We start from the raw sequence: 56567 nt of genomic DNA on the forward strand, positions 1-56567 counted from the left end.
CCAGTATGTAAGACCCCTTGAAGACGACGAGGTTGATAGGTTCGGGGTGGAAGCACAGCAATGTGTGTAGCTGACGAATACTAATCGGTCGAGGGCTTATCCTAAACACGTTTACTGTGACCCATACATCCAGTAGACAGCAGCATAAAAGGCTTCAGCAAGCCTAATCTTTCGTATCCAGTTTTCAGGGCGTAAACACCTTGAAGGACTTTGGTTGGATCTTTTCTGAGGAAACTCAGGACTGCATTTCAACGAAAAATCCAGTTTGGTGGCGATGGCGGAGGTGAACCACGCGTTCCCATACCGAACACGACCGTTAAGCCCTTCAGCGCCGATGGTACTTAGACCGCAGGGTCTTGGGAGAGTAGGACGTCGCCAAGCACGAGAGACCTATCGCATAATATGCGATAGGTTTTTTGTTGTTTTTGCATGCAGAAAATGAGCGTTAATCATATAAATGAATCCGGCTATGTATAAACAGCATGCAAGCGTACCAAGCTAATGGAAAATCAATTTTACCGAGCACTTGACCTTTTGCTGAAATTGCATATAATAAAATCAAGGTCAAAGAAAGTCAAAGTCAGTTGTCCGAATATTCGGTGTATATTCTGATTTGATTGCAAGACCTCATTAATACCTATGTTTCAACTTTAGTTTTATTGGTTATTTCTCAGGGAGGTTGGTGGTTTGCGTAACATTTCCGATCTCATCGAACAGTACTTGAAGCTTATGCTTCAAGAAAGTCCAGAGGGCGCAGTAGAAATTCAACGCAATGACCTGGCTGACAAATTTTCTTGTGTACCGTCGCAAATCAACTATGTAATTAGTACTCGATTTACCATGGAGAAAGGATACATGGTTGAAAGTAAGCGCGGCGGCGGAGGCTATATCCGAATACAACGGATTGAGCTTCCTGCATTAAAGGCGATTCAATTCCACATCGAAGAAACGGTTGGAGAATGTGTCGATCAAGGTGCAGCGGAAGGGCTTATTTATCAGCTTGAGGAAGCAAGACTTATCTCTAAGCGCGAGGGAAATCTACTCCGTGCGGCTGTGCATCGCGATACCATTGCACTGAAGCTGCCGCTAAGGGATGAAATTCGGGCAAGGTTGTTAAGGTCCATGCTTATCTCATTGCTGGTTAAATAATGACAAACCGTTTATACCGGGAGGAGGGATCAGGCTTGTTTTGCCAAGATTGCGGTAAAAAACCGGCTACGCTTCATTTCACAAAAATCATTAATGGCGAGAAGACCGAATTTCATATTTGTGAAAGCTGTGCTCGTGAGAAAGGCGAAGGCATTCCAGGCGCGCCGAATAGCTTTTCTATTCATAGCTTACTATCGGGGCTTCTTGATTTCGAACAGCTTGGCGGGTCGACGATTACCGGCATCAAGCAGCCAGCGCTGCGCTGCGAGGAATGTGGACTGACCTATACACAGTTTAGCAAAATCGGTCGATTCGGCTGCAGCTCTTGTTATCAGTCGTTCGAAAGTAAGCTTGATCCACTTCTCAAACGTATTCACAGCAGCACCGTACACAGCGGTAAAATCCCTAAGCGCTCAGGCGGGCAAATCCAGTGCAAGCGCGAGATTGAACAGCTGAGGCGGGATCTGCAGGAGAAGATTGATCAAGAGGAATTTGAAAGCGCGGCTGAGCTGCGTGATCGAATACGTGAATTAGAGCGCAAAATGGCAGACCTGTAGGCTGGCATAGAAGGAGTGAAGGAACCTCTTGACTAAGCATCGATTCTCACAGCATGCGCTCAGCGAATGGATGAAGGACGCAGGTCCTGAATCTGAAATTGTCATTAGCAGCAGAGTGCGAGTAGCCCGAAATTTACGTCATCAGCCTTTTCCATTACTTGCAACAAATCAGCAATCTAAGGATGTCATGGATCAGCTGACTGAAGTTAGCCAGAGCGGCAAGCTGCAGTCAATTGGATCATTTGAGACCATTGTTTTGTCAGATTTAAGCGAGCTTGATAAAAGGGTGCTTGTTGAAAAGCATTTAATCAGTCCCAATTTAGCGAACGAATCGCGATGCGGGGCCGTTATTTTAAGCGATAATGAATCTGTTAGCATAATGATTAACGAAGAAGATCATTTGCGCATTCAATGTCTGTATCCAGGTTTCCAAATCCAGGAGGCATGGGCATTGGCCAGCGGAATTGACGATATTTTTGAAGAGTCGGCTGATTATGCATTTGATGAGAAACGCGGTTATTTGACGACATGTCCAACGAATGTGGGCACAGGCATAAGGGCATCCGTCATGATGCATTTGCCAGCACTCGTTTTAACGTCTCAAATCAATCGGATATTGTCAGCTGTTACACAGGTAGGATTGGCGGTAAGAGGTTTGTACGGCGAAGGCAGTGAAGCGCTTGGGAATTTATTTCAGGTGTCTAACCAAATTACGCTCGGGCAATCCGAGAATGAAATTATTGAAAATCTTTATGGTGTTGCAAGACAAATCATCGAGCATGAGAAAGCGGCACGCAAACGTCTTATGCATGAGTCGCGGCTGAGGACAGAGGATCGCGTGAAGCGCTCATACGGTATTTTAGCATATGCTTCAATTATGGATTCCAAGGAAGCTGCGCAGCGGTTGTCAGATGTGCGGCTTGGTGCAGACCTTGGCATTTTATCAGATGTAACGCCACAAGTGTTGAATGAACTTTTGGTAATGACTCAGCCTGGATTTTTGCAACAAACCTTCGATGAGAAGATGAGTCCAGAGCAGAGAGATTTCAGGAGAGCAGAACTCATACGCAAGCAATTGCGTGGTGAAAAAGGCCATGGGGGTGCGTAAATATGATGTTTGGAAGATTCACGGAGCGAGCACAGAAGGTGCTTGCATTGGCGCAAGAAGAAGCGGTTCGTCTCGGACATAACAATATTGGTACGGAGCATATTTTGCTAGGCCTTATTCGCGAAGGGGAAGGAATAGCGGCTAAAGCATTGATTGGACTAGGACTTGGGCTTGAAAAGATTCAAGATGAAGTTGAGGCGTTGATCGGTCGCGGTCAAGAGCAGCCTAACAACATTGCCTATACGCCACGCGCAAAAAAAGTAATTGAGCTTTCGATGGATGAAGCAAGAAAGCTTGGACATACGTACGTTGGCACAGAGCATATTTTGCTTGGTCTCATCCGTGAAGGAGAAGGCGTTGCGGCACGTGTGCTCAACAATCTTGGCATTAGCCTAAATAAGGCTCGTCAACAAGTCCTTCAGCTTCTTGGCAGCAGTGAAGCTGTCTCAAGCAATCACGGTTCGCCAGCGAATGTTAGCACGCCTACGCTCGATGGACTTGCAAGAGATTTAACTGCTTATGCGAAGGAAGGAAATCTGGATCCTGTAATCGGCCGAAGCAAAGAAATTGAGCGTGTAATTCAAGTGCTTAGCCGCCGTACGAAGAACAATCCAGTACTAATCGGGGAACCAGGCGTCGGTAAAACAGCAATTGCCGAAGGTCTTGCGCAGAAGATTATCGAGAATGAAATTCCCGAAACTTTGCGTGATAAGCGTGTCATGACGCTGGATATGGGCTCCGTAGTTGCAGGTACAAAGTACCGTGGTGAGTTTGAAGATCGGTTGAAGAAAATCATGGATGAGATCCGCCAAGCGGGCAATATTATTCTATTCATCGATGAGCTTCATACGTTGATTGGCGCAGGCGGAGCAGAAGGTGCAATCGATGCATCTAATATTTTGAAACCTGCATTAGCACGTGGTGAACTGCAATGTATCGGTGCAACTACTCTTGATGAATACCGCAAATATATTGAAAAAGATGCTGCGCTTGAGCGTCGTTTCCAACCTATAACGGTAGATCAGCCATCTTCAGAAGAAGCGATTCAAATTTTATACGGCTTACGCGATCGTTATGAAGCTCATCACCGTGTGAAAATTACGGATGAAGCTATCGTGCAAGCAGTTAAATTATCGGATCGTTACATTCCGGATCGGTTCTTGCCAGATAAAGCGATTGACCTTATCGATGAAGCCGGTTCAAAGGTACGCTTGCATTCTTACACTGTACCGCCAAACTTGAAGCAGCTTGAAAACCGTTTGGAAGATATCCGCAAGGAGAAGGATGCAGCGGTTCAAAGCCAAGAATTCGAGAAAGCGGCAGCACTTCGCGATACGGAGCAAAAAATTCGCGAAGAGCTTGATATTACCAAAAACCAGTGGAAAGAAAAACAAGGCCGTACTGATTCTGAAGTGACACCAGAGGATATTGCTCAGGTTGTAGCTAGCTGGACGGGTATTCCTGTTAGCAAGCTGGCTGAAGAAGAGACGGAACGACTTCTGAAAATGGAAGATATTCTTCACGATCGCATCATTGGACAAGATGATGCCGTGAAGTCGGTATCCAGAGCGATTCGTCGTGCGCGTGCCGGCTTGAAAGATCCGAAGCGTCCAATTGGTTCATTCATTTTCTTAGGTCCAACGGGTGTTGGTAAAACGGAGCTCGCCAGAGCACTTGCAGAAGCGATGTTCGGAGATGAAAATGCGGTTATCCGTATCGACATGTCGGAATATATGGAGAAACATTCGACATCCCGTCTAGTCGGAGCGCCTCCTGGTTATGTAGGTTATGAAGAAGGCGGGCAGTTAACCGAGAAAGTTCGCCGCAAGCCATATTCCGTTGTGTTACTAGATGAAATTGAGAAAGCTCACCCTGAAGTATTTAACATATTGCTTCAGGTGCTGGAGGATGGTCGCTTGACTGATTCCAAAGGCCGCGTTGTCGATTTCCGCAACACACTGATTATTATGACTTCTAACGTTGGAGCGGATCAAATCAAGCGTAATTCCTCGCTCGGTTTCACAGCCGTACAGGATGCGGGACGCGACTTCCAGCAAATGAAGGATAAAGTGCTTGGCGAGCTTAAGAAAAGCTTCCGTCCGGAGTTCTTGAACCGTATCGATGAAAGCATCGTGTTCCATTCGCTTGGCGAGGAGCATATTGCTCAAATCGTTACACTCATGTCGGATGAGCTGCGCAAGCGTCTGCGTGAGCAGGAAGTTGACTTCATCTTGACGGATGCAGCAAAAACCTTCCTTGCGAAGGAAGGCTACGATCCACAATATGGAGCTCGTCCGCTTCGCCGGGCAATCCAAAAACATATCGAAGACCGTTTGTCCGAAGATTTGTTGATGGGTAAAATCCAAAAAGGCGATACGTTCACAATCGATGAGAAGGATGGCGGTCTAACCGTTACCAAATCGATTTCCGAACAAGAGCCAGAAGAATCCACGACAAAATAAGCATGATAGTAAACTGTCCCGCAATCAGAATAGCTGCTTGCGGGACAGTTTTTATTAATACAATAAATTGACAATGATAATCATTATCGTATAATAAGACTATAGCGTTACATAGAATGGAGGAACAACGATGATAGTTGTCACCAATACGATAAAAGTAAAAAAAGGCCACGGGGAGACGGTGGCGAGTAGATTTCAAAACTCCAAAGGCATAGATTTATCTCCTGGTTTTGTGCGCATGGAAGTGTTGTTAACGGAAGGCTTAGAAGAATATGATGAGCTTAAAGTAAGCACGACTTGGGAAACCAAAGCTTCCTTTGAGGGCTGGGTGAACAGTGATTCTTTTCGGCAAGCACATGCTCATAGAGGCGGGGGACAACAGGGTGAGGCAGGCCAGCAAACGGAAAGCGTGATGCTCGGCTCACAATTGACAACGCATCGTGTGTTAGTTGCTCGGCAAGCTGGAATTGAGCTTAAGCAGCATTAATTCTATTTATTTATAACTTGGTGCTCTAATAAATATGCTGCGTTGTGACTAATCTTTCGCTCTCTTATCCACTGTGGATAACGAGGGCGTTTTTTATGTTGTATTTATAGAAAAAGCCTTTGGGGATATGTTGATGAGTTGTGGATAATGTTGATAACTTGTTCGTAATTCTGTGGATAACAATGAAAAGACGTGAAATGGATAAGCTTAGCTGTGGGAAACGAATAATAAGTGGGTTATCTCCTTTTTTCATTAACAATGTGGGTTTATACATGGAGGATAAAATGGTAAACTTTATGTAGTGTGATTTTAAGCACAATCGCTAGGGCTGGCATCATTCATTTACGCTGGTTCATAACGTTTAAGGAGTACAGAATGGCCAAAATTAAATCAAAATTTGTTTGTACGGAATGTGGAACAGAATCGCCAAAATGGCTGGGGAAATGTCCCGGTTGCCACGCTTGGAATTCGATGGTGGAAGAGAAAGAAACCGTTGTGAAAACGAAGGGCGTCGGATTGTCGTCGTTTCATGCGAAAGAAAAGCCGCAGTCCATCATACATATAGAAAGTGGGCAAGAGCCTCGTATAGAAACAAGGATGCTTGAGCTTAATCGAGTGCTCGGCGGAGGTGTTGTTCCAGGCTCGCTAATTCTTGTCGGCGGAGATCCCGGAATCGGAAAATCAACGCTGTTGCTGCAAACGTCTCATGCGCTCGCGGTGAAAGGATTGAAAGTGCTCTATATTTCTGGGGAGGAGTCCGTGCGGCAAACAAGGCTAAGGGCAGATCGACTTGGTGCGCTGACGGAATCGCTTTATGTACTATGCGAAACCAATATGGAGCAAATTAACGATGCCATAGAATCAGTCCAGCCGGATTTTCTCGTTATTGACTCCATTCAAACCGTCTACGATCCAAATGTTCAATCGGCTCCCGGAAGTGTATCGCAGGTACGAGAATGCACGGCACACTTTATGCGAGTGGCCAAAATTAAAGGAATTGCGACGGTGCTCGTCGGCCATGTTACGAAGGAAGGCGCGATTGCGGGGCCAAGGCTTTTAGAGCATATGGTGGATTGTGTTCTTTATTTTGAAGGGGAGCGCCATCATACGTACAGAATTTTAAGGGCAGTCAAAAACCGCTTTGGCTCGACGAACGAGATTGGCATTTTCGAGATGGGCGAGGATGGACTGCGAGAGGTTTCGAATCCTTCTGAGCTGTTTTTATCTGAGCGGCCGCTTGGTGTATCAGGGTCAACCGTAGTTGCAAGCATGGAAGGCACCAGGCCTGTGCTTGTTGAGCTTCAGGCGCTTGTGGCCACAACTAATTTTCCATCTCCGCGCAGAATGTCAACGGGTATCGACCATAACCGAATGGCGCTCATTATCGCAGTGTTGGAGAAGCGGAACGGCATGTTTCTACAAACACAGGATGCTTACTTGAACGTAGCTGGCGGAGTTAAGCTTGATGAGCCGGCAGTCGATCTAGCAGCGGCGGTCAGCATAGCCTCCAGTTTTCGCGATGCGCCAACGAAGCCGTATGACGTTATATTTGGTGAGGTAGGATTGACGGGAGAAGTGCGTGCGGTATCGCGTGCTGAGCAAAGGGTGAAGGAAGCAGAGAAACTAGGTTTTAAACGTGTCATAATGCCAGAGAAAAGTTTAAAAGGGTGGAAACCACCCGCAGGGATAGAAATTATTGGCGTATCTACAGTGTCGGAAGCACTTAAGGCAGCGCTTGGATAGGGGGGCAGATGATGAAGGAACCTACACAGCTTGAAATTATGAATCAATTATTGCAATTAGTCGCACCAGGCACCCCTTTTCGGGATGGGCTTGAAAATGTGCTTCGGGCGAAAACGGGGGCGTTGCTGGTTGTTGGCTACAGCCCGGAAGTAATGGAAGTCGTAGACGGAGGTTTCTCCATTAATTGCGACTTCTCGCCTAACTATTTGTATGAGCTTGCAAAAATGGACGGAGCTATTATTTTGAGTGAGGATATGCGCCGAATTTTGTATGCGAATACGCAGCTTATACCGAATAGCTCCATTCCGTCGATCGAAACGGGAATTCGGCACCGTACAGCTGAGCGGGTTGCAAAGCAGACAGGCAAGCTTGTTGTATCCATCTCGCAGCGCCGTAATATTATTACTTTGTATCAAGGCAATCTGCGTTATTCGCTGAAGGACATGGGTGTTATTTTGACGAAGGCCAATCAAGCGATTCAAACGCTCGAGAAATATAAAGCGGTGCTAAGCCAATCCTTTACGAATCTTTCAGCGCTTGAATTCGAAGAGCTCGTTACACTTCAGGAAGTAGCGCATGTTATTCAACGTGTTGAAATGGTTCTGCGCATCAAGATGGAGATCAAGCGTTATGTAAATGAGCTTGGAACGGAAGGACGGCTCATCAGCATGCAAATGGATGAGCTCGTTGGCGGAGTTGAAGAGGATGCATGGTACTTACTTAAGGATTATGCCAAAGAAAATTCGGATGAGAAAATACGAGAAATTCGGGCAGGCCTGAAGAAGCTGAGCTCGGATGAGCTGCTGGATGCGCCGCCAATCATCCGTTTGATCGGTTATCCACATACGAGCAACATGAACGATGAATCCGTGTCACCGCGCGGTTATCGACTGCTGAATAAAATTCCAAGATTGCCGCTCATTATTATGAACAATCTGATTGAAAACTTCGGTCGATTGCCTCATATTCTGATGGCGACAATTGAAGAATTGGATGAGGTTGAAGGTATTGGCGAGGTGCGGGCACGTGCGATTAAGGAAGGTCTAAAGCGGATACAAGAGCAGATGTTCATTGACAGGCAAATTTAAATCCCATACAATGGATTGAATGTGGTCCTGTAACGTGGAGATACATTCGTTAAGGGTTTTGGGGCATAGTAGAGAAGAGGTGGAAAAGATGATCACAAAATCGATACCGAGCCTTCTCACGGTGGGGAACTTATTCCTAGGAGTAATCGCCATCATTCTTGTATTCAATGAAAAACCAGATACTGCGGCTATGATGGTGTTAATCGCCATGCTGCTTGATGGTGTTGACGGACGCGTTGCTCGGGCGCTGAACGTTCAAAGTGAATTCGGTAAGGAGCTGGACTCATTATCCGATGTGATTTCGTTTGGCGTAGCTCCAGCATTTATTATGTATGTAGTTGCTTTTCAAGATCTTAATCCAGCCTTGGCTTGGATCGTAACGGCATTGTTCCCGATTTGCGGGGCACTGCGGCTTGCTCGTTTCAATGTAATATCAAGTGCGCCAGGTTATTTTATCGGTCTTCCGATACCGGCGGCTGGCGGAGTGTTAGCGACATTAGCTTTATTTCAAAATGACATTTATGTATCCGTGTTGCTTGCAAGCACAGTAGTGCTTTCCATTCTTATGGTTAGTACGATTAAATATCCGAATTTCAAAAAGGTCGGTATTCCTAAGAGCGCAGTATGGGTTGTCCCTATTGTTATTGTTGTATCTGTCGTATTAGGTCTATTGTTCAAAAATGACTTATCCAAAATTTTGTTTGTACCGCTGCTTCTATATGCGCTGTACGGCCTAAAAAAAAACGTTGATCGCCGTTTGCCCAAGCGAAACCGCAAGCGGAAGAAACGGGATGAAAACGCGGAAGACCCTGTTCAAACAGAAAAGCCGGCTTGATCAAAGCGGCAATATTGAATGTGAAATAGCGTTTCAAGCACAGATTTTTGTGCTTGGGCGCTATTTTTTTTCTTGCTTACAGCCCCCTTTTAGCAATCTATTATGGGATAATTTTGAAACTAATCATCTTCCAAATTCGTATTTAATAGGCGGTCAAAAACGAATTCGAATGGAGAAGATGCTGGTTTGAAACGACTATTTAGTATTAGAAAGCCTTCTTTATGGACCAAAACGATTGTTACTGCTGCTTTATCAGTCAGCCTGCTTGCTCCAGCCGTCTATGCGGCTCCCGTGGAACCGAGTGCTGCGCCTGCTCCAAAAGCGTTAAATGCTGAAAATGCGACAACTTTTTTAAACGATTTTTTTGCAACGGAACAAATCAAATCGCAATATGTAGGAGCTTCCGTCGTTATTGTAAAGGATGGGAAAACGGTAGCGCAGCGAGGATATGGCTTTGCAGACCTGGAAACAAAAAAGCCGATTGACCCTGCTTCAAGCGTGTTTCGCATCGCGTCAGTGTCCAAGACCTTTACGGCAGCCGCGGTTATGCAGCTTGTAGAGCAGGGGAAGATTTCTCTTCAAGACGATTTCACCAAGTATGTGAAGGATTTGAAGTTTGACAACCCGTTCGGCAAGCCGGTTACAATTGAGCATTTACTTACACATACGACGGGTTTTGAAATACGTGATCCGCAGGCAGAGGATATACATACCGACTTCGGGAAAGTAGTTGAAATTGAAGACTATGTTCGGGGGCATATGCCTTCTGTTGTTCGGGAGCCGGGCAGCGCCTACATGTACGATAACTTTGCGTCGATGCTGATTGGATTGATCGTACAAAAAGTCAGCGGTTTACCTTTTAACGATTACATGGAACAGAATATATTCAAACCGCTGAAAATGGATTCAAGCCGTTTTTTACTTGATAAAAAACTTACAGAAAATCTAGTTTCGGAGTACGACGCTGCAAACGGCAAACATGAACTATATGCAGTTACTCCTACTGTAATGCCGCAAGGGGGAATGTTCTCTACTGCTGAGGACATAAGCAAGTTTATGATTGCTTTCCTGAATGGCGGTTCATCAGAATCCGGCAGCATTCTTAAGCAAGCAACCGTTGATCAGATGAAAACGTATCGCTCTTCGATTCATTCATTGCTGCCGAACACTACTTATGGATTTGAGGCACCGATTCAGCTTCCTGGGGCGGGAAGCAGTTCTTCCGTGATAGCCAAGTTTGGAGATATTGTGGGCACTAGCTCGCTTATGTTCCTTATTCCGGAACAAAAGACGGGAGTATTCATTACTTACAACAAAATAGGCCCTCTCCGTGATTTCTTCTATCAGGCGTTTATTAATTCATTTTTCCCGGCATATGCTGAACCTGCCAAGTTCGACGCATTCACGCCGAGTACGACAGATTCATTAAATAAATTCACGGGCATTTATACTGACCTTCGTCTTGCACAACTAAATACATCAATAGAAGCAGACGGCAAAGGCAGCTTGATGATATCAGATGCTTTCCTTGGACCGCGTGCGCTTAAACAAGTAGATAAAAATCTATTTGTAGATAGTCTTACGGGTAAATTCACGGCATTTGCGATAGGGTCAGGCGATGAAGTGCTTTACTTTAAGGAGCCGTATCTGAATCCGCTCGGCTATGGGATGAAACATAAAGCGCCAACCTTATTTGCTGATATTGCGAAAGACCACCCTTATGAGAAGGCAATTTATACGCTGAAAACATTAGGGCACTACTCCGATATTGAGGATGAGAAATTTAATGCTGAGCAATCAGTCACTCGGGGACAATTTGTTAAGCATCTTATGGAGATTAGCGGATTAAAAGGAAGCAGTACGGAAGAACTTGTATTTACGGATTTGGAAGGCCATTCAGCCGCTGCTTTTGTTCAGCAAGCGTATGAGCTGGGCCTGGTCAAAGGTACAACAACGAATCTGTTTGAGCCGGATCGCAATATTACTCGCCAAGAAGCGGCTGTTATGATGTGGCGCGTTTTCTCTCAGCAGTATCCAGCAGAGTTGTTTGAGTCGGTTAAGCTCTCCGGTGAGACTGATAAATGGGCGCTGCCAGCTGTTAAGATGATCGTTAAGCTCGGCATCTATGGACCAGAGGTTCAAGAGCCAGAGAAAGGTGTTTTCAATTACGCTTCTAAAAAAGTTCTGAACCGCCAAGAGGAAGCTGCTATTTTATATTCTCTTCTTACACGTCCGTTAGATGTTATTGTTTCTGGATTCATGCAACAGAAGTAGCACTATTAGTGCTAAAAAAGAGGCCTCCCAATATGGGAGGCCTCTTTTGTTACTCGTTGCACGGGAGTAAGAGATAGCTATAGTCTCTTTCCTGCGCGATTCATATGTTGCATATTTACGTTAAGTTAAACAGGCCTAAAGTTGAGCATTTGTCGTATTCATCAGCAATAACTTCATCCAGTTGAATGTCCAGCAAATTACATAAAGCAGTCATATAAAACAAATTGCGGCCAAGATCGGCCTTGAGCGCATCGCGGCAATGCTCGCATACGGCTCCAGTGAGATGACTTTGCAGCGTCGTTTTCGCATTTTCAAGATTTAGTTCGTCCGAGTATTGTTGTTTGCGGGCATTTAGTTCAATACATCCACAGTCTGTGACTGCTTTCGTGACTGCACGATTTACCGAAGCGCCTGACTGTCCAAATTTGGACATAACATCTAGCAAGCTGCGGTGCCGAAGCAACAATTCGGATACTTGCTGCTGAAATTGATCCAGTGTAGGAGCGCTCATCGGTTCCACCTCTTTCACCAACCTCTTATGTTTTCTTCCTAATATCCATTATAAGCCTCCTATCCCCCTTTTACAAAATGTGAATTATTAAAAATTATAAATGTTTTCAATTAATCCGTGCCCCCACGGTTAGCGATCCAATTATTGGAACATAATTATAGTGGAGGTGAACCATAATGGTTAGACGAATAATTCAAATATTGGGTATGTTGTTCGGTGGTATGGCAGGCGGTGAAGTATACGGATGGATAAATGGAGCGGCCGTATGGTCTGGCTCATCCTTCGGAATGCTACAGCGATCCGGCACTTATTACATGAATGTAGCAATTGGCGCGGTTTTTGGTGTAGTTGTAGCAACGATGGTTGCAGGGCAAGTCATTCGCTATATGCAGAAGGGTGCGGAGCAAACCGCAGCGCTTCCTATGCAGCAGCTGATTGCTGGAGCTGGCGGTCTTCTAGCAGGTTTATTGCTTACTGTTCTGATCTATCCCGCAGTATCGGGTCTAGATGGTATAGGAAGTCTCCTTCCTGCTGCTATGATGTTATGCTTCGGTTATTTGGGCATGCGAATTGGTCTGCATAAGCAGGAGGAGCTGGCAGAAGGTTTTGCAGCTCTGCTGGAGAAACGGAGAGTCGCGCCTGTAGATGAGGCAGGTGGTTACGAGGAGCATAAGATACTCGATACCAGCGTTATTATTGACGGCCGTATTGCAGACATCTGTAAAACTGGATTTATTGAAGGCACGTTAGTCATTCCTGAGTTTGTGCTTGAGGAGCTGCAGCATATTGCTGATTCATCTGATTTATTGAAGCGCAATAGGGGACGCCGCGGGCTTGATATTTTGAACAAGATTCAGAAAGAGCTGGACGTAAAGGTTCTTATTTATGAAGGAGATTTTGAAGAAATCGGAGAAGTAGACAGCAAGCTGGTCAAGCTGGCTAAGGCGCTTCATGGTAAAGTTGTTACCAACGACTTCAACTTAAACAAAGTATGTGAGCTTCAAGGCGTGTCGGTGCTCAATATTAATGATTTGGCTAATGCTGTGAAGCCGGTTGTTCTACCTGGAGAAGAAATCATCGTACAAGTGATAAAGGACGGCAAAGAGCATGGACAAGGTGTCGCATATTTGGATGATGGCACGATGATCGTTGTTGAGGGCGGACGTGAATATATCGGGACAACGATGGAAGTGCTTGTAACGAGCGTGCTTCAAACCTCTGCGGGCCGAATGATATTTGCAAAGCCGAAGCTGTTGGAAAAAGCGCAGTAACAAGGTATGATAGTACTATTGTTATAGCGCAAACGGCTAACGTCGACAAAAGACGGCACAAGCTCGTTTCGCAGAGAAACGTAAGTTTATTTATAAGAAGCTAGGTTTATAAATACTTATGTTTTAACTCAGTGTGAGGCGGGTCGAGGCATGGGAGCAGATTGGGGAGTTATCATCGTAGCGGCCGGACGAGGCACGCGGATGGGAACGAAAGAAAGCAAGCAGTATTTGAAGCTGGCGGACAAGCCTATTCTTGTGCATACGCTAGAGCTGTTTCAATCGATGGATTTGGTAAATGAAGTGGTTCTGGTCGTAGGCAGCGAGGACGTGGAGCGTTGCCGCAATTGGGCTTCCCTATATGGCATAACGAAGGTAACCGCTATAGTTGCCGGAGGGAAAGAACGACAGCACTCGGTATACTTAGGACTGCAGGAGCTGAAGAGCGACTGGGTGATGGTGCATGACGGTGTACGTCCGCTGGTATCGGCGAATGCCGTCCGTGCTTGCTGTTCGCAGGCTGAGCAGAGCGGTGCATCTGTGCTGGCTGTTCCAGTAAAGGATACGATTAAACAAGTCAATGAAGCGGGAGTTATCGTTTCTACTCCGGACCGCCGAAGCTTGTGGGCGATACAAACGCCGCAAGCTTTTCGACGTGTTTTATTGCAGGAGGCGCATGAGCGTGCACTTGCAGAAGAGTTCATTGGAACAGATGACGCAATGGTTGTAGAGCGCATGGGCGCAAGCGTTACTGTTGCAGAAGGCGAATATACGAATATAAAAATTACGACGCCTGAAGATTTGCCGTGGGCGGAATTTTTGCTTGCGAAGCGTCATGCCGATAGGGCAGAGGGGAAAGGTGAGCAAGGATGATTCGAGTTGGTCAAGGATTTGATGTGCATCAATTGGTAGAAGGACGTCCATGTATTATTGGAGGAGTAACGATTCCATACGAGAAGGGGCTTCTAGGCCATTCTGATGCGGATGTTCTGTTGCATGCCATAACGGATGCAGTGCTGGGCGCGCTTGGACTTGGCGATATCGGTAAGCATTTTCCGGATACTGATGCTGCTTTTAAAGATGCCGACAGCTTAAAGCTGCTGGAGGAAGTATGGAAGCTTGTGCGTGAGCGCGGATATAAGCTTGGGAACATTGATTCCACGATTATTGCTCAAAAGCCAAAAATGCTGCCTTATATTCCGCAAATGGCTGAAATTATAGCGAAGGCGCTTGAGGCTGATGTAACACAGGTGAATGTGAAAGCAACGACAACCGAGCAGCTTGGATTCACAGGACGCGGTGAAGGAATTGCAGCGCAATCCGTTGTCTGTCTAATCAAGGATGTGCTATGATCGGGAGTATTCATTAATCAGCATATGCTTGCAAGATTAGATTTTGCTTCGCAAAACTTTATTGGTATATGCTTACGAAGCCAGTTTGTGCTTCGCAAAACTTTTAGGAGGTTATTTATATGACTGCAGAAGTTCGTGTACGTTATGCCCCATCTCCAACGGGTCATTTACATATTGGTAATGCAAGAACGGCCTTATTCAATTATTTGTTCGCGAGAAACCAGGGCGGTAAATTTATTATTCGGATCGAAGATACGGATGTAAAGCGCAATGTTGAGGGCGGAGAAGAGAGCCAGCTTAAGTACTTGAAATGGCTGGGCATGGATTGGGATGAGAGCATCGATATTGGCGGCGGGTACGGACCTTACCGTCAGACTGAGCGTCTTGATATATACAACAAATACTGGCAGGAACTGCTTGATCGTGGTCTTGCTTATCGCTGCTACTGCTCGGAAGAGGAGCTTGAGAAGGAGCGGGAAGAGCAAACGGAGCGCGGCGAAACGCCTCGTTATTCCGGACGCCATCGCAATCTGACGGAAGAACAGCGCCAAGCATTCGAAGCGGAAGGACGTATTCCGAGTATTCGTTTCCGTGTACCGGAGAATCGGACTTATGCTTTTGACGATATCGTAAAAGGCTCAATCAGCTTCGATACAACAGAGATGGGCGATTTCGTCATCGTGAAGAAGGACGGTATCCCGACTTATAACTTCGCTGTAGTACTGGACGATTATTTGATGAAAATCAGTCACGTATTGCGTGGAGAAGACCATATATCGAATACGCCGCGCCAATTGATGATTTATGAAGCTTTTGGCTGGGAAGCTCCAAAATTCGGCCATATGACGCTAATTGTGAATGAGCAGCGCAAAAAACTAAGTAAACGAGATGAGTCCATCATTCAGTTTATTTCGCAGTATGACGATCTCGGTTATTTGCCGGAAGCGATGTTTAACTTTATTACATTGCTTGGATGGTCGCCTGAGGGTGAGCAGGAAATGTTTACTCGCGAAGAATTGGTTAATGTGTTTAATCCTGAACGTCTTAGCAAAAGCCCTGCCGTATTCGATACGCAGAAGCTTAGCTGGATGAACAATGAATATTTGAAAAAAGCGGACTTGAACCGCGTTGTTGATCTTTGCCTGCCACATTTGCAAAATGCGGGTCGTGTCGCTGCTGAACTTGATGCAGAAGGCAGAGCCTGGGTGACTGCGCTAGTAGCGCTGCATCAGGACAAACTGCGTTCCGCCTCAGAAATCGTTCCAATGACAGAGCTATTTTTCCGTGATACGGTAGAGGATGAAAGCGAAGCGGTAGAGGTTCTTGCCGAGGAGCAAGTGCCAACTGTTTTGCAGGCCTTCCTGTCAAAAATCGAAGCGGGAGAAACAGCCTTTGAAGTGGATGGCATCAAAGAGATGATCAAAGCTGTACAGAAGGAAACTGGATTTAAAGGCAAGCAGCTGTTCATGCCGATTCGTGCAGCCCTTACTGGACAAACGCATGGTCCTGATTTGAATCAATCGCTTGCTTTGCTAGGCAAAGATAAGGTTGCTGATCGTCTGCGTGCGCGTTTGGCAGGATCTTTAGCTTAATTCTTATAAATGAGAGTATGCATAATGCCCTTGTCACATTTTTGGGTATTCGGTATACTATGACTAATAAATGAATGAATCAAACGGCCATGAACAGGAGAAGTACGTTTGCTTGTGGATTCGCAGAGAGGACAACCGTCATTCGAGTCGGAGTCGCATCACCATGTGACTATGAGGAAACGTAATGGGGCTGCAAGTTGTCTGGTCCGCCGAACGGAAATATGCACCTGGGAGCTTTGTTCCGAGCTGTGTCAGCAGGTAATGCGCAATGATGAGGATGGCGGCGACGCTTAATCGGCTATATTGGCATATATTTGGCTGGACAGGGTAGGCAGCAACGTATCGTCTGCGTTAAAGACCTTAAGGTGAATAAACTTCAGCAAGGATAGCTGTCGAATTATTCAAGCAGAGTGGAACCGCGAGATCACACGCCTCTGCAGCATATTATGCTGCAGAGGCTTTTCTTTTATTAGAAATTTATGAGCGTAGGAAAAAGGAGCATTGTTTATGTTTCGTCATTTTCGATCGGACATACTAGCTGTTTTTGAGAATGATCCGGCTGCTCGCAGTCGCTTCGAGGTTATTTTCACCTATTCAGGTGTGCACGCTATTTGGGCGCATCGCATTGCCCATCCCTTATACCGTAGAGGTTGGTATACTACAGCGCGCTTGATCTCCCAGGTTAGCCGCTTTATGACTGGCATCGAAATTCATCCAGGTGCCCGTATCGGCGAGCGATTGTTTATCGATCATGGCATGGGTGTCGTCATTGGTGAAACCTGTGAGATTGGCGATGATGTCGTTATTTATCAGGGAGTAACTCTTGGCGGAACGGGTAAAGAAAAAGGGAAGCGTCACCCTACAATTGGCAATAATGTAGTTATTGGCTCAGGAGCGAAGGTGCTCGGCTCATTTCAAGTGGGCGAATTTTCTAACATAGGATCAAACGCGGTTGTACTCAGAGAGGTTCCTGCCAATTGTACGGTAGTTGGAAACCCGGGACGCGTGGTCAAAAGAAACGGCGAGCGTGTAGGCGATCGACTTGATCATACGAAGCTGCCCGATCCGGTCATCGAAATGTTCCGTACAATGCAGAAGGAAATAGACGAATTAAAATCCGAGCTCGATAAGCTTCGGAATCCTGTAGCTGGAGGAGAAATGCGAAAATGACAGTATCCATTTATAATACAGTATCGCGGCTAAAAGAGCCTTTTGTATCGCAAGAGCCAGGTAAGGTGAAAATGTACGTTTGCGGTCCAACCGTTTATGACTACATTCATATTGGAAACGCTCGTCCGGTTATTTTCTTTGACGTTGTTCGTCGTTATTTGGAGGACGTAGGTAATGAAGTTCAATATGTGGTTAACTTTACAGATGTCGATGATAAGCTGATTCGTAAAGCAGAACAGCTTGGTACGACAGTCCCTGAAGTAGCGGAGACGTTTATTGCGGCATTTTATGCAGATATCGAATCGCTGGGTGTTCATAAGGCGACACTTAATCCAAGGGTAACGGAGCATATTCCACAAATCGTTGCGTTTATTCAAGGCTTGATAGATAAAGGCTATGCTTATATGAGTGACGGAGACGTTTATTATCGTACGTCTGCATTCGCAGATTACGGCAAGCTCTCTCATCAGAATATTGAAGAGCTTCAATTCGGTATTCGAGTAGAGATTGGCGACCGCAAAGAGAATCAACAGGATTTTGTATTATGGAAAGGCGCTAAGCCGGGCGAAATCAAATGGGAAAGCCCTTTTGGCGATGGACGCCCAGGCTGGCATATCGAATGCTCGGCTATGGCTCGCGCATATCTTGGGGATACTCTTGATATCCATGGCGGCGGTCATGATTTGCAGTTTCCGCATCATGAATGCGAGGTTGCGCAATCTGAGGCGCTGACAGGCAAACCGCTGGCGAACTATTGGATGCATAACGGCTATATTCATATAAATAATGAGAAAATGTCCAAATCGCTTGGCAATGGCATTTCGGTGCATGAGCTGGTGAAGCGGGTTAAACCTCATGCGATTCGTTATTTTATGCTCTCTACACACTACCGCAGTCCACTCAACTTCAGTGATGACACGGTTGCACAAGCTGAGAACAGCGTAGAGCGGATTGCAAACAGTGCAGCGAATCTAAAGCATAGGCTTTCATCGTTTGAAGGCAAGCTAAATGAGGCGGCAGGCAGTGGCAACGGACTTGTCCCTTCTGGCGACGAAGCGCTGGATGCAAGACTAAAAGTGATTCATGAACAATTCCATGCCAAAATGAGCGATGATTTCAACACCCCTGATGCGATTACAACGGTGTTTGATTTGGTAGCTGAGGCTAATCAATATTTGAATCGTGCAGACGCCTCTGCTGAAGCGATTTATGCTTTGCTTACTTTGTTTGAGCGTATGGATGCTGTACTTGGCTTGCTGCCGCAGCAACAAGCGGACGCTGAACTGCTGGATGCGGATATCGAACAGCTTATAGTGGAGCGGACCGAAGCTCGCCAGTCCAAAAACTGGGCTAGAGCGGATGAAATTCGTGATTTGCTCATAGAGAAAAACATCGTCCTTGAGGATACACCGCAAGGTATCCGCTGGCGGCGTAAATGAGCGAGCATATCGATACGAACCGCTTGCTCTTTTACCCGCCGTCCAAGTCACCGCAGCTGATGAATCCGGTCGTTCTCGCTTATATGGGCGATGCTGTGTTTGAGCTTCTTGTAAGACAATATTTTATTTCGCTGCCGAATCAGAAATCGCATCACCTTCACCGTGAGGCAACAAAATTTGTTTCTGCCAAAGGACAAAAGAAAACATTGGATCTCTGGCAGCCGCATTTAACCGAGGAGGAGGCGGACATCGTCCGCCGAGGCCGCAATTCAAAATCGGGAGCGCCTCCCAAAAACGCTGATTTAGCTGATTATCGTCTAGCAACAGCGTTGGAGAGCTTGGTTGGATTTCTTTATTATGAAGGCCGAATCGAAAGAATACATGAACTATTTGCCATTGCAATAAAGAAGCATGAGAATTAACAAGGCTCATGAAGCTATTTTGTAAATGAAAAAATAAAGGAGGGTTACCGATGACAGAAGAAACGATTCAAGATCAAGATGAAATGATAGCCGGTAAACATCCTGTGTTGGAAGCACTGCGTTCCGGACGAGAAATTAATAAAATATGGATTGCTGACGGTGCTCAAAAAACGTTAACGCAGCCCATTGTAGCGGAAGCTAAGAAATCCGGTATCATCGTACAGTTTGTCGACAAGCGGAAGCTCGACAGCTTAGCCCCTGGAGTTACGCATCAGGGAGTTGTCGCTCAGGCAGCGGCTTTCGCTTATGTGGATGTTGAGGACATTCTGGAACGAGCAAAACAACGGGACGAGGTTCCATTTATTTTGCTATTGGATGAAATCGAAGATCCTCATAATTTGGGCTCTATATTGCGGACAGCGGAATGCACAGGCGTACATGGCGTTATCATTCCAAAACGTCGTGCAGCAGGGCTGACGGCTACGGTGCTTAAAACATCTGCGGGTGCTGCTGAGCATGTGCCGGTTGCACGCGTTACTAATTTGGCGCAAACGATCGATAGGCTGAAGGAAGCGGGCGTATGGGTAGCGGGAACCGATGTAAGTGCAAAGCAGGATGTTTATAAAATGAAATTCGACATGCCGCTGGTTGTCGTTATAGGCAACGAGAGTAAAGGCATGGGAAGACTGATTAAGGAGAAATGTGATTTTCTCGTTAAACTTCCTATGCTTGGTCAGTTGAACTCGCTAAATGCTTCCGTTGCAGCTGGTGTTCTTATGTATGAGGTCGTTCGGCAGCGCCGGAGCATTTAGGTTATGAACCGGCGCGACGATATTTTATTAGTCGACGGTTATAACATAATTGGCGCTTGGCCGGTACTCGAGAAGCTGAAGGAACATGATCTGGAAGAAGCGCGGGATAAATTGCTCGATTTAATGGCGGATTATCAAGGTTTTACAGGAATGAAAGTGTATGTTGTGTTTGATGCGCATCAGGTGCCTGGATTAGGCGCTACTTACAGGCACCACAGGCTGACTATCGTTTACACAAAAGAGAAGGAAACAGCTGATGAATGCATCGAGCGTTTATGCTCGGAGCTGTTCGTCAGACGCAGAAATATATATGTAGCCACTTCGGATTTGGTCGAGCAGCATGTGGCATTCGGTAAAGGTGCGCTTCGTGTATCGGCACGGGAATTGCTTATTGATATAGGCCAGAATCGCAAAAATATCGAGCAGACACTCCGTGAGGAACAGCCGGGAAAACGGAATTCAGTAGACGGCAGAATTAGTTTAGAGGTTCGAAGCCAGCTGGAGAAACTTCGGCGCGGAGAGAAATAAAAGATTGGAAAAGCGATAATCTTCAAATAGATTTAGAATGATTGACTCGGATCATTCCACTAAGTTACAAAATTCCCAGTATATCTGTGGTTGTCGGGGCTCAGATTGGTTGACGGTGTAAGGTTACATAATGTATACTGACTCTATTATTAGCGATAAGAACGTGTTGATTTTGTTCAGTATACATTCTTATCTTTCGACGTGAAACGCTGTTTGAGCTCAGACTTTGAGTTCAATCAGATAGGTTTGCGTGAATAAGAATCTAGCGGTGTACGCCTTGCAGGCCGGAGGGATAGTTCGTGAGTATCGACCTCAAAGAATGGAGTACGCTCGAGTATGACAGCAGTACGGACGAGGATATCGTCGAAGCGGTCCGCAATGGTGATAGCATAGCGTTGGAATATTTGATAAACAAGTATAAGAATTTTGTGAGAGCCAAAGCGCGCTCGTATTTTCTTATCGGTGCGGATCGTGAAGATATCGTGCAGGAGGGTATGATTGGTCTTTATAAGGCAATTCGAGATTTTAAAGGGGACAAGCTAGCAAGCTTCAAAGCCTTTGCTGAATTGTGTATAACCAGGCAAATTATTACCGCCATCAAAACAGCCACGCGTCAGAAACACATTCCGCTAAATTCCTACGTTTCGCTAGATAAGCCCATTTATGATGAAGATTCGGATCGCACACTGCTGGATGTCATTTGTGGTACGCGAGTATCTGATCCAGAAGAATTAATTATTAATCAAGAAGAATTCATTGGCCTTGAAGATAAGATGTCCGAAATATTAAGCGACCTTGAACGCAAGGTGCTTATGCTTTATTTGGATGGAAGGTCCTATCAGGAAATTGCTGTTGATTTGGATAGACATGTGAAATCTATCGACAACGCTCTTCAAAGGGTGAAACGCAAGCTCGAACGTTACTTGGAAGTCAGAGACATTAGCGGCTAGCCGCATTTATACGTAAATCATTTTTACGAGGACTGTCTTCCATCTGGCGGTGTCTAGGTGGAATATACGGTCCTTTTAGTTTTAAACGGACAAAAGTAGACTATACTGGTAGATACGAGACCGATGGCGCTTTTGTTTCCAATCATTCACAGGCTTAACACTTATCTTTTACATTGACATCAAAATTGCTGTATGATAAAGTGTTTAGGTAGGCCTAAAATCGAGGTTTTATTTCGTTTTGGCGTTGGAATCAATGAACTTTCATATAGAGCTTCATGATTCGTATTTTGTAGCAGTTCGGGAGGTGTAATTCAATGCGGGTAATTATCACGTTGGCATGCACAAACTGCAAACAGAGAAACTATGCGAGCAGCAAGAACAAACGCAATCACCCCGACCGCATCGAGTTGAAGAAGTTTTGCAAGTTCTGTAACGAGCAGACTCCTCATCGCGAGACGAGATAGTCAATTGGAGGTGTGAACGTGGCATTTTTGGCTAAACTAAAGCAAAGCTTTGGTACAACGTTTAGTTTTTTTGCCGACAGCTGGGCGGAACTTAAGAAGGTTCGCTGGCCAAGCCGTAAAGAGTTGACAAGCTATTCGATCGTGGTTTTGCTCACGATTACGCTTGTGACTATTTACTTCTGGCTTCTTGACATCGGGATCTCGTCTCTGGTTGAACTCATTGTTTAAGAAGGGTCCAAAGGTGGATTTGTGATGGAAAAAAGATGGTACGTCGTGCATACCTACTCAGGTTATGAGAACAAGGTGAAAGCCAATTTGGAACGCCGTGTTGAATCAATGGGCATGGAAGATAAGATTTTCCGTGTGCTTGTTCCTATGGAAGAAGAAGTGGTAGAGAAGGATGGTAAGAAGAAGACTGTCCAACGTAAGGTCTACCCCGGCTATGTTCTTGTGGAAATGGTTCAAACCGACGATTCATGGTACGTTGTTCGAAATACACCAGGTGTAACTGGATTCGTAGGATCAACAGGTTCCGGTTCAAAACCGATTCCTCTATTGCCAGATGAGGTTGAGCAAATACTCAAACACATGGGCATGGAAGAACCAAAACCGAAAATCGAGTTCGATTTGAAAGAAACGGTTCGCGTCAAAGTGGGTCCTTTCGCAGATTTTGTTGGTACAGTAGAAGAAATTTTGCTGGACAAAGCGAAGTTGAAGGTTCATGTAAACATGTTTGGCAGGGAGACCCCACTAGAGCTGGATTACACTCAAGTGGAAAAGATATAATATCTGGTTTCCGAACCCACTGGGTTAAACTAGTGGAGGTTTGGACGCGAAATAGCAATGCCCCCTTGCGGAGGCGGATGCTATTTACGCATGGAATAAAGGGTTAGGAGGTGTGTCAGGCATGGCAAAAAAGGTCATCAAGATGGTCAAATTGCAAGTTCCTGCAGGTAAAGCAAACCCAGCGCCGCCGATCGGTCCAGCACTTGGTCAAGCAGGCGTTAACATCATGGCGTTTTGTAAAGAGTTTAATGCTCGTACCGCAGATCAAGCAGGCTTGATTATTCCGGTTGTTATTACAGTATTTGAAGACCGTTCTTTCACTTTCGAAACAAAAACGCCGCCGGCAGCAGTATTGCTTCGCGTCGCAGCTGGTATCGAAAAAGGTTCAGGCGAACCGAACAAGAAAAAGGTCGCTACTGTAAAACGTGACAAAGTTCGCGAAATCGCTGAGCAAAAAATGCCGGATCTTAACGCAGCGTCTGTAGAATCAGCAATGCGTATGGTTGAAGGTACTGCTCGCAGCATGGGCGTAACTATTGTTGACTAATACCGCGAGGTAGCTTGCTTTGCGATAGCTTCGGCTTTCGCGAGTGGGAGGATCATCCCTAGGAGGATTTTCCGCTACAACCACATGAGGAGGAAATTACAATGGCTAAACAAGGTAAAAAATATGTAGAAGCTGCTAAGCTATTTGATAGCGAAGCAACTTACGAGCCTCTAGAAGCGATTGAGCTTGTTAAGAAGGCTGCAACAGCTAAATTCGACGAGTCCGTTGAAGTAGCAGTTCGTTTGGGTGTAGACCCACGTAAACAAGACCAAGCTGTTCGTGGCGTAGTTGTACTACCACACGGCACTGGTAAAACTAAACGCGTTCTCGTTTTCGCAAAAGGCGAAAAAGTGAAAGAAGCGGAAGCTGCGGGCGCTGATTTTGTCGGCGATGCAGACATGATCAACAAAATCCAACAAGGCTGGTTCGAATTCGACGTTTGCGTAGCAACGCCGGACATGATGGCTGAAGTTGGTAAACTTGGACGTATCCTTGGTGGTAAAGGCTTGATGCCGAACCCTAAAGCTGGTACAGTAACGTTTGACGTTGCTAAAGCCGTTCAAGAAATCAAAGCCGGTAAGATTGAATACCGTCTTGATAAAGCAGGTCAAATCCATGCGCCAATCGGTAAAGTATCTTTCGATGCTGAGAAACTCAACGAGAATCTCAAATCATTGATCGATGCACTTAATCGTGCTAAACCGGCTGCGTCAAAAGGTGTTTACCTGAAAAACATTGCCGTTTCTTCAACAATGGGCCCTGGCGCTCGTGTTTCTACAGCGGCTTACCGCTAAGAAGAACGGAACTAAATTCGAATACGCATACCGTAGACAGTAGGTGCCTTAAGGCTTAATTTCCTACCGAGGTGTTATGATAAAACGTTTGTAAGCAACATTCGATCCTTTAGGGTTGATGCGCGATAACGACATCATGGCCTTCGCAGTGTCTGCGAAGGCCTTTCTCATGCATCGAGGCGTGGAAAGCCCGTCGTAATTAACGGAATGTATACTATTACGGGAGGTGTACAGTTTGGCTAACGCAAATATCATCCAAGAGAAACAAGAGGCAGTTGCCGTAATCGCGGCAAAAATTGCTAATAGCTCAAGCACAGTAGTAGCTGACTATCGTGGATTGAACGTTGCTCAAGTAACTGAACTTCGGAAACAACTTCGTGAAGCAGGAATTGAATTCCAAGTTCTTAAAAACTCGCTCGTTCGTCGCGCAACTGAAGGTACGGATTATGTAGAATTGAACAACATTCTTACAGGTCCTACAGCAATTGCATTCGGTAAAGAAGACGCTGTTGCTCCAGCTAAAATTTTGAACGATTTCGCTAAGAAAAACGATGCTTTGAAACTTAAAGGCGGCGTTGTTGAAGGTAAAGTCGTATCTCAAGAAGAAATTAAAGCTCTTGCGGAACTTCCGTCCCGCGACGGTTTGCTCTCTATGCTCCTCAGCGTATTGCAAGCTCCAGTGCGCAACTTCGCGCTTGCAGTTAAAGCAGTCGGCGAGAAACAAGAAGCACAAGCTTAATTTTTTTCAAGAGTCCCTTATAGTAATGAACCGACGCAAGTCGGCTGTAGGATAAACCAAAAAAAATAAACCATATTCCCGGAGGTATAATCATGTCTAAAGAACAAATCTTAGAAGCGATTAAAGTTATGAACGTTCTTGAACTGAACGATCTTGTTAAAGCAATTGAAGAAGAATTCGGCGTAACTGCAGCAGCTCCAGTAGCAGCAGCAGGTGCTGGCGCAGCTGTAGAAGCTGAGCAAACTGAATTTGACGTTATCCTTAACGGCGCTGGCGCTTCAAAAATCAACGTAATCAAAGTTGTTCGCGAAATCACAGGTCTTGGCCTGAAAGAAGCGAAAGACTTGGTTGATAGCGCTCCTAAAGCAGTTAAAGAGAAAGTTGCTAAAGAAGAAGCAGAAGCTGTTGCAGCTAAGCTTACTGAAGCTGGCGCTTCCGTAGAAGTTAAGTAGTATTTCTTTCAATAAAATAAGCTGATCATGCGATTGAATGATGAATCGGCCGGCGAGCCCCTTGAAACGTCAGGTTTCAAGGGGCTCGTTGTATGTTGAAGGATAAGAATGTGCAAGTTTTTGGCTTGTACATTCTTATCCTTCAACGAGAATCGAGTATTTTTTCGCTGAAGCAAGGCGATATCAATATACTCGATGCAATATGGAATAGCGGGGAGTGATGAATAATGTCGAATCACTATTACTCACAGAGCCCAGATGTTAAGCATAATCGTCAAGTTCATGAAGCAATTCTCCGAGGCTTTTCTTTGAAGTTTATGACGGATGCCGGTGTATTCTCGAAATCAGGAGTTGATTACGGGAGTCAGGTATTGATCGATGCTTTGGAGCTGAATGCAAATGCAAACATTCTTGATGTTGGCTGTGGTTATGGTCCTATTGGATTAACATCAGCAAAACTCGCTGAGCATGGGCAAGTAACGATGATTGATATAAATGAAAGAGCGGTAGAGCTTTCGCGTGAGAACGCAAAGCTTAACCAGATATCTAATGTTACCGTTTTGCAAAGTGATCTATTTGAAGCAGTTAAGCAAATGAAGTTCGATGTCATCGTTACAAATCCGCCTATCAGGGCGGGGAAGTCAGTCGTTCATCGGATTTTTGAAGAAGGTTATGAATTGCTCGAACAAGGCGGCAGCATGTGGGTTGTCATACAGAAGAAGCAAGGGGCACCTTCGGCGAAAGCTAAATTAGAGTCATTATTTGCAGATGTAGAAGAAGTAACGAAGGATAAAGGCTACCGTATTTTCCGAGCTGTAAAAGCTTAGAAAATTAGAGAAAAATATGTTTAGAAAATATGTTTGAAAACTGAATAATATTTATTGACTTGACATTTGCGATATGGTAAGATTATAAAATGTCAGCATTAAATTGGGCTCGATCTCTTTAGTTAACTAAAATGTCAAGTGTAAATTTAAAGCGCGGAATGCATAAGTTTTACACATTTGACGTATAATGTTTACGTTTTGGGCAAAATTATTTGATATGAGACTGTCACGGCCGCGCTGTGATTAGTTAACTGCCGGAACATGCTCTTTTTTCGAACCATTCGATAAGGGCTTTTCTTTATTTGACTATATAGGCGGCTGGTTCGTCTATAGTGACGCAGTGATTATCGATGCTGTGATACAGACATGAGGGGTGAGGTTAAGTTGGCAGGACAACTTGTTCAGTATGGTCGGCGCGCGCGCAGAAGCTACGCCAGGATCAACGAGGTGCTGGAAGTCCCGAACCTGATTGAAATCCAACAAAAATCGTATGAGAAGTTTTTGGACAGCGACCTAATTGAGTTGTTCCAAGATATTTCTCCGATTTCGGACTTTACGGGCAATCTATCGCTTGAGTTTATCGACTATAGCTTGGGCGAACCGAAATATTCGGTCGATGAATCAAAAGAGCGCGATGTGACGTATGCAGCTCCTTTACGCGTTAAGGTGCGACTTTTCAATAAGGAAACTGGCGAAGTAAAGGAACAAGAAGTTTTCATGGGTGATTTCCCGCTTATGACAGAGACGGGCACGTTTATTATTAACGGAGCCGAGCGTGTCATAGTCAGCCAATTGGTTCGATCCCCGAGTGTGTACTTCAGCACGAAGGTCGATAAGAACGGGAAGAAAAACTACACAGCTACTGTTATTCCTAACCGTGGCGCTTGGCTAGAGCTTGAAACGGATGCTAAAGATATCATCTACGTTCGTATTGACCGGACCCGGAAAATACCGGTAACGGTACTTTTGCGTTCGCTTGGATTCGGTACTGACGCTGAGATTCTTGAACTGCTAGGCCATGATGAGTACATTCGCAACACGCTAGACAAAGATAACACGGATTCGACTGAAAAAGCGCTTATTGAAATTTATGAGCGTCTTCGTCCAGGCGAGCCTCCGACTTTGGATAATGCGAAGAGCTTGCTAGTTGCTCGTTTCTTTGATCCAAAACGTTATGACTTGGCCAACGTAGGCCGTTACAAAATAAACAAAAAACTTCACATCAAGAACCGTTTGTTTAATCAACGCCTTGCGGAAAATCTAATTGATCCTGCGACTGGCGAAATTATTGCTGAGTCCGGACAAATGATTGACCGCCGCTTGCTTGATGAAATTCTCGAGAAGCTTGAGAAGGATGTTGGTTTCAAAACGTATCATGTAGCTAATGGCGTTCTTGATGCTGATAGTATTCCACTACAAACGATCAGCGTATTCTCGCCATATGACGAAAGCAAAGTAATTAAAGTTATTGCGAATGGCATTATTGATAAATCCGTCAAGCATATCACGCCTGCGGACATCATTTCTTCCATTAACTACTTTATCAACTTGCTTCATGGCGTAGGCAGCACGGATGATATCGATCATCTGGGTAACCGTCGTCTGCGTTCTGTTGGCGAGCTGCTTCAAAACCAATTCCGTATCGGTCTGTCTCGTATGGAGCGCGTTGTGCGTGAGAGAATGTCCATTCAAGACGCGAATGCAATTACGCCGCAAGCGCTAATTAACATTCGTCCGGTTATTGCATCTATAAAAGAGTTCTTCGGCTCCTCGCAGCTGTCCCAGTTTATGGACCAAACGAATCCGCTTGCTGAATTGACGCATAAGCGTCGTTTGTCAGCACTTGGACCCGGCGGTTTGACTCGGGAACGCGCGGGCTTTGAAGTTCGTGACGTCCATCACTCCCACTATGGGCGGATGTGTCCGATCGAGACGCCAGAGGGACCGAATATCGGTTTGATCAACTCTTTGTCTTCCTTTGCTCGTATTAACGAATATGGCTTCATTGAAGCACCATATCGTTGGGTAGATCCGAAGACTGGAATTGTTACAGAACAAATCGCTTATCTGACAGCTGACGAGGAAGATAACTACGTAATCGCGCAAGCGAATGCGAAGCTGACTCCAGACGACAAGTTTGCAGAAGAGAATACGATCGTTCGTTACAATAAACAAGCCGACAACATTTTGACTATGCCTAGTGATCGCGTTGATTACATGGATGTATCGCCTAAACAGGTAGTATCTGTTGCGACAGCGTTAATTCCTTTCTTGGAAAACGATGACTCCAACCGTGCCCTCATGGGATCCAACATGCAACGTCAAGCGGTACCGCTTCTTATCCCTAGATCACCACTTGTTGGTACAGGTATGGAGCACAAGGCAGCGAAAGACTCAGGCGTTTGTATCGTAGCGAAGCATGACGGTATAATCGAACGTTCTTCCGCAAATGAAATCTGGCTTCGTCGCGTCGAGCAAATCGATGGCAAGCCGGTTACTGGTGACTTGGTAAAACATAAACTACACAAGTTTATGCGCTCTAACCAAGGAACGTGCATCAATCAACGCCCGCTTGTACGTAAAGGCGACGTTATTAAAAAAGGTGATATCCTTGCGGATGGTCCTTCCACTGAAAAAGGCGAATTGGCTCTTGGACGCAACGTCGTTGTTGCATTCATGACGTGGGAAGGCTACAACTATGAGGATGCGATCCTGCTAAGTGAAAAGCTAGTGAAAGAGGATGTTTATACATCCATTCACATCGAGGAATACGAGTCTGAGGCTCGTGATACGAAGCTTGGACCTGAAGAAATTACACGCGACATTCCAAATGTCGGTGAAGAAGCTCTTCGCAACCTAGATGAGCGCGGAATCATTCGTGTCGGAGCTGAAATCGGCGCTGGCGATATCCTAGTTGGTAAAGTAACGCCTAAGGGTGTAACAGAGCTAACTGCGGAAGAAAGATTGCTGCACGCTATCTTTGGTGAGAAGGCTCGTGAAGTGCGTGATACATCGCTACGCGTACCGCATGGTACAGACGGTATCGTTGTTGACGTTAAAGTATTTACGCGGGAGAATGGCGACGAATTGCCACCAGGCGTTAACCAGCTCGTTCGTGCTTATATTGCTCAAAAACGGAAAATATCCGAAGGCGACAAAATGGCCGGACGTCATGGTAACAAAGGGGTAATCGCTCGTATCATGCCTGAAGAAGATATGCCTTTCCTACCGGATGGCACACCTGTAGAAGTTGTTCTTAACCCGCTCGGCGTACCGTCGCGGATGAACATCGGTCAGGCGCTTGAAGTTCACTTGGGAATGGCTTGTAAGCATCTCGGCATCCACGCCGCAACGCCGGTATTTGACGGCGCGCGCGAGAATGACGTTTTCGATACGATGGAAGAAGCAGGCATGCAGCGTAACGGTAAAACCGTACTGTATGACGGACGGACAGGCGAGAATTTCGAACGTGAAGTTACAGTTGGGGTCATGTACATGATCAAACTGGCGCACATGGTCGACGATAAAATCCATGCCCGTTCCACTGGTCCTTACTCACTCGTTACACAACAGCCGCTCGGTGGTAAAGCACAGTTCGGTGGACAACGTTTCGGGGAGATGGAGGTATGGGCGCTTGAGGCATATGGCGCTGCGTACACGCTTCAAGAAATATTGACTGTTAAATCCGATGACGTGGTTGGTCGTGTGAAAACGTACGAATCCATTGTCAAAGGCGAAAACGTACCAGAACCAGGTGTTCCGGAATCGTTCAAAGTTTTGATCAAAGAGCTTCAAAGTTTGGGTATGGACGTTAAAATTCTATCCGAGAATGAAGAAGAGATCGAAATGAAGGAAATGGATGATGAAGACGAGGCAACGGGTGATAAGCTCAACCTCAATATAGAAGGTGCCGAGGTCGGCACTGCTACTGAATAAACTAGTTGCTGGATTCCGTCACATGGTCACGCGCCTATGACGGAATCTAGCTGATTAGATAGACATTGTCATACATGACGGAGGAGGGTTGCTCCTTGTTGGACGTGAACAACTTCGAGTATATGAAGATAGGTCTGGCATCGCCGGATAAAATTCGCTCGTGGTCCCGCGGAGAAGTTAAAAAGCCGGAGACGATCAACTATAGGACCTTAAAACCGGAGAAGGAAGGACTCTTCTGCGAGAAAATTTTTGGACCTACAAAAGACTGGGAATGTCATTGCGGTAAATACAAACGTGTACGCTATAAAGGTGTCGTTTGTGATCGCTGTGGCGTTGAAGTAACTCGCGCTAAAGTTCGCCGCGAACGTATGGGTCACATCGAGCTAGCAGCTCCAGTTTCTCATATTTGGTACTTCAAAGGGATTCCAAGCCGTATGGGCCTTGCACTTGATATGTCGCCTCGTTCGCTTGAGGAGATCATTTATTTTGCATCCTATGTCGTGACGGATCCAGGTGATACCCCACTTGAGAAGAAACAACTTCTATCGGAGAAAGAATACCGCAGCTACCGTGAGAAATACGGGTATGGATTCCATGCTGGTATGGGTGCCGAAGCTGTTAAAAAACTTTTGCAAGATATCGACGTTGACAAAGAATTGGAGCAATTGAAAGAAGAACTGCGTACTGCTCAAGGACAACGACGCAATCGTGCGATCAAACGTCTTGAAGTGGTAGAAGCATTCCGAAATTCCGGCAACGAACCGGAATGGATGATTCTAGACGTGCTTCCTGTCATCCCTCCTGAGCTTCGTCCGATGGTACAGCTTGATGGCGGTCGTTTTGCGACTTCTGACCTCAATGATTTGTATCGTCGTGTTATTAACCGTAACAACCGTCTGAAGCGTTTGCTTGATCTGGGCGCTCCTGATATTATCGTGCAAAATGAAAAACGGATGCTGCAAGAAGCGGTTGACGCATTGATCGATAACGGTCGTCGCGGTCGCCCTGTTACAGGTCCGGGTAACCGTCCGCTTAAATCCCTCAGCCATATGCTGAAAGGTAAGCAAGGACGTTTCCGTCAGAACTTGCTCGGTAAACGGGTTGACTATTCTGGTCGTTCGGTTATCGTAGTAGGTCCAAACCTCAAGATGTTCCAGTGCGGTCTTCCTAAGGAAATGGCACTAGAATTGTTCAAGCCTTTCGTTATGAAAGAGCTTGTTAATAAAGGCCTAGCACATAATATTAAGAGTGCGAAGCGCAAGGTTGAACGCGTAAGCCCTGAGGTATGGGATGTTCTTGAGGAAGTAATCAAGGAGCACCCAGTACTGCTTAACCGTGCCCCGACACTTCACAGACTAGGTATTCAAGCATTTGAGCCTATCTTGGTTGAAGGTCGCGCAATTAAGCTTCACCCACTCGTATGTACAGCTTACAACGCTGACTTCGACGGTGACCAAATGGCCGTTCACGTTCCGTTGTCTGCTGAAGCACAAGCGGAAGCACGTTTGCTTATGCTTGCATCAGGCAATATCCTTAACCCGAAAGACGGCAAACCGGTCGTTACTCCTTCACAGGATATGGTACTAGGAAGCTTCTACTTGACGATGGATAACAAAGAGGCTAAAGGCAGTGGTTCCGTATTTGGTACCATTAACGAAGCGATCTCTGCTTACCAACGTGGTATTGTTTCCTTGCACGCCAGAATTTTCATTCCGGTTCGTGTGCTTAAAAAAGTTAACTTCACCGAGCAGCAGCAAAACTCGTTACTCGTTACGACAGTTGGTAAAGTTATCTTCAACGAAATTTTCCCTGAAGATTTCCCTTATATCAACGAAGCAACGAAAACGAACCTATTGCACGGTACACCAGATAAATATTTCGTTTACGAAAAAGGCGCAGATCTTCCTAAATTCTTGGATGCAATCGAAACGCCTGGTGCGGTAGGTAAAGACTATCTTGCATTAGTTATTGCAGAATGTTTCCGCCAATACCACACTACGCTTACTGCGATGCTTCTTGACCGCATTAAGCAGCTTGGTTTCACTTACTCGACTAAGGCTGGTATTACGATCGGCGTGTCTGACGTTATCATCCCGAAAGAGAAAGACGAAATCATGAAGCGCTCCGATGAGAAGGTTGCTACCGTTATGAATCAATACCGTCGTGGTTTGATTACAAACGAAGAGCGTTATGACCGGATCATTACAATTTGGGGTAAATGTAAAGACGAGATCACCGAAGTTCTTATGAAATCGATGGATCGTTACAACAACATCATGCTCATGGTGGACTCCAAAGCACGGGGTAACAAATCTCAAATTACACAGCTTGGCGGTATGCGTGGTTTGATGGCCAATCCATCCGGTCGTATCATCGAGTTGCCAATTAAATCGAACTTCCGCGAGGGTCTTACAGTACTCGAGTACTTTATTTCTACTCACGGAGCGCGGAAAGGTCTTGCCGATACTGCCCTACGTACTGCCGATTCCGGTTACTTGACTCGTCGACTTGTTGACGTTGCACAAGACGTAATCGTACGTGAAGAAGATTGCGGTACCGATAAAGGCTTCTCTGTAAGCAAAATTCAAGACGGTAAAGAGGTTATTGAAGATCTTTATGACCGTATTGAAGGCCGCTATGCGTTTGAAACGGTTCGTAATCCAAAAACAGGCGAGATTATTGTTAACCGCAGTGAGTTGATTGACTCGAACAAAGCGGATGCAATTATCGACGCTGGCGTTGAAAAACTGCAAATTCGTTCCGTACTAAGCTGCCGTGCTCGTCATGGCGTATGTAAGATCTGTTACGGACGTAACCTTGCAACTGGTAAACATGTTGAGATTGGGGAAGCGGTAGGTATTATCGCAGCTCAATCCATCGGTGAGCCAGGAACACAGCTCACAATGCGTACGTTCCATACGGGCGGCGTTGCGGGAGACGATATCACACAAGGTTTGCCGCGTATCCAAGAGTTGTTTGAGGCGCGTAATCCGAAAGGTCAAGCGATTATTTCTGAGCTTGACGGTGTGGTTAAAGAAATCCGTGAAGCTAAGGACCGTCGTGAAATCGAGGTTCAAGGTGAAGCGGAATCGAAAGTGTATGCTGTTACCTATGGTTCGCGTATCCGCGTAACGCAAGGTCAACAAATCGAAGCCGGCGATGAGCTGACGGACGGTTCAATTGACCCTAAAGATATGCTGCGTATCAAAGGTATCCGTGGCGTTCAAAACTACATTTTGCAAGAAGTACAGCGCGTTTACCGAAATCAAGGGGTAGAAATCAATGACAAGCACGTTGAGGTCATGATTAAACAAATGCTCCGTAAAATTCGTATCGTAGATGCAGGCGGCACAACGTTGCTTCCTGGTGCGTTCGTTGATATTCATGAATATGAAGCTCAAAACCGCACTGCGATTTTCGCAGATCTCGAACCAGCTGTTGCAAAACCAGTTTTGCTCGGTATCACGAAGGCATCGCTTGAGACAGATTCGTTCTTGTCAGCAGCTTCCTTCCAAGAAACAACTCGTGTATTGACTGATGCAGCTATTAAAGGCAAAGTTGACCAGTTGCTTGGACTCAAGGAAAATGTTATTATCGGTAAGTTGATTCCAGCAGGTACTGGAATGGCCCGTTATCGTAACATTCGTTTTGCTGGACTTGAAGATGAAACAACTACTGCAGTTGAAGGCGAACTAGAAACAGAAGCTGTAACAGTCGACTAGTCGGCTTGAACAGATCATGTTCTTAAAACCGGATACTAACTAATATCGAAGGAGCGTCACATCTTCCGTTTCCTTGGAAGCGGAAGATGACCGCTCTTTTATATGTTTACAGTATGAAATTCATTTACAAAAAGTTTACAAGTGATTATCCTAGAAGGTTCTTGACACAAGCACATAGTAGGTGATATTATATCGAAGTGTGCCTAATTGTGTGTTCGCTGAATGGAAGAATTGAAGGTGATTATCATGCAATTCAAAGTCGGCGCGAAGCAAACGACGAAGATGCTCGAGCAACAAAGAGCCATTAAAGTCTATATCGCACGAGATGCAGATCCGCAGATGAAAGAGAAGATTGTTCATCTATGTGAGCGGGCGGGAGTTCCAATGAAATGGATCGACACGATGGTAGAGCTTGGGGAAACCTGCGGCATCGATGTTGGGGCCGCGATGGCAGCGCTCGTAACCGAAGAAGAATAACGCAATAGCCGTTTTTGTTAGTTGATTATTTAACGATGATTAGCTGGCGAGAACTTTTGTTTGTTCTTTTATGATCCGCCTGGATCTGTGGGCTTAATTTTAGGTAAAATGTCTACCATACATGCGTAAACAGCTAATGCCGCCTTTTGGTGGGAAGAGCCCGCTTACGCGAAAGAATATAAGTTGATTTATAAACAACTTCTTTATAAATGCTTATATTTTCAAAAGACATGAATATAGGGAAGGGGGTGGCAACATGCCAACTATTAACCAGCTAGTCCGTAAAGGACGCCAAGCGAAAGTCGTTAAATCGAAATCGCCGGCATTGCAAAAAGGTTTCAATGCATTGAAACGTGAAGCTACAAACATCAGCGCTCCTCAAAAACGCGGTGTGTGCACTCGTGTAGGTACAATGACTCCAAGGAAACCGAACTCCGCACTTCGTAAATATGCTCGTGTTCGTTTAACGAACCGCTTAGAAGTTACGGCTTACATTCCAGGTATCGGACACAACTTGCAAGAGCATAGCGTTGTTTTGATCCGTGGTGGTAAAGTAAAAGACTTAGCAGGAGTACGTTATCACATCGTTCGCGGTGCACTTGATACTGCAGGTGTAAACAACCGTATGCAAGCTCGTTCGAAATACGGTACGAAACGTCCGAAAGCTAAAAAATCATAATCATAACCTTAACAGGTTATTGAAATGCTAGAAATAGCAACTATTAGAAGAAAGGGGGACTTTCTCATGCCACGCAAAGGTCCTGTAACGAAACGCGATGTGCTTCCAGATCCGCTATATAATAGCAAACTGGTAACGCGCCTAATCAACCGCATTATGCTTGACGGTAAAAGAGGCGTTGCACAAACACTATTGTATGATGCTTTCAAACTGATTCAAGAACGCACGGGTAAAGATCCGATGGAAGTGTTCGAAGCTGCTTTGAAAAATATTATGCCTGTACTTGAGGTTAAAGCACGCCGTGTCGGCGGTGCAAACTATCAAGTGCCTATCGAAGTTAAACCAGAGCGCCGTACGGCACTTGGTCTCCGCTGGCTCGTGAACTACTCACGTAACCGCGGTGAGAAAACGATGGAAGAGCGTTTAGCTGCTGAAATCACAGATGCTTCCAATAACACTGGCGCAGCTGTTAAAAAGCGCGAAGATACTCACAAAATGGCTGAAGCAAACAAAGCGTTTGCTCACTACCGCTGGTAGAATTTTTACATTCGAGAGGAGACAATTTTATGGCAAGAGAGTTCTCCTTGAAAAATACGCGTAACATCGGGATTATGGCGCATATTGATGCTGGTAAAACAACAACTACTGAGCGTATCTTGTTCTTCACGGGCCGTACTCACAAAATCGGAGAGGTGCACGAAGGTGCAGCTACGATGGACTGGATGGAACAGGAACAAGAGCGCGGTATTACGATTACGTCTGCCGCGACAACTGCTCAATGGCATGGACACCGCATTAATATTATCGACACCCCGGGACACGTTGACTTCACTGTTGAAGTTGAACGTTCCCTACGCGTATTGGACGGGGCCGTTGGGGTTTTCAGTGCAAAAGAAGGCGTTGAGCCACAGTCTGAAACCGTATGGCGTCAGGCTGACCGTTACAACGTACCTCGGATTGCCTACGTAAATAAGATGGATATCATTGGTGCTGATTACCTAAACGTAATCAAAGACATGCGTGAGCGTCTAGGTGCCAATGCCGTAGCAATTCAAATTCCAATCGGCGCGGAAAGCGACTTTAAAGGTATTATCGATATCGTTGAACGTGTAGCTTATATCTACAAAGACGATACTGGTAAAGACCCTGAAAAAGTTGAAGTTCCAGCTGAGTATGTAGAGCAAGTAGATGCACTACGTACGGAATTGATTGAGAAAGTAGCAGAATTGGATGAAGAATTAACGATGAAATATTTGGAAGGTGAAGAAATCACTATTCCAGAAATTAAAGCAGCACTCCGTAAAGGTGTTTGCGAAGTTAAAATCTTCCCAGTTGTAGCTGGCTCCTCATACCGTAACAAAGGTGTTCAACCGATGTTGGATGCTGTTGTGGATTACCTGCCTTCACCTCTTGATGTACCAGCTATCAAAGGTACTCTTGAAGACGGTGAAGAAGGAGAACGTCCATCTTCAGACACAGAGCCTTTCGCGGCTTTGGCATTCAAAATCATGACTGACCCTTATGTTGGTAGACTTACTTTCTTCCGTGTGTATTCTGGTGTACTAAAATCCGGTTCGTATGTCCTTAACTCAACAAAAGGCAAACGTGAACGTATTGGACGTATTCTTCAAATGCACGCAAACAGCCGTCAAGAGATCACGGAAGTTTATTCCGGCGATATCGCTGCAGCTGTAGGTTTGAAAGATACGACTACTGGTGATACACTTTGTGATGAGAAGCACATCATCGTTCTTGAATCGATGAACTTCCCAGAGCCGGTTATCTCGGTTGCTATCGAACCAAAAACGAAAGCTGACCAAGACAAACTAGGTATCGCTATTTCCAAGCTTGCTGAAGAAGATCCTACTTTCCGTGCACATACGGATGAAGAAACAAACCAAACAATTATCTCTGGTATGGGTGAGCTTCACCTTGAGATCCTTGTTGACCGTATGTTCCGCGAATTCAAAGTTGAGACAAACGTTGGTAAACCACAAGTTGCTTACCGTGAAACGTTCCGTCAAGCTGCGAAGGTTGAAGGTAAGTTCGTTCGTCAGTCCGGTGGTAAAGGTCAATTCGGTCATTGTTGGGTTGAGTTTTCACCACTTGAGCCTGGTACAGGCTTCATATTCGAAAACAAAACAGTTGGTGGATCAATTCCTCGTGAATTTATCGCTCCAATCCAAGCTGGTATCGAAGAGTCAATGAAGAACGGTGTTGTAGCCGGCTTCCCGCTCGTTGATGTTAAAGCTGTTGTTGTTGACGGATCTTACCATGATGTTGACTCCTCGGAGATGGCGTTTAAAATTGCAGGTTCTATGGCGCTTAAAGCTGCCAAAGAAAAATGTAAGCCAGTTCTTCTTGAGCCAATCATGAAAGTTGAAGTTACTGTTCCAGAAGAGTACATGGGCGATGTTATGGGTATGCTTAACTCCCGTCGTGGTCGTATCGAAGGTATGGATACTCGTGCAGGTGCACAAATTATCCGCTCCAAGGTGCCTCTCTCCGAGATGTTTGGTTATTCCACTACACTACGTTCCGGTACACAAGGACGCGGCGTATTCTCCATGGAGCTTTCTCACTATGAAGAAGTTCCAAAATCAATCTCTGATGAGATTATTGCTAAAAACAAAGGCGAGTAATCGTTTTTGGACTAGCGCTCAACAAATTGCTTTTGCCGTCATTTTGGTTTGCTTGCAAGCCAAATGTCGGCCACACATAAAAAATATGATGTTAAATTGAGGAGGCTCAAGTTCAATGGCTAAGGCAAAATTTGAACGTAACAAACCGCACGTTAATATCGGTACTATCGGTCACGTCGATCACGGTAAAACGACTTTGACTGCAGCTATCACAACTGTACTTTCCAAAAAATACGGCGGTGCAGCAATCGCATTCGACCAAATCGATAAAGCTCCAGAAGAGCGCGAGCGTGGTATCACGATCTCGACAGCTCACGTTGAGTATGAGACGCCTGCTCGTCACTACGCACACGTTGACTGCCCAGGTCACGCCGACTATGTAAAAAACATGATCACTGGTGCTGCTCAAATGGACGGAGCTATTCTTGTAGTTTCCGCTACTGACGGTCCTATGCCACAAACTCGTGAGCACATCTTGCTTTCGAAACAAGTAGGCGTACCTTACATCGTTGTATTCTTGAACAAATGCGACATGGTTGAAGACGAAGAACTTCTTGAACTAGTTGAAATGGAAGTTCGTGACCTTCTTTCTGAGTATGAGTTCCCAGGCGACGACACTCCAATCATCCGTGGTGCAGCTCGTGAAGCACTTGCTAACCCAGATGGTCCTTGGGCTGAAAAGATCATCGAGCTTTTCGAGCAAGTGGATACTTATATCCCTACTCCTGAGCGCGATACTGCTAAGCCTTTCCTTATGCCTGTCGAGGACGTATTCACAATCACTGGCCGTGGTACTGTTGCTACAGGTCGTGTTGAGCGTGGCGTTATCAAAGTTGGCGACGAGATCGAAATTATCGGTCTTGCTGAAGAATCCCGTAAGTCCGTAGTAACAGGCGTTGAAATGTTCCGTAAATTGCTTGACTCCGCTCAAGCTGGTGACAACGTAGGTGCTTTGCTTCGTGGTGTAGACCGCAGCAACATCGAGCGTGGTCAAGTTTTGGCTAAACCGGGTTCGGTTAAACCACACACTAACTTCACTGCTCAAATCTACGTTCTAACTAAAGAAGAGGGTGGCCGTCACAAGCCTTTCTTCACTGGTTACCGTCCACAGTTCTACTTCCGTACAACTGACGTAACGGGTATCATCAACTTGCCAGAAGGTACTGAAATGGTTATGCCTGGCGACAACATCACTGTAACGGTTGAGCTTATCGCTCCAATCGCTGTTGAAGAGGGAACTCGTTTCTCTATTCGTGAAGGCGGCCGTACTGTAGGCGCTGGCGCTGTAGCTTCTATCCAAAAATAATTCATTGCGGCTTAGCCGCTATGAATGACAAAAGCCCTCACTTCGGTGAGGGCTTTTTATTTTTCTATGTAAAACGGTCAATAGGGCTTCTTACTTAATTTTACAAATAACTATTCATTGACTGTATGCCGTAAGCCCATTTAATATTAAGGAATAGTAGGTAGAGCTTGTCCTTCACTTATTAATTGAAGTCATTACGCACAGACATAGGCTTTAATGATAGAAAGCGATAATGCTTTGCTGTACATGTTTTTTTGCAAACGGCTTCAATACAAGAGAATTTATATGATGAGAGGGGTTTGAAGAATGAACAGAAAATTTTTACTTAGCTTGGTATTAGCTTCAGTTATGGTAGTAACTGCAGCATGTGGTGCAAACTCAGGTAAAGCAGGCACAGAGAACGAAGGAAATAAATCGGGTTCAGGCAACAGTGAGAAACAGTATACGATCGCGATCTCACAAATTGTTGAGCACCCATCATTGGATGCAACGCGCGAAGGCTTTATTGCAGCACTAAAAGATGGTGGATTTGAAGAAGGCAAAAATCTTAAAATCGACTTCAATAATGCGCAAGGTGAGCAAGCGAATATTGCTACAATTGCACAAAAGATTAAATCAAGTAAAAGTGACCTTGCATTAGGAATTGCAACTCCGACTGCACAAAGCTTGGCTGATGAAGTCAAGGACATCCCTGTATTATTCGCTGCAGTTACAGATCCTATTGATGCAGGAATCGTTACACAATTGAAAGCTCCAGGAGGAAATGTTACTGGTGCTTCTGATACGAATCCAGATGCCATTAAACAAACGATGGATTTTATCGCAGCTCAATTTCCTAATGTAAAAAATGTGGGCCTTGTTATTAATGAAGGAGAACCAAATGCGGTTGTAATGGGCGACATTGCTGAAAAGGCACTTGCTGAACATGGCATTAAGCTCGTTAAAGCTTCAGTTGCGAACTCTTCAGATGTTAAACAAGCGGCAGAATCACTAGTTGGTCGTGTAGAAGCTATCTACATCACTTTGGATAATATGGTTGTAAGCGGCGTTGATGCTATTATTGAAGTGGCTAATAAAAATGATATTCCTTTCTTCTCTGCTGACCGTGATACGGTTGAAAAAGGTGCTTTTGCGGCAGTAGGCTTCAAATATTATGATCATGGTTATGAAGTTGGTCAAATGGCAGTTGAGATTTTGAAAAATGGCAAAAAACCAGCAGACATGGATGTTACAGTGCCACAGAAGCTTGACTTCATTTTCAACTTGAAAGCAGCAGCTGAGCAAGGCATTACCGTTACTGACGAGATGAAAGCATTCGTTAAAGATCAAGCAAACAACATTATCGAGTAAATTTAAATTCATTTGCTAAAAATAACAGGCTCATAAGTTCAAAAGGGGTGACCGGGCTACTCGTTCACCCCCTTGTTATGAAAAAGGAGGTATGTCATATGCTCGTATCAATGCAGGGAGCTATAGAGAGTGGATTATTGTATGCGCTTATGGCACTTGGAGTATATATAACGTTTCGAATTCTTGATTTTCCGGATTTGACGGTAGATGGCAGCTTTACTACAGGTGCAGCTATCGGTACCGTTATGACGGTTAATGGAACAGCTCCATGGATTGCTGTATTATGTGCATTTGCAGGTGGGGCTATAGCGGGTACATGTACAGGCTTACTCCATACAAAGGGTAAAATAAACGGACTATTGTCAGGCATTATTATGATGATAGCACTCTATTCAATCAATTTAAGGATTTTGGGAAAACCAAACGTTTCCTTAAGGGGACAGGAAAATCTATTTAGTAATGTATCCACATTAGTTGTTATGATCATTTTTGTCGTTGTGGTTAAGTTGGTTCTCGATCTATTTTTCCGTACGGATCTCGGATTGAGCCTTCGCGCAACTGGGGATAACTCTCGCATGATTCGCAGCTTTGGTGCAAATACAGATGTTACGACGATTTTTGGCGTGGCTTTGTCGAATTCACTAGTTGCCACTTCAGGTGCATTAGTCGCACATTATAATAAATATGCGGATAATAGCATGGGTATTGGTATGATCGTTATTGGTCTTGCATCCGTTATTATTGGTGAAGCGATATTCGGATCCCGCACAATCTTTAGAGCAACTTTGGCTGTTATACTTGGTTCGATTATTTATCGAATTATTTATGCATTTGCACTGCGTGTTGAATGGTTGGATGCTTCTGATATGAAGCTTATTACAGCAGTAATCATCATTTTTGCATTGATCATACCTACGATAAGAAGAACATGGAAGCAAAAGAATATAGCCAAAAGACGAACGGCAGAAATGCTGGCATCCTTGGATAATATTCAACCTGGAGGTGGACGCTAATGTTGGAGATCGCTAAAGTGTCCAAGCTGTTTAATCCTGGTACCGTTGATGAGAAGACAGCGCTCGTAGGTGCCAATCTTATTATGAAGCCAGGCGATTTTATTACGGTTATCGGTAGTAACGGAGCAGGCAAATCTACATTAATGAACATTATATCCGGCGTGATGAAGCCGGACGCGGGCGAAGTGCGAATTGACGGCAACAATATAAGTCATCTATCGGAATATGAGCGCAGCCGCTGGATTGGCCGAGTATTTCAGGATCCGATGGCAGGAACAGCGCCACGTATGTCCATTGAAGAAAATTTGGCGATAGCTTATGCACGTGGAAAGTCACGTGGTTTTTCATTTGGCGTAACACGCGCAAAACGTGCCATTTTTAAGAAAGAGCTGCAGCGCCTCGGTATAGGTCTCGAAAATCGACTTGGCGCAAAGGTGGGTTTATTGTCAGGTGGAGAACGCCAAGCGTTAAGCCTATTGATGGCTACCTTTACAAGACCGCAAATCTTATTGCTTGATGAACATACGGCAGCGCTTGATCCTTCAAGAGCGGAGCTCATTACGACTTTAACGGAAAACCTAGTTCGTGAGATGAATTTGACTACGCTTATGGTTACTCATAATATGGAGCAGGCTATACGCCTAGGCAATCGACTTATTATGATGGACAAAGGCCGGATTATACTTGATGTACCAGAAGAACGCAAAAAGGATCTTACCGTACAACAACTGCTAGGTGAGTTTGAGTTGATAAGCGGAAAGAAACTTGCGGATGATCGTATCGTACTTGGTTAGGGCGTTTTAACTCTGAATATGAAGTGTTGGATGGAGAGTGTGCAGCTCTGTTAGAAAAGTCATAGCTGCCTGCACCTTCTAAACAAGTAGAATCAGAGCCTGCGGATACTTCACTTCAACTCTGTTATTATAGAAGGAAAACACGCAGCGACATGTGGTCGCTGCGTGTTTTTTTTGTAAATGTGAAGGTTGGCGTTATTTGGTGGTGTATTTTCATCGGGATGATGTATATAATCAGATAGCGCCCATTAAGTCCGTTATTATAATGATAGTGTTCTAAATACTTGTAATAAGGGACATAATGGGCGAATGTAAGGATAGATTGCAATGCAATATTGACGATCTTTCCGCAGTTGTATGACGCTATAAAGAAAGAAGAAACTTTATGTTGCATTTGCCTATTAGATTCGGTATAATATTGACTGTTGGTCTGACGTTGCGATGATGTGAGAGGTTGCCGACACACCCGGCCCCTTTGCCATGGGGCATGTGCAGGGTTTTCTCACGGAGTATGTCCGATAATAAATTGGGCGAAAGAAGGAGGGACTTATATGGCAAAGCAAAAGATTCGTATCCGCTTGAAAGCATACGATCACAGGATTCTTGATCAATCCGCAGAGAAAATCGTTGAAACTGCAAAACGTTCCGGTGCAGGCGTATCCGGGCCGATTCCGTTGCCAACGGAAAAGCAAATCATCACCATTCTCCGTGCGGTACACAAGTACAAGGATTCTAGGGAGCAATTCGAACAACGCACTCATAAGCGTTTGATCGACATTGTAAACCCAACGCCGCAAACGGTTGATGCGTTGATGCGCCTGGATTTACCATCCGGTGTAGATATCGAAATCAAACTGTAATATCAGCATATGCGATTATAGAAAGGAAATGAGGTGTCAACATGAAAGGTATCTTAGGAAAAAAACTTGGTATGACTCAAGTGTTTACTGCTGAAGGTAATGTCGTTCCTGTAACGGTTATCGAAGCTGGACCTTGCGTAGTACTTCAAAAGAAAGACCAAGAAAACGATGGCTACGAAGCAGTTCAATTCGGTTTCTCCGATAAGAAGGAGAGCAGATCGAACAAGCCAGAAGCTGGTCACGCTAAAAAAGCTAACACAACACCTAAGCGCTACGTTCGTGAAATTCGCGGAATTAATCTAGGTGATTATGAAGTTGGCCAAGAAGTTAAAGCTGACCTATTCACAGAAGGCGAATTCGTTGACGTAACAGGTATTTCAAAAGGTAAAGGCTTTGCCGGCGTTATCAAACGTTGGGGACAAAGCACGGGTCCTATGTCTCACGGTTCCCGTTACCACCGTGGACCAGGTTCGATGGGTTCTATCCAAGCGAACCGTGTACCGAAAGGCAAACGCCTTCCAGGACATATGGGTCACGAAACAATTACGATTCAAAAACTTGAAGTTATCCGTGTAGATGTAGAACGTAACGTTCTTCTAATAAAAGGTTCGATTCCGGGCCCGAAAAACGGATTCGTAAAAGTTAAGCAAACTGTTAAGAAATAATTGATCTTAAAGAAAGGAGGAACAGGAAATGCCAAAAGTAACAGTATATAACGTGAGTGGCGCGCAAGTGGGCGAACTTGAACTGGCTGAAACGGTTTTCGGAATTCAACCAAATGTTCACGTTTTGCACAGTGCTGTTGTTAATCAACAAGCATCTGAACGCTTCGGCAATCACAAAACTAAAGGACGCTCCGAAGTACGTGGTGGCGGTCGTAAACCTTGGAAACAAAAAGGTACTGGCCGTGCTCGTCAAGGTAGTATTCGCTCCCCGCAATGGGTTGGCGGCGGTGTGGTTTTCGGACCTACTCCACGCTCTTATGGCTTCAAACTTCCTAAGAAAGTTCGTCGTCTAGCGATTAAATCAGCATTGTCTTCGAAAGTGATTGCAAACGAGATTATCGTTTTGGATCAACTGACATTTGCAGCTCCTAAGACGAAAGAATTCGCAGCAATTCTAAGCAACCTTAAAGTTGGCCGCAAAGCTCTTGTAGTAACGGCTAATTATGAAGATAACGTAGCATTGTCTGCTCGTAACATCCCAGGTGTGAAGTTCGTTGCAGCTGACGGCATCAATGTTCTGGATGTTTTGGTGCATGACAACCTTATCATCACTAAAGAAGCAGTAGAGAAAGTACAGGAGGTGCTTGCGTAATGAAAAATCCACGCGATATTATCAAGCGCCCGGTTATCACGGAACGTACGAGCGATTACATGGTTGATAAAAAGTATGTTTTCGAAGTTGATCTTCGTTCAAACAAAACTGAAATCAAACTTGCGATTGAATCAATCTTTAAAGTAAAAGTAACCGGCGTTAACACAATGCGTGTTGCGGGTAAACCGAAACGTTATGGTAAACATAGCGGATACAGACCGGATTGGAAAAAAGCCATCGTTCAATTGAGCGCTGATAGCAAAGAACTTGAATTCTTTGAAACGTCTGTTTAGAAAAGGAGGAAATCAAAGTGCCTATTAAAAAGTACAAACCGACCTCTCCTGCACGTCGTAACATGTCGGTCTCGACTTTCGAAGAGATCACGACAAGTACACCGGAGAAATCGTTGCTTGCTCCACTTTTCAAAAAAGCTGGACGCAACAACCAAGGTAAAATTACGGTTCGTCACCATGGCGGCGGACACAAACGTAAATACCGTATCATCGACTTCAAACGTACTAAAGACGGTATCGTTGGTAACGTAGCTACGATCGAGTATGATCCAAACCGTTCTTCCAACATCGCTTTGATCCATTATGTTGATGGTGCAAAAGCATATATCATCGCTCCTAAAGGTTTGAAAGTTGGAGATCAAGTGGTATCTGGAGTAGGCTCTGATATTAAACCCGGCAATGCAATGCCGCTTGTTAATATCCCTGTCGGTACAGTTATCCACAACATCGAATTGAAACCAGGCAAAGGCGGACAACTTGTTCGTGCAGCTGGTACTAGTGCTCAACTTCTTGGTAAAGAAGAAAACTATGTATCCGTTCGTTTGTCTTCAGGTGAAGTTCGTCGTATCTTGAACACTTGCCGTGCAACAATTGGTTCTGTTGGTAACGAAGATCACGAACTCGTGAAAATCGGTAAAGCCGGCCGTAACCGTTGGTTAGGCAATCGTCCTACTGTACGTGGTGTTGTCATGAACCCTAACGATCACCCACACGGTGGTGGTGAAGGCCGTGCTCCAATCGGACGTAAATCTCCGTTGTCACCATGGGGTAAACCAACTCTTGGTTACAAAACACGTAAGAAGAAAAAAGCATCAAGCCAATACATTATTCGTCGTCGCACGAAATAATAGCTGCTTGATAAAAACCGCGTGATACGAAAGTATCGCTACCGCTTATTTGAAGGGAGGAACACAAATGGGTCGCAGTTTAAAGAAAGGTCCGTTTATTGACGGATACCTGCTTAAAAAAGTCGAGGTATTGAACGAAGCTGAGAAAAAGGTCGTTATCAAAACCTGGTCCCGCCGCTCGACCATTTTCCCACAATTCATAGGTCACACGTTTGCGGTATATGACGGACGCAAGCACGTGCCTGTATATGTAACGGAAGATATGGTTGGACACAAGCTTGGTGAATTTGCACCAACTCGTACGTATAAAGGCCATGCCGGTGAAGACAAAAAAACGGGCAGACGTTAATTTGCCCTTAAACATCTCTAACTGAACGAGAGGAGGTTCCTACATGCCAGAAGCTAAAGCGCACGCTAAATATATTCGTATTGCACCTCGTAAAGCACAGCTTGTTGCGGATTTGATTCGCGGTAAACAAGTTGGCGAAGCAATCGCGATTTTGCGTCACACGCCTAAGTCTGCATCCCCAATTTTGGAGAAGCTGTTGAACTCTGCGATTGCTAACGCTGAGCATAACTACCAGCTTGACGTGAACAAATTGGTTATCTCGCAAGCCTTTGTTAACCAAGGGCCAACGATGAAACGTTTCCGTCCACGTGCGATGGGTCGCGCAAGCCGGATCAATAAAAGAACCAGCCACATTACCTTGGTGGTATCTGAAAAATAAGGAGGGAATACGTGTGGGTCAAAAGGTAAATCCAATAGGCTTCCGGGTCGGTGTTATCCGTGATTGGGAGTCCAAATGGTTCGCTGGCAAAGATTTCGGCGATCTTCTTATGGAAGACGTTAAAATCCGTGAATATTTGAAAAACAAGCTGAAAGACGCAGCAGTTTCTCACATCGAGATCGAACGTGCAGCTAACCGCGTGAACGTTACGATTCAAACCGCAAAACCAGGTATGGTTATTGGTAAAGGCGGTTCTGAGGTAGAAAACCTACGTACTGAGCTTGGTAAAATTTCTAAAGGCAAAAAAGTTCACATCAACATTTCTGAAATCAAACATGCAGATCTTGACGCTATTCTTGTAGCTGAAAGCATTGCACAACAACTTGAGCGTCGTGTATCTTTCCGTCGCGCATTGAAGCAAGCAATTCAACGCTCCATGCGTTCAGGTGCTAAAGGGATCAAAACCGCAGTTAGCGGTCGTCTCGGTGGCGCGGAAATCGCACGTTCGGAAGGCTACAGCGAAGGAACAGTACCACTTCATACACTACGTGCAGATATCGATTATGGCACGGCTGAAGCGGCTACAACATACGGCCGTATCGGCGTTAAAGTATGGATCTATCGCGGCGAAGTCCTTCCGATTAAGAAGAAAGCTCCCCAGGAAGGAGGCAACTAATCATGTTGGTACCTAAACGTGTCAAACACCGCAAACAACAACGCGGTCATATGAAGGGTCGCGCTAAAGGCGGCACTACAGTAGCATTCGGTGAATTCGGTCTACAAGCTCTAGAACCATCATGGATCACAAACCGTCAGATTGAAGCGGCTCGTATCGCTATGACTCGCTACATCAAACGTGGCGGTAAAGTTTGGATCAAGATTTTCCCTGCAAAACCTATTACTCAAAAGCCTCTTGAAGTGCGTATGGGTAGTGGTAAAGGTAACGTTGAGAAATGGGTAGCCGTAGTTAAACCAGGTAAAATCCTGTTTGAACTTGCTGGTGTATCCGAAGAAACCGCTCGTGAAGCGATGCGTCTTGCGGCTCATAAATTGCCAATCAAGACTAAATTCGTGAAGCGTGAAGAAGTGGGTGGTGAAGCAAATGAAAGCTAGTGAATTTAGAAACCTAACCTCTGCTGAGCTTGAACAACAGGTCGCTGGTTTTAAAGAAGAGCTTTTCAATCTTCGTTTCCAACTGGCTACTGGCCAATTGGATAACCCGACTCGGATCCGTGATGTGCGTAAAGGAATCGCTCGTGCTAAAACGATTTTGCGTGAAAGAGAACTCGGAATTAGCAGCTAGTAAATCCCTTACATGAATGCATAATCATGGCTGAAGGAAGGAGGAAGAACATGAGCGAACGCAATGCCCGCAAAGTGTTAATTGGCAAAGTGGTAAGCGACAAGATGGATAAAACAATCGTAGTTGCTATTGAAACATATAAAAAACACGAATTGTACCATAAACGCATTAAAGTTACGAAAAAATTTAAGGCGCACGATGAAAATAACCAAGCGAAGATTGGCGACATCGTGAAAATCATGGAGACTCGTCCGCTATCGAAAGATAAGCGCTTCAGACTTGTGGAAGTTGTTGAAGTTGCTGTTATTATCTAATGAGCGTATGCAGTATCTGAGCATTTTTCCGAAAGGAGGACGTTGAAATGATTCAACCATTTTCGCGCTTAGCGGTTGCTGACAACTCTGGCGCAAAACAATTGATGTGTATCCGTGTACTTGGTGGAACGGGACGTCGCGTTGGACACATCGGCGATTTGATCGTTTGCTCAGTAAAACAAGCAACACCAGGCGGCGTTGTCAAAAAGGGTGACGTTGTTAAAGCGGTTATCGTTCGTACAAAACGTTCGGTTCGTCGTAAAGACGGTTCGTACATCGCATTTGACGAAAACGCAGCTGTTATCGTTAAAGAAGACAAAAGCCCACGTGGCACACGTATCTTTGGACCAGTTGCCCGTGAACTTCGCGATAGAGATTTCATGAAAATCGTATCGCTTGCTCCAGAAGTAATCTAACAACCTATATAAGCTTGAAAGCACAAGCGTGCAGGAGGTGTAACTCATGCCAAGGCTGAAAAAAGTACTCGAATCCCATAACAACAAATTGCACGTGAAAAAAGACGATACGGTTATCGTAATTACCGGTAAAGATAAAGGTAAGAAGGGCCGCGTTATCGCTGCATACCCGCGTGAAAATCGCGTTCTTGTAGAAGGTGTAAATACTGTTAAGAAACATACTCGTCCATCACAAGCTAACCCACAGGGCGGTATTATCGAACAAGAAGCACCAATTCACGTATCAAACGTTATGCATATCGATCCGAAGAGCGGTAAAGTAACACGTATCGGATACAAAGTGCTCGACAACGGCAAGAAAGTTCGGATCGCGAAACGTTCCGGAGAAGTAATCGACTAATCGTTACGGTAGGAAAGGAGGTCCATGATCAATGGCAGCAAGATTGAAAGGTCGTTTCTTAAACGAAATAACTCCTGCTCTTATGCAGAAGTTCAACTATACGTCTGTTATGCAAGTGCCGAAAATTGAGAAGGTAGTTATCAACATGGGGGTAGGCGAAGCGGTTTCCAATTCGAAAATCCTTGATGTAGCTGTTGAAGAACTACGTATCATTTCCGGTCAAAAACCAGTCGTTACTCGTGCGAAGAAGTCTATTGCAGGCTTTAAGCTTCGTGAGAACATGCCAATCGGGGTTAAAGTTACTTTGCGCGGTGAGCGTATGTACCATTTCCTTGATAAACTGTTCAACATTTCTCTTCCGCGTGTACGTGACTTCCGCGGTGTATCAAACAAAGCTTTTGATGGCCGCGGTAACTATACGCTTGGTTTGAAAGAGCAATTGATATTCCCAGAGATCGAGTACGACAAAGTCGATAAAGTGCGCGGTATGGACATCGTCATCGTCACGACGGCAAAAACGGACGAAGAATCTCGTGAACTGCTGACCCAAATGGGCATGCCGTTTACGAAGTAATCCACTTTTAGGAGGTGTAATACCCAGTGGCAAAAACTTCGATGAAAGTGAAGCAACAACGCACACCGAAATTTAAAGTGCGCGCGTATACGCGCTGTGAGCGTTGCGGCCGTCCGCATTCTGTTTTGCAAAAGTTTAAAGTTTGCCGGATTTGTTTCCGTGAGTTAGCACATAAGGGCCAGATTCCTGGCGTTAAAAAAGCAAGCTGGTAATCAGCCTAGTTTGGGAAGGAGGTTAACACAATGGTTATGTCTGATCCGGTTGCAGATATGTTGACGCGTATTCGTAACGCGAATGTCGTTCGTCACGAGACCGTGGAAATGCCCGCTTCGAAAATGAAGAAGCAAATCGCTGAGATTTTGAAGCGCGAGGGTTTTATCCGCGACGCTGAATATATCGAAGACAACAAACAAGGGATTATCCGTATTTTCTTGAAATACGGCCCTAACCAAGAACGCGTTATTACTGGCTTGAAACGTATTTCAAAACCAGGCCTTCGCGTTTATACACAATCAACTGAAATCCCTCGTGTACTCGGTGGACTTGGAATTGCAATTATTTCCACTTCCAAAGGGATTATGACTGATAAAGAAGCTCGCCAAGTTAAATCTGGCGGCGAAGTAGTTTGCTACGTTTGGTAAGTAACAAGTCACAAAGATAGGAGGTGTAACAATGTCCCGTATTGGTCGCAAACCAATCCAAGTGCCTAACGGCGTAACAATCAGCTTGGACAACACAGTTATTACTGTAAAAGGACCGAAAGGCTCACTTTCCCGTGAAATTCACAAAGATATGGTTGTGAATGTAACTGAAACTGAAATCCTAGTAGAACGTCCTTCCGATAATAAATTGCATCGCTCGTTGCACGGAACAACTCGCAGCATCATCGCTAACATGGTGAGCGGCGTTACTGAAGGCTTCTCCAAAAACTTGGAGCTAGTTGGCGTAGGTTACCGTGCAAGCAAAACTGGAGACAAAATCACACTTAACGTTGGTTACTCTCACCCAGTTGAGATCACTCCAGATAGCGGCATCGAGTTCGACGTTCCTGCGAACACTAAGATTACTGTTCGTGGTATCGATAAAGAACTAGTTGGCGCAACTGCAGCGAAAATTCGTTCCGTACGTGAACCAGAACCGTATAAAGGTAAAGGTATCAAGTATGAAGGCGAACGCATCATCCGCAAAGAAGGTAAAGCTGGTAAGAAAAAATAAGCAAACGGTTCGTTTGCTTAAGATAGCGTCTTAAGGCTGAAAGAAAGGAGTGAACTTTGTATGATTACGAAAGGCGACAAAAACAAGGCTCGTCTGAAAAGACACCTTCGTGTTCGTAAAAAAATTAACGGTACAGCTGCACGTCCGCGTCTATCTGTATTCCGTTCCTCCAAGCATATGTATGCTCAATTAATCGACGATGTTTCAGGAGTAACAATCGTTTCTGCATCCACACAGGATAAAGAATTGACTGAAGCAATTGGCAACGGTGGTAACATCGATGCAGCTAGCAAAGTCGGAGAATTGATTGCGAAACGCGCTCAAGCTAAGGGTGTAACCCAAGTAGTATTTGATCGCGGCGGTTACTTGTATCACGGCAGAATTCAGGCACTTGCTACAGCAGCTCGTGAAGCTGGCCTAGAATTCTAATCGACTTTATTTATAAGGAGGTTAAACGACTTGCGTGTAGATCCAAATACGTTAGAACTGACTGAAAAAGTTGTTAATATCAATCGCGTATCTAAAGTTGTAAAAGGCGGACGCCGTTTCAGCTTTAGTGCACTAGTAGTAGTCGGCGACGGTAAAGGCTACGTTGGCGCAGGGATCGGTAAAGCAGGCGAAGTACCTGATGCAATCCGCAAAGGTATTGAAGATGCTAAGAAAAACCTGATCCACGTACCAATCGTTGGCACGACTATTCCCCATCTTGTACTCGGACATTTCGGTGCAGGTGAAGTTCTTTTGAAGCCAGCTTCAGAAGGTACTGGCGTTATCGCTGGCGGCCCAGTTCGTGCAGTTCTTGAACTTGCTGGTGTCGGCGACATCTTGACGAAATCGCTAGGTTCTTCGAACTCCATGAATATGGTTAATGCAACGCTTGAAGGTCTTTCCCGTCTTAAACGCGTGGAAGAAGTTGCTAAGCTTCGTGGAAAAACAGTCGAAGAGCTGTTACGCTAAGGAGGGAAATAAGATGGCAAAATTGCAAATCACCCTCGTTCGCAGTTTAATCGGTCGCAACGAGAAACAACGTGCAACGGTTGAGTCTTTCGGTCTTAAGAAGATTCGTCAAGCAGTTGTTTTGAACGATAGCCCAGCTGTCCGCGGCATGGTTAACACTGTTAGTCACTTGGTAAAAGTTGAAGAAGTACAAGAATAGATAGCTGTTCTAAGAATTAAATAAGGAGGTGCACGAACGATGAAATTGCATGAGCTAGCACCAGCACCGGGCTCAACCCAAGCGCCAAAGCGCAAAGGTCGCGGTATCGGTTCCGGTAACGGTAAAACCGCCGGTAAAGGTCACAAAGGTCAAAACGCTCGTTCCGGCGGCGGCGTTCGTCCTGGTTTCGAGGGCGGACAAAATCCTTTGTATCGTCGAGTGCCGAAACGCGGATTTAACAACCCGTTCCGCAAAGAGTACGCAATTGTCAACATTGAAGAGCTAAATGCTTTTGCAGCAGGTACTGAAGTCACTCCAGAAGTTCTCATCGAGACTGGGATCGTTAAGAACCCGCTCGCAGGAATCAAAATTTTGGGTAATGGTGAAGTTAGCGTTACACTTACTGTTAAAGCAAACAAGTTCTCTCAATCTGCGGTAGAGAAAATCCAGGCTGCCGGCGGTAAAACCGAGGTGATCTAATTGTTCAAGACCGTGTCCAATATTTGGAAAGTGGCGGATCTTCGTACAAGGATCCTCTTCACCCTTTTCATCCTATTAATATACCGCATCGGTGCTTTTATTCCGGTACCTGATGTAAACAAAGATGTGTTTAAGCAAGTTAATACAGCCGGTTCGGAACTGTTCGGCTTGCTTAACACGTTTTCCGGCGGTGCTTTGTTCCAATTCTCTATCTTTGCAATCGGAATTACCCCATATATTACAGCGTCGATTATCGTACAGTTGTTGTCTATGGATGTTATCCCGAAATTTGCTGAGTGGGCAAAGGAAGGCGAGAACGGTAAACGTAAGCTCGCACAAATCACTCGTTATGGTACGATTGTTCTTGGTATGATCCAAGGTTTCGCAACAGCGATCGGCTTTAACCGTCAATACGGTTATGAAATGATCGTTGGCGCAACATTCGTTGATTACTTGCTTATCGCTATTATCTTGACAGCAGGTACTGCTTTCTTGATGTGGCTGGGTGAGCAAATTACGGAAAAAGGAATCGGAAATGGTATTTCCATTCTTATCTTTGCAGCAATCGCAGCTGGTATTCCTGGACACATTCGTACGATCGTCGAAGATCAGTTCGTAGGTGCTCAAGACCAACTGTTCCTGAACATTATCAAAATGGTACTGATTCTGATTGCGATTATCGCAATCATCGTCGGTGTTATATTCGTACAGCAAGGTATTCGTAAAATTCCTGTTCAATACGCAAAACGTGTTGTTGGACGGAAAATGTACGGCGGACAATCGACGCACATTCCGATGAAAGTGAACGGCGCAGGCGTTATTCCGGTCATTTTCGCGGTTTCACTCATCATGTTCCCGGTTACGATTGCTCAGTTTTGGTCCACTCAGGGTTGGGCAGACTGGATTATTAAGAATATGAGCTATGACCAGCCGCTTGGTATGGTATTGTACGTATTGTTAATCATCGGGTTTACCTTCTTCTACACTTTCGTTCAGATTAATCCGGTTCAAATGGCCGATCAAATGAAGAAAAATGGCGGATATATTCCAGGTATTCGTCCAGGAAAGCCAACTTCGTCTTACCTAACACGCGTTATGTCGCGTATTACGTTGACAGGTGCAATTTTCTTGGCGGTTATCTCAATCATTCCGGTATTCTTCGGGACACTTGCTGGATTACCTAAGTCAGTGCAGCTAGGTGGTACTTCATTACTAATCGTTATCGGTGTTGCACTTGATACGATGAAGCAAATCGAGAGCCAGTTGATCAAACGCCATTACAAAGGGTTTATCAATAAATAACAATAGGTTCTGACCGGGCTTCCGCGTTCGTCAACAGGCGCTCTGCGGCAGCCCGCCCGAGCCTATTGTGCTTAAAGCGAGGAACTCAGCAATGAACATTTTATTCATGGGCCCTCCGGGTGCCGGTAAAGGTACACAAGCTGAACGGATCGTAGAAGAGTTCGGTATTCCCCACATTTCCACTGGTGATGCATTCCGCCTCGCTATGAAACAAGGAACCGCACTTGGAATCAAAGCGAAAGAGTATGTCGATCAAGGCTTGCTCGTTCCCGATGAGATCACGAACGGCATTGTAAAGGAAAGACTTGAACAAGCCGATTGCAAAAATGGATTCTTGCTCGACGGGTTTCCTCGCACACTGCAGCAAGCAGAAGCACTTGATGTTATGCTTGCGGAGCTCGGACGCAGTATTGACCATGTTGTAAATTTAAAAGTTGATCGCAGCTTGCTGCTTGCTCGTTTGACGGGCAGACGCATATCGAAAACGACTGGTACGACTTATCATGTAATCTTTAATCCACCTAAGGTCGAAGGTATCTGCGACAAAGACGGCGGAGAATTGTATCAGCGTTCTGATGATACAGAGGAAAAGGTCGGAACTCGTTTGGATGAGTATACATCCAAAACCGCACCTCTACTCGATTACTACAGTGCTAAAGGTCTCCTTCGCGAAGTCGACGGCGAGAAGGACATTGATGTTGTAACATCAGACATCGTTTCCTGCTTGCGAGGTTCATTGTAATGATTATATGCAAATCCGAATCGGAGCTGCGTTATATGAGGGAAGCAGGACGCATTGTTGCGGAAACGCATCGATTGATGGCGCAGGCTGTGAAACCAGGCATCACTACTCGTGAGCTTGACCAAATCGCTGAAACGTACATTAAGAGTCAAAATGCGATTCCTTCCTTCAAAGGTTACAATGGTTTCCCTTCCAGCATTTGTGCTTCTGTGAATGATGAGCTGGTGCACGGCTTCCCTGGGTCACGCAAGTTGAACGAAGGCGATATAATTAGTATCGATATCGGTGCGCAATTTGAAGGCTATCACGGAGATTCAGCTTGGACCTATGCGGTAGGAGCTGTAACCCCTGAAGTTCAGAAGTTGCTCGATGTGACGGAAGCATCGCTTTATGCGGGGCTTGCGCTCGTCAAACCGGATATTAGGCTATATACAATTTCGCATGCTATTCAAAAGGTAATTGAAGATGCAGGATTCTCCGTAGTACGGGAATACGTAGGGCACGGAATCGGCGCGGACCTCCATGAGGAACCACAAATACCGAACTACGGCATACCAGATCGCGGACCTCGTCTGAAGACCGGAATGGTGCTTGCAATCGAACCAATGGTTAATATCGGTGAACGATATGTCCGGACGCTCGAAGACAATTGGACGGTTGTAACGGAAGACGGCTCATGGTGTGCTCATTTCGAGCATACAGTAGCTGTTACAGAGGACGGCTTTGAAATATTGACCATTTTGCCGCAGCAACCATAGTATGACGATGGAAGCTCGTCCCCAGATTGGTCAGTTCGTCAAAGTACTTCGCGGTAAAGATGAGGAAAGCTATGCTGTTATCCTAGCAATCGTTGATGAGCGATTCGTCATGATTGCCGATGGCCATAAGCGCCGATTCGATGGACCGAAGAAAAAGAACGTTCTGCATCTCGAGTTACAGCCTGCAATTAGTTCTGAGGTTTCAAGCAGTATGCAAGAGACCGGCAGGGTGACCAACGCAAAGTTACGTTATGCAATTCAGAAGTATTTAAATGCGAAAGGAGAATGACGGTTGGCTAAGGAAGACATCATTGAGGTCGAAGGTACGGTTATTGAACCGTTGCCGAATGCCACGTTCAAGGTGGAGCTGGAGAACGGTCATCAAATTCTCGCACATGTTTCCGGTAAGCTCAGAATGCACTTTATTCGCATCCTGACAGGAGACAAGGTGGTTATACAGTTATCGCCTTATGATTTATCAAAAGGGCGCATCACCTATCGTAAATAGGCTCAATTTGGGGCTTATTACGAAAGATTCGGGAGGTAATCACAATGAAGGTTAGACCTTCGGTAAAGCCGATCTGCGAAAAATGCAAAGTCATTCGTCGCAAAGGCAACGTTATGGTGATTTGTGAAAATCCGAAACACAAACAAAAACAAGGATAGAAGGAGGGGAATATAGCCTATGGCACGTATAGCTGGTGTAGACTTGCCGCGTGACAAACGCGTCGAAATCGCCCTGACATACATTTTCGGTATCGGCAAAACAACGTCGCAAAAACTTTTGAATACAGCTGAAGTTAGCTACGACACTCGTGTTCGTGACTTGACAGAAGACGAACTTGCTCGCCTTCGCGAAGCAATTGATAAATCTGTTAAAGTAGAAGGCGACTTGCGTCGTGAAATTTCACTTAACATTAAACGTCTGACTGAAATCGGATGCTACCGTGGACTTCGTCACCGTCGCGGCTTGCCTGTTCGCGGTCAACGTACTAAGACAAATGCACGTACGCGTAAAGGTCCTCGTCGGACTGTAGCTAACAAGAAGAAATAAGAAGGGAGGATAATGGACAATGGCTAAACCAAAAAAAGTCGTTCGTACAAAACGCCGCGACCGGAAGAATATTGAGACTGGCGTTGCGCACATTCGCTCGACATTCAACAATACGATCGTTACGATCACGGATCCTCACGGCAATGCAATTTCATGGGCAAGCTCTGGCAACATGGGCTTCAGAGGCTCACGTAAGAGCACGCCTTTCGCAGCGCAAATGGCTGCTGAAACAGCTGCTAAAGCTGCGATGGAGCATGGCATGAGAACTGTCGAAGTGATGGTAAAAGGACCAGGCGCTGGCCGCGAAGCTGCGATTCGTTCGCTTCAAGCTGCTGGATTGGAAGTTAACCTCATTAAAGACGTAACACCAGTTCCTCATAACGGATGCCGTCCTCCGAAACGTCGTCGCGTATAGTTGGATCTGATGTGGTATCAAATATCAACAACTTGTGAATAATGGTTGTGAAGGTTTGGCATACTACAAGGTTTGACTTAAAATAACGTAAGCTAACGGAGCGACGTTTGAAGGAGG

68 protein-coding genes, 2 rRNA genes and 1 other annotated feature are annotated in these 56567 nt (G+C 45.2%); of the genes, 69 read left to right on the forward strand and 1 reads right to left on the reverse strand.

Annotated elements, in window-relative coordinates; translation table 11 throughout:
• The 11 genes from AC1DM9_RS31585 to AC1DM9_RS31635 all read left to right on the forward strand — a co-directional run.
• Window positions 1-104: ribosomal RNA gene (locus AC1DM9_RS31585) — 23S ribosomal RNA — on the forward strand; the annotation flags it as partial.
• A gap of 160 nt (window positions 105-264) precedes the next feature.
• Window positions 265-381 (forward strand): 5S ribosomal RNA (rrf, locus tag AC1DM9_RS31590).
• A 306-nt stretch (window positions 382-687) separates the two neighbouring features.
• On the forward strand, window positions 688-1149 hold the full coding sequence (locus tag AC1DM9_RS31595; RefSeq protein ID WP_054025359.1) for a CtsR family transcriptional regulator: 462 nt from the start codon (window positions 688-690) through the stop codon (window positions 1147-1149).
• A 35-nt stretch (window positions 1150-1184) separates the two neighbouring features.
• Window positions 1185-1706, forward strand: a complete 522-nt coding sequence (locus tag AC1DM9_RS31600) for a UvrB/UvrC motif-containing protein (RefSeq protein ID WP_441885683.1) — start codon at window positions 1185-1187, stop codon at window positions 1704-1706.
• Window positions 1707-1734: 28 nt separating this feature from the next.
• Window positions 1735-2814: a protein arginine kinase gene (locus tag AC1DM9_RS31605; protein WP_339205305.1), complete on the forward strand. Its 1080-nt coding sequence runs from the start codon at window positions 1735-1737 to the stop codon at window positions 2812-2814.
• A 2-nt stretch (window positions 2815-2816) separates the two neighbouring features.
• The gene (gene clpC, locus AC1DM9_RS31610) at window positions 2817-5276 is read left to right on the forward strand and encodes an ATP-dependent protease ATP-binding subunit ClpC (RefSeq protein ID WP_477583989.1); all 2460 of its coding nucleotides are present in this window, start codon (window positions 2817-2819) and stop codon (window positions 5274-5276) included.
• A gap of 130 nt (window positions 5277-5406) precedes the next feature.
• A complete protein-coding gene (locus AC1DM9_RS31615; protein ID WP_076271455.1) occupies window positions 5407-5763 on the forward strand; it encodes an antibiotic biosynthesis monooxygenase in 357 nt (118 codons plus the stop codon).
• Between the two features lie 375 nt (window positions 5764-6138).
• Window positions 6139-7506, forward strand: a complete 1368-nt coding sequence (gene radA / locus AC1DM9_RS31620) for a DNA repair protein RadA (RefSeq protein ID WP_076271454.1) — start codon at window positions 6139-6141, stop codon at window positions 7504-7506.
• 11 nt (window positions 7507-7517) lie between these two features.
• Window positions 7518-8594: a DNA integrity scanning diadenylate cyclase DisA gene (gene disA / locus AC1DM9_RS31625; RefSeq protein WP_076271453.1), complete on the forward strand. Its 1077-nt coding sequence runs from the start codon at window positions 7518-7520 to the stop codon at window positions 8592-8594.
• 88 nt (window positions 8595-8682) lie between these two features.
• Entirely contained in the window at window positions 8683-9429 is a 747-nt protein-coding gene (gene pssA / locus AC1DM9_RS31630) for a CDP-diacylglycerol--serine O-phosphatidyltransferase (RefSeq protein ID WP_076271452.1), read from the forward strand.
• Window positions 9430-9615: 186 nt separating this feature from the next.
• Complete coding sequence (locus AC1DM9_RS31635) at window positions 9616-11703, forward strand: serine hydrolase (RefSeq protein ID WP_477583991.1); 2088 nt, start codon at window positions 9616-9618, stop codon at window positions 11701-11703.
• 115 nt (window positions 11704-11818) lie between these two features.
• Here the strand turns inward: AC1DM9_RS31635 and AC1DM9_RS31640 are convergent, their stop codons facing one another.
• Window positions 11819-12214 (reverse strand): nucleoside triphosphate pyrophosphohydrolase family protein, encoded by a 396-nt coding sequence (locus AC1DM9_RS31640; protein WP_054025352.1) that lies wholly within the window; start codon window positions 12212-12214, stop codon window positions 11819-11821.
• Between the two features lie 176 nt (window positions 12215-12390).
• Here AC1DM9_RS31640 and AC1DM9_RS31645 point away from each other — a divergent pair, with 176 nt between their 5' ends.
• The 58 genes from AC1DM9_RS31645 (at window position 12391) to rpsK (ending at window position 56450) form a co-directional block, all read left to right on the forward strand.
• Window positions 12391-13485 (forward strand): PIN/TRAM domain-containing protein, encoded by a 1095-nt coding sequence (locus tag AC1DM9_RS31645; protein WP_076271450.1) that lies wholly within the window; start codon window positions 12391-12393, stop codon window positions 13483-13485.
• Between the two features lie 150 nt (window positions 13486-13635).
• On the forward strand, window positions 13636-14355 hold the full coding sequence (gene ispD, locus AC1DM9_RS31650) for a 2-C-methyl-D-erythritol 4-phosphate cytidylyltransferase (RefSeq protein ID WP_441885587.1): 720 nt from the start codon (window positions 13636-13638) through the stop codon (window positions 14353-14355).
• The gene (ispF, locus tag AC1DM9_RS31655) at window positions 14352-14834 is read left to right on the forward strand and encodes a 2-C-methyl-D-erythritol 2,4-cyclodiphosphate synthase (RefSeq protein ID WP_441885589.1); all 483 of its coding nucleotides are present in this window, start codon (window positions 14352-14354) and stop codon (window positions 14832-14834) included. The genes ispD and ispF overlap by 4 nt, the downstream gene beginning before the upstream one ends.
• 119 nt (window positions 14835-14953) lie before the next feature.
• Window positions 14954-16426 carry a glutamate--tRNA ligase gene (gene gltX, locus AC1DM9_RS31660; RefSeq protein ID WP_477583993.1) on the forward strand — a complete coding sequence of 491 codons (1473 nt, stop codon included), beginning with the start codon at window positions 14954-14956 and terminating at the stop codon, window positions 16424-16426.
• Window positions 16427-16933: 507 nt separating this feature from the next.
• Window positions 16934-17596 carry a serine O-acetyltransferase gene (gene cysE / locus AC1DM9_RS31665; RefSeq protein ID WP_477512332.1) on the forward strand — a complete coding sequence of 221 codons (663 nt, stop codon included), beginning with the start codon at window positions 16934-16936 and terminating at the stop codon, window positions 17594-17596.
• Window positions 17593-19035 (forward strand): cysteine--tRNA ligase, encoded by a 1443-nt coding sequence (cysS, locus tag AC1DM9_RS31670; RefSeq protein ID WP_441885595.1) that lies wholly within the window; start codon window positions 17593-17595, stop codon window positions 19033-19035. Before cysE ends, cysS begins: the two co-directional genes overlap by 4 nt.
• Window positions 19032-19457 (forward strand): Mini-ribonuclease 3, encoded by a 426-nt coding sequence (locus tag AC1DM9_RS31675; protein ID WP_076271443.1) that lies wholly within the window; start codon window positions 19032-19034, stop codon window positions 19455-19457. The genes cysS and AC1DM9_RS31675 overlap by 4 nt, the downstream gene beginning before the upstream one ends.
• A 50-nt stretch (window positions 19458-19507) precedes the next feature.
• Window positions 19508-20269, forward strand: a complete 762-nt coding sequence (gene rlmB / locus AC1DM9_RS31680; protein WP_076271442.1) for a 23S rRNA (guanosine(2251)-2'-O)-methyltransferase RlmB — start codon at window positions 19508-19510, stop codon at window positions 20267-20269.
• 3 nt (window positions 20270-20272) lie between these two features.
• Window positions 20273-20797 (forward strand): NYN domain-containing protein, encoded by a 525-nt coding sequence (locus AC1DM9_RS31685; protein WP_477512334.1) that lies wholly within the window; start codon window positions 20273-20275, stop codon window positions 20795-20797.
• Window positions 20798-21096: 299 nt separating this feature from the next.
• Window positions 21097-21747: an RNA polymerase sporulation sigma factor SigH gene (gene sigH, locus AC1DM9_RS31690; protein WP_053373882.1), complete on the forward strand. Its 651-nt coding sequence runs from the start codon at window positions 21097-21099 to the stop codon at window positions 21745-21747.
• Between the two features lie 314 nt (window positions 21748-22061).
• Window positions 22062-22211 (forward strand): 50S ribosomal protein L33, encoded by a 150-nt coding sequence (gene rpmG, locus AC1DM9_RS31695; RefSeq protein ID WP_015847242.1) that lies wholly within the window; start codon window positions 22062-22064, stop codon window positions 22209-22211.
• 18 nt (window positions 22212-22229) lie between these two features.
• Window positions 22230-22439: a preprotein translocase subunit SecE gene (gene secE, locus AC1DM9_RS31700; protein WP_053373883.1), complete on the forward strand. Its 210-nt coding sequence runs from the start codon at window positions 22230-22232 to the stop codon at window positions 22437-22439.
• A 24-nt stretch (window positions 22440-22463) separates the two neighbouring features.
• Window positions 22464-22997: a transcription termination/antitermination protein NusG gene (gene nusG / locus AC1DM9_RS31705; RefSeq protein WP_054025341.1), complete on the forward strand. Its 534-nt coding sequence runs from the start codon at window positions 22464-22466 to the stop codon at window positions 22995-22997.
• 121 nt (window positions 22998-23118) lie between these two features.
• Window positions 23119-23544, forward strand: coding sequence for a 50S ribosomal protein L11 (gene rplK / locus AC1DM9_RS31710; RefSeq protein WP_054025340.1), 426 nt, complete (start codon window positions 23119-23121; stop codon window positions 23542-23544).
• Window positions 23545-23645: 101 nt separating this feature from the next.
• The gene (gene rplA / locus AC1DM9_RS31715) at window positions 23646-24338 is read left to right on the forward strand and encodes a 50S ribosomal protein L1 (RefSeq protein WP_076271440.1); all 693 of its coding nucleotides are present in this window, start codon (window positions 23646-23648) and stop codon (window positions 24336-24338) included.
• 12 nt (window positions 24339-24350) lie between these two features.
• Window positions 24351-24516, forward strand: a sequence feature (ribosomal protein L10 leader region).
• 57 nt (window positions 24517-24573) lie between these two features.
• Complete coding sequence (rplJ, locus tag AC1DM9_RS31720; protein WP_054025338.1) at window positions 24574-25077, forward strand: 50S ribosomal protein L10; 504 nt, start codon at window positions 24574-24576, stop codon at window positions 25075-25077.
• A gap of 92 nt (window positions 25078-25169) precedes the next feature.
• Window positions 25170-25529: a 50S ribosomal protein L7/L12 gene (gene rplL / locus AC1DM9_RS31725; protein ID WP_076271439.1), complete on the forward strand. Its 360-nt coding sequence runs from the start codon at window positions 25170-25172 to the stop codon at window positions 25527-25529.
• Window positions 25530-25621: 92 nt separating this feature from the next.
• Window positions 25622-25750: a hypothetical protein gene (locus AC1DM9_RS31730; protein ID WP_441885604.1), complete on the forward strand. Its 129-nt coding sequence runs from the start codon at window positions 25622-25624 to the stop codon at window positions 25748-25750.
• A gap of 6 nt (window positions 25751-25756) precedes the next feature.
• On the forward strand, window positions 25757-26356 hold the full coding sequence (locus AC1DM9_RS31735) for a class I SAM-dependent methyltransferase (RefSeq protein ID WP_339205294.1): 600 nt from the start codon (window positions 25757-25759) through the stop codon (window positions 26354-26356).
• A gap of 384 nt (window positions 26357-26740) precedes the next feature.
• Entirely contained in the window at window positions 26741-30292 is a 3552-nt protein-coding gene (gene rpoB, locus AC1DM9_RS31740; protein WP_477583997.1) for a DNA-directed RNA polymerase subunit beta, read from the forward strand.
• A 95-nt stretch (window positions 30293-30387) separates the two neighbouring features.
• Window positions 30388-34014, forward strand: a complete 3627-nt coding sequence (gene rpoC, locus AC1DM9_RS31745) for a DNA-directed RNA polymerase subunit beta' (RefSeq protein WP_441885610.1) — start codon at window positions 30388-30390, stop codon at window positions 34012-34014.
• A gap of 222 nt (window positions 34015-34236) precedes the next feature.
• Entirely contained in the window at window positions 34237-34491 is a 255-nt protein-coding gene (locus AC1DM9_RS31750; protein WP_477583999.1) for a ribosomal L7Ae/L30e/S12e/Gadd45 family protein, read from the forward strand.
• 256 nt (window positions 34492-34747) lie between these two features.
• Window positions 34748-35170: a 30S ribosomal protein S12 gene (gene rpsL / locus AC1DM9_RS31755; RefSeq protein ID WP_441885615.1), complete on the forward strand. Its 423-nt coding sequence runs from the start codon at window positions 34748-34750 to the stop codon at window positions 35168-35170.
• Between the two features lie 66 nt (window positions 35171-35236).
• Window positions 35237-35707: a 30S ribosomal protein S7 gene (gene rpsG / locus AC1DM9_RS31760; protein WP_028609662.1), complete on the forward strand. Its 471-nt coding sequence runs from the start codon at window positions 35237-35239 to the stop codon at window positions 35705-35707.
• Between the two features lie 29 nt (window positions 35708-35736).
• Window positions 35737-37812 (forward strand): elongation factor G, encoded by a 2076-nt coding sequence (fusA, locus tag AC1DM9_RS31765; RefSeq protein WP_441885619.1) that lies wholly within the window; start codon window positions 35737-35739, stop codon window positions 37810-37812.
• Window positions 37813-37927: 115 nt separating this feature from the next.
• Window positions 37928-39118 (forward strand): elongation factor Tu, encoded by a 1191-nt coding sequence (tuf, locus tag AC1DM9_RS31770; protein WP_076271433.1) that lies wholly within the window; start codon window positions 37928-37930, stop codon window positions 39116-39118.
• A 306-nt stretch (window positions 39119-39424) separates the two neighbouring features.
• A complete protein-coding gene (locus tag AC1DM9_RS31775; RefSeq protein WP_076271432.1) occupies window positions 39425-40468 on the forward strand; it encodes an ABC transporter substrate-binding protein in 1044 nt (347 codons plus the stop codon).
• 98 nt (window positions 40469-40566) lie between these two features.
• Entirely contained in the window at window positions 40567-41481 is a 915-nt protein-coding gene (locus AC1DM9_RS31780) for an ABC transporter permease (RefSeq protein WP_477584002.1), read from the forward strand.
• Complete coding sequence (locus tag AC1DM9_RS31785; protein ID WP_076271430.1) at window positions 41481-42275, forward strand: ABC transporter ATP-binding protein; 795 nt, start codon at window positions 41481-41483, stop codon at window positions 42273-42275. Before AC1DM9_RS31780 ends, AC1DM9_RS31785 begins: the two co-directional genes overlap by 1 nt.
• 551 nt (window positions 42276-42826) lie before the next feature.
• Window positions 42827-43135: a 30S ribosomal protein S10 gene (gene rpsJ / locus AC1DM9_RS31790; protein WP_017692074.1), complete on the forward strand. Its 309-nt coding sequence runs from the start codon at window positions 42827-42829 to the stop codon at window positions 43133-43135.
• A 41-nt stretch (window positions 43136-43176) separates the two neighbouring features.
• Window positions 43177-43800 (forward strand): 50S ribosomal protein L3, encoded by a 624-nt coding sequence (rplC, locus tag AC1DM9_RS31795; RefSeq protein WP_076271429.1) that lies wholly within the window; start codon window positions 43177-43179, stop codon window positions 43798-43800.
• Between the two features lie 28 nt (window positions 43801-43828).
• A complete protein-coding gene (rplD, locus tag AC1DM9_RS31800; protein WP_053373899.1) occupies window positions 43829-44452 on the forward strand; it encodes a 50S ribosomal protein L4 in 624 nt (207 codons plus the stop codon).
• On the forward strand, window positions 44452-44745 hold the full coding sequence (rplW, locus tag AC1DM9_RS31805; protein ID WP_054025324.1) for a 50S ribosomal protein L23: 294 nt from the start codon (window positions 44452-44454) through the stop codon (window positions 44743-44745). The genes rplD and rplW overlap by 1 nt, the downstream gene beginning before the upstream one ends.
• A gap of 17 nt (window positions 44746-44762) precedes the next feature.
• On the forward strand, window positions 44763-45593 hold the full coding sequence (rplB, locus tag AC1DM9_RS31810) for a 50S ribosomal protein L2 (RefSeq protein ID WP_076271428.1): 831 nt from the start codon (window positions 44763-44765) through the stop codon (window positions 45591-45593).
• A gap of 67 nt (window positions 45594-45660) precedes the next feature.
• Window positions 45661-45942, forward strand: a complete 282-nt coding sequence (rpsS, locus tag AC1DM9_RS31815; protein ID WP_053373902.1) for a 30S ribosomal protein S19 — start codon at window positions 45661-45663, stop codon at window positions 45940-45942.
• A 43-nt stretch (window positions 45943-45985) separates the two neighbouring features.
• The gene (gene rplV, locus AC1DM9_RS31820) at window positions 45986-46321 is read left to right on the forward strand and encodes a 50S ribosomal protein L22 (RefSeq protein WP_076271427.1); all 336 of its coding nucleotides are present in this window, start codon (window positions 45986-45988) and stop codon (window positions 46319-46321) included.
• 13 nt (window positions 46322-46334) lie between these two features.
• Window positions 46335-46997 (forward strand): 30S ribosomal protein S3, encoded by a 663-nt coding sequence (gene rpsC / locus AC1DM9_RS31825; RefSeq protein WP_054025321.1) that lies wholly within the window; start codon window positions 46335-46337, stop codon window positions 46995-46997.
• A 2-nt stretch (window positions 46998-46999) separates the two neighbouring features.
• Window positions 47000-47434, forward strand: a complete 435-nt coding sequence (gene rplP / locus AC1DM9_RS31830) for a 50S ribosomal protein L16 (protein WP_028609647.1) — start codon at window positions 47000-47002, stop codon at window positions 47432-47434.
• Window positions 47424-47624 (forward strand): 50S ribosomal protein L29, encoded by a 201-nt coding sequence (gene rpmC / locus AC1DM9_RS31835; protein WP_053373905.1) that lies wholly within the window; start codon window positions 47424-47426, stop codon window positions 47622-47624. The genes rplP and rpmC overlap by 11 nt, the downstream gene beginning before the upstream one ends.
• A 50-nt stretch (window positions 47625-47674) precedes the next feature.
• Complete coding sequence (rpsQ, locus tag AC1DM9_RS31840; protein WP_076271426.1) at window positions 47675-47938, forward strand: 30S ribosomal protein S17; 264 nt, start codon at window positions 47675-47677, stop codon at window positions 47936-47938.
• Between the two features lie 47 nt (window positions 47939-47985).
• The gene (gene rplN, locus AC1DM9_RS31845) at window positions 47986-48354 is read left to right on the forward strand and encodes a 50S ribosomal protein L14 (RefSeq protein WP_076271425.1); all 369 of its coding nucleotides are present in this window, start codon (window positions 47986-47988) and stop codon (window positions 48352-48354) included.
• 46 nt (window positions 48355-48400) lie between these two features.
• Window positions 48401-48754 carry a 50S ribosomal protein L24 gene (gene rplX / locus AC1DM9_RS31850; RefSeq protein WP_076271424.1) on the forward strand — a complete coding sequence of 118 codons (354 nt, stop codon included), beginning with the start codon at window positions 48401-48403 and terminating at the stop codon, window positions 48752-48754.
• Between the two features lie 31 nt (window positions 48755-48785).
• Window positions 48786-49328 (forward strand): 50S ribosomal protein L5, encoded by a 543-nt coding sequence (gene rplE / locus AC1DM9_RS31855; protein WP_053373908.1) that lies wholly within the window; start codon window positions 48786-48788, stop codon window positions 49326-49328.
• A 26-nt stretch (window positions 49329-49354) separates the two neighbouring features.
• Window positions 49355-49540, forward strand: coding sequence for a type Z 30S ribosomal protein S14 (locus tag AC1DM9_RS31860; protein ID WP_054025317.1), 186 nt, complete (start codon window positions 49355-49357; stop codon window positions 49538-49540).
• A 30-nt stretch (window positions 49541-49570) separates the two neighbouring features.
• Window positions 49571-49969: a 30S ribosomal protein S8 gene (gene rpsH / locus AC1DM9_RS31865; RefSeq protein WP_053373909.1), complete on the forward strand. Its 399-nt coding sequence runs from the start codon at window positions 49571-49573 to the stop codon at window positions 49967-49969.
• A 31-nt stretch (window positions 49970-50000) separates the two neighbouring features.
• On the forward strand, window positions 50001-50543 hold the full coding sequence (gene rplF / locus AC1DM9_RS31870; RefSeq protein ID WP_076271423.1) for a 50S ribosomal protein L6: 543 nt from the start codon (window positions 50001-50003) through the stop codon (window positions 50541-50543).
• Window positions 50544-50603: 60 nt separating this feature from the next.
• On the forward strand, window positions 50604-50972 hold the full coding sequence (gene rplR / locus AC1DM9_RS31875) for a 50S ribosomal protein L18 (RefSeq protein WP_054025315.1): 369 nt from the start codon (window positions 50604-50606) through the stop codon (window positions 50970-50972).
• A gap of 30 nt (window positions 50973-51002) precedes the next feature.
• On the forward strand, window positions 51003-51500 hold the full coding sequence (rpsE, locus tag AC1DM9_RS31880) for a 30S ribosomal protein S5 (protein ID WP_054025314.1): 498 nt from the start codon (window positions 51003-51005) through the stop codon (window positions 51498-51500).
• 13 nt (window positions 51501-51513) lie between these two features.
• Window positions 51514-51699, forward strand: a complete 186-nt coding sequence (gene rpmD / locus AC1DM9_RS31885) for a 50S ribosomal protein L30 (protein WP_076271422.1) — start codon at window positions 51514-51516, stop codon at window positions 51697-51699.
• 39 nt (window positions 51700-51738) lie between these two features.
• On the forward strand, window positions 51739-52179 hold the full coding sequence (rplO, locus tag AC1DM9_RS31890) for a 50S ribosomal protein L15 (protein ID WP_053373914.1): 441 nt from the start codon (window positions 51739-51741) through the stop codon (window positions 52177-52179).
• Window positions 52180-53481, forward strand: a complete 1302-nt coding sequence (gene secY / locus AC1DM9_RS31895) for a preprotein translocase subunit SecY (protein ID WP_076271421.1) — start codon at window positions 52180-52182, stop codon at window positions 53479-53481.
• 91 nt (window positions 53482-53572) lie between these two features.
• Window positions 53573-54223, forward strand: coding sequence for an adenylate kinase (locus AC1DM9_RS31900; protein WP_076271420.1), 651 nt, complete (start codon window positions 53573-53575; stop codon window positions 54221-54223).
• Complete coding sequence (gene map / locus AC1DM9_RS31905; protein WP_339205286.1) at window positions 54223-54981, forward strand: type I methionyl aminopeptidase; 759 nt, start codon at window positions 54223-54225, stop codon at window positions 54979-54981. Before AC1DM9_RS31900 ends, map begins: the two co-directional genes overlap by 1 nt.
• Window positions 54982-54988: 7 nt before the next feature.
• Window positions 54989-55270: a KOW domain-containing RNA-binding protein gene (locus AC1DM9_RS31910; protein WP_144376900.1), complete on the forward strand. Its 282-nt coding sequence runs from the start codon at window positions 54989-54991 to the stop codon at window positions 55268-55270.
• A 3-nt stretch (window positions 55271-55273) separates the two neighbouring features.
• Complete coding sequence (gene infA, locus AC1DM9_RS31915) at window positions 55274-55489, forward strand: translation initiation factor IF-1 (protein WP_053373919.1); 216 nt, start codon at window positions 55274-55276, stop codon at window positions 55487-55489.
• Between the two features lie 44 nt (window positions 55490-55533).
• The gene (rpmJ, locus tag AC1DM9_RS31920; protein ID WP_003333770.1) at window positions 55534-55647 is read left to right on the forward strand and encodes a 50S ribosomal protein L36; all 114 of its coding nucleotides are present in this window, start codon (window positions 55534-55536) and stop codon (window positions 55645-55647) included.
• Between the two features lie 19 nt (window positions 55648-55666).
• Window positions 55667-56035 (forward strand): 30S ribosomal protein S13, encoded by a 369-nt coding sequence (rpsM, locus tag AC1DM9_RS31925; RefSeq protein WP_054025308.1) that lies wholly within the window; start codon window positions 55667-55669, stop codon window positions 56033-56035.
• 19 nt (window positions 56036-56054) lie between these two features.
• Window positions 56055-56450 (forward strand): 30S ribosomal protein S11, encoded by a 396-nt coding sequence (gene rpsK / locus AC1DM9_RS31930; protein ID WP_054025307.1) that lies wholly within the window; start codon window positions 56055-56057, stop codon window positions 56448-56450.
• Window positions 56451-56567 lie beyond the last annotated feature (117 nt).

The sequence above is a fragment of the Paenibacillus sp. 01T431 genome (genome assembly GCF_056398625.1).

Coding starts and splice junctions, on each gene's coding strand:
- clpC (WP_477583989.1), top strand. CDS start 2,817: ATGATGTTTGGAAGATTCACGGAGCGAGCACAGAAGGTGCTTGCATTG.
- AC1DM9_RS31615 (WP_076271455.1), top strand. CDS start 5,407: ATGATAGTTGTCACCAATACGATAAAAGTAAAAAAAGGCCACGGGGAG.
- radA (WP_076271454.1), top strand. CDS start 6,139: ATGGCCAAAATTAAATCAAAATTTGTTTGTACGGAATGTGGAACAGAA.
- disA (WP_076271453.1), top strand. CDS start 7,518: ATGAAGGAACCTACACAGCTTGAAATTATGAATCAATTATTGCAATTA.
- pssA (WP_076271452.1), top strand. CDS start 8,683: ATGATCACAAAATCGATACCGAGCCTTCTCACGGTGGGGAACTTATTC.
- AC1DM9_RS31640 (WP_054025352.1), bottom strand. CDS start 12,214: ATGAGCGCTCCTACACTGGATCAATTTCAGCAGCAAGTATCCGAATTG.
- AC1DM9_RS31645 (WP_076271450.1), top strand. CDS start 12,391: ATGGTTAGACGAATAATTCAAATATTGGGTATGTTGTTCGGTGGTATG.
- ispD (WP_441885587.1), top strand. CDS start 13,636: ATGGGAGCAGATTGGGGAGTTATCATCGTAGCGGCCGGACGAGGCACG.
- ispF (WP_441885589.1), top strand. CDS start 14,352: ATGATTCGAGTTGGTCAAGGATTTGATGTGCATCAATTGGTAGAAGGA.
- gltX (WP_477583993.1), top strand. CDS start 14,954: ATGACTGCAGAAGTTCGTGTACGTTATGCCCCATCTCCAACGGGTCAT.
- cysE (WP_477512332.1), top strand. CDS start 16,934: ATGTTTCGTCATTTTCGATCGGACATACTAGCTGTTTTTGAGAATGAT.
- cysS (WP_441885595.1), top strand. CDS start 17,593: ATGACAGTATCCATTTATAATACAGTATCGCGGCTAAAAGAGCCTTTT.
- AC1DM9_RS31675 (WP_076271443.1), top strand. CDS start 19,032: ATGAGCGAGCATATCGATACGAACCGCTTGCTCTTTTACCCGCCGTCC.
- rlmB (WP_076271442.1), top strand. CDS start 19,508: ATGACAGAAGAAACGATTCAAGATCAAGATGAAATGATAGCCGGTAAA.
- AC1DM9_RS31685 (WP_477512334.1), top strand. CDS start 20,273: ATGAACCGGCGCGACGATATTTTATTAGTCGACGGTTATAACATAATT.
- rpmG (WP_015847242.1), top strand. CDS start 22,062: ATGCGGGTAATTATCACGTTGGCATGCACAAACTGCAAACAGAGAAAC.
- nusG (WP_054025341.1), top strand. CDS start 22,464: ATGGAAAAAAGATGGTACGTCGTGCATACCTACTCAGGTTATGAGAAC.
- rplK (WP_054025340.1), top strand. CDS start 23,119: ATGGCAAAAAAGGTCATCAAGATGGTCAAATTGCAAGTTCCTGCAGGT.
- rplA (WP_076271440.1), top strand. CDS start 23,646: ATGGCTAAACAAGGTAAAAAATATGTAGAAGCTGCTAAGCTATTTGAT.
- rplL (WP_076271439.1), top strand. CDS start 25,170: ATGTCTAAAGAACAAATCTTAGAAGCGATTAAAGTTATGAACGTTCTT.
- AC1DM9_RS31730 (WP_441885604.1), top strand. CDS start 25,622: ATGTTGAAGGATAAGAATGTGCAAGTTTTTGGCTTGTACATTCTTATC.
- AC1DM9_RS31735 (WP_339205294.1), top strand. CDS start 25,757: ATGTCGAATCACTATTACTCACAGAGCCCAGATGTTAAGCATAATCGT.
- AC1DM9_RS31750 (WP_477583999.1), top strand. CDS start 34,237: ATGGAAGAATTGAAGGTGATTATCATGCAATTCAAAGTCGGCGCGAAG.
- rpsL (WP_441885615.1), top strand. CDS start 34,748: ATGCCAACTATTAACCAGCTAGTCCGTAAAGGACGCCAAGCGAAAGTC.
- rpsG (WP_028609662.1), top strand. CDS start 35,237: ATGCCACGCAAAGGTCCTGTAACGAAACGCGATGTGCTTCCAGATCCG.
- fusA (WP_441885619.1), top strand. CDS start 35,737: ATGGCAAGAGAGTTCTCCTTGAAAAATACGCGTAACATCGGGATTATG.
- tuf (WP_076271433.1), top strand. CDS start 37,928: ATGGCTAAGGCAAAATTTGAACGTAACAAACCGCACGTTAATATCGGT.
- AC1DM9_RS31775 (WP_076271432.1), top strand. CDS start 39,425: ATGAACAGAAAATTTTTACTTAGCTTGGTATTAGCTTCAGTTATGGTA.
- AC1DM9_RS31780 (WP_477584002.1), top strand. CDS start 40,567: ATGCTCGTATCAATGCAGGGAGCTATAGAGAGTGGATTATTGTATGCG.
- AC1DM9_RS31785 (WP_076271430.1), top strand. CDS start 41,481: ATGTTGGAGATCGCTAAAGTGTCCAAGCTGTTTAATCCTGGTACCGTT.
- rpsJ (WP_017692074.1), top strand. CDS start 42,827: ATGGCAAAGCAAAAGATTCGTATCCGCTTGAAAGCATACGATCACAGG.
- rplC (WP_076271429.1), top strand. CDS start 43,177: ATGAAAGGTATCTTAGGAAAAAAACTTGGTATGACTCAAGTGTTTACT.
- rplD (WP_053373899.1), top strand. CDS start 43,829: ATGCCAAAAGTAACAGTATATAACGTGAGTGGCGCGCAAGTGGGCGAA.
- rplW (WP_054025324.1), top strand. CDS start 44,452: ATGAAAAATCCACGCGATATTATCAAGCGCCCGGTTATCACGGAACGT.
- rpsS (WP_053373902.1), top strand. CDS start 45,661: ATGGGTCGCAGTTTAAAGAAAGGTCCGTTTATTGACGGATACCTGCTT.
- rplV (WP_076271427.1), top strand. CDS start 45,986: ATGCCAGAAGCTAAAGCGCACGCTAAATATATTCGTATTGCACCTCGT.
- rplP (WP_028609647.1), top strand. CDS start 47,000: ATGTTGGTACCTAAACGTGTCAAACACCGCAAACAACAACGCGGTCAT.
- rpmC (WP_053373905.1), top strand. CDS start 47,424: ATGAAAGCTAGTGAATTTAGAAACCTAACCTCTGCTGAGCTTGAACAA.
- rpsQ (WP_076271426.1), top strand. CDS start 47,675: ATGAGCGAACGCAATGCCCGCAAAGTGTTAATTGGCAAAGTGGTAAGC.
- rplN (WP_076271425.1), top strand. CDS start 47,986: ATGATTCAACCATTTTCGCGCTTAGCGGTTGCTGACAACTCTGGCGCA.
- rplX (WP_076271424.1), top strand. CDS start 48,401: ATGCCAAGGCTGAAAAAAGTACTCGAATCCCATAACAACAAATTGCAC.
- rplE (WP_053373908.1), top strand. CDS start 48,786: ATGGCAGCAAGATTGAAAGGTCGTTTCTTAAACGAAATAACTCCTGCT.
- rpsH (WP_053373909.1), top strand. CDS start 49,571: ATGGTTATGTCTGATCCGGTTGCAGATATGTTGACGCGTATTCGTAAC.
- rplF (WP_076271423.1), top strand. CDS start 50,001: ATGTCCCGTATTGGTCGCAAACCAATCCAAGTGCCTAACGGCGTAACA.
- rplR (WP_054025315.1), top strand. CDS start 50,604: ATGATTACGAAAGGCGACAAAAACAAGGCTCGTCTGAAAAGACACCTT.
- rpmD (WP_076271422.1), top strand. CDS start 51,514: ATGGCAAAATTGCAAATCACCCTCGTTCGCAGTTTAATCGGTCGCAAC.
- rplO (WP_053373914.1), top strand. CDS start 51,739: ATGAAATTGCATGAGCTAGCACCAGCACCGGGCTCAACCCAAGCGCCA.
- AC1DM9_RS31900 (WP_076271420.1), top strand. CDS start 53,573: ATGAACATTTTATTCATGGGCCCTCCGGGTGCCGGTAAAGGTACACAA.
- map (WP_339205286.1), top strand. CDS start 54,223: ATGATTATATGCAAATCCGAATCGGAGCTGCGTTATATGAGGGAAGCA.
- AC1DM9_RS31910 (WP_144376900.1), top strand. CDS start 54,989: ATGGAAGCTCGTCCCCAGATTGGTCAGTTCGTCAAAGTACTTCGCGGT.
- rpmJ (WP_003333770.1), top strand. CDS start 55,534: ATGAAGGTTAGACCTTCGGTAAAGCCGATCTGCGAAAAATGCAAAGTC.
- rpsM (WP_054025308.1), top strand. CDS start 55,667: ATGGCACGTATAGCTGGTGTAGACTTGCCGCGTGACAAACGCGTCGAA.
- rpsK (WP_054025307.1), top strand. CDS start 56,055: ATGGCTAAACCAAAAAAAGTCGTTCGTACAAAACGCCGCGACCGGAAG.